We start from the raw sequence: 43,987 nt of genomic DNA on the forward strand, positions 1-43,987 counted from the left end.
ATATCGACTCTGCTTATAAGGGCCAGATCGATCTGTCGGTTGCCGAGGCAAACCGTAAGGTTTCTGACCGCCAGGTCGCCTGGATGAAGACGCTGACTGGTGAAGGCATGATGAGCGAGGCTTTCAACTGGGGTCTGTTCACCAATGGTGCGTCCAGCCGTCCTGAAACCTCTGGTCTGGGTGTCGCGCTGGTCGGTTCCTTCTACATGATGCTGATTGTGCTGGTTCTTGCACTGCCTATCGGTGTCGCTGCTTCGATCTATCTTGAGGAATTTGCGAAGAAGAACCGCCTTACCGATCTGATCGAAGTCAACATCAACAATCTGGCTGCTGTGCCATCGATTGTGTTCGGTCTGCTTGGTCTTGCAGTCTTCATCAACTTCTTCAACCTGCCGCGTTCAGCCTCCATTGTTGGTGGTCTGGTGCTGACATTGATGACGTTGCCAACCATCATCATCGCAACACGTTCGGCACTTCGCGCTGTACCACCATCGATCCGTGCGGCGGCTCTGGGGCTAGGTGCATCTAAGACGCAGATGGTTTTCCATCATGTGCTGCCGCTCGCGGCACCTGGTATTCTGACCGGAACGATTATCGGTCTGGCTCAGGCTCTGGGTGAAACTGCTCCGCTGCTGCTGATCGGTATGGTGGCCTTCGTTGCCAATATGCCGACAACCCCGATGGATCCTGCAACGGCTCTGCCTGTGCAGATCTTCATGTGGGCCAATGAAGCCGAGCGTGCCTTTGTAGAACGGACATCAGGCGCTATTATCGTCCTGCTCCTGTTCCTGGCAGTAATGAACATTGCAGCAATTATTCTGCGCCGCCGCTTTGAGCGCCGCTGGTAAACGGGAGAGAAATGATGAATCTCATGACTGAACGATCTCTCGAAAAAGCCGTAGGAGAAAAGATGAACACCAACGCCCCCTCCGTTAAGATGCGCGGTGACAAGGTCTGCGTGTTTTATGGCGAGAAGCAGGCTCTGTTCGAAGTCGATCTGGAAGTTCCGGAAAAGATGGTCACAGCGCTGATCGGTCCTTCGGGTTGCGGCAAGTCTACCTTCCTGCGTTCGCTTAACCGCATGAACGACACCATCGAAGGTTGCCGCATCGCGGGCAAGATCACGCTCGACAACGAAGACATCTACGATCCGAAGATCGACGTTGTTGAATTGCGCGCTCGCGTTGGCATGGTGTTCCAGAAGCCAAATCCATTTCCGAAGTCGATCTTTGAAAACGTCGCCTATGGCCCACGTATTCACGGCCTTGCCCGCAACAAGACCGATCTCGAAGAAATCGTTGTCACCAGCTTGCAGAAGGCCAGCCTCTTTGAAGAGGTCAAGGATCGTCTGCATGATGCCGGCACCGGTCTTTCCGGTGGTCAGCAGCAGCGTCTGTGCATCGCGCGCGCTATTGCCGTCAGTCCCGAAGTGATCCTGATGGATGAGCCTTGCTCGGCACTCGATCCGATCGCGACCGCCAAGGTTGAAGAGCTGATCGACGAACTGCGCCAGAACTACACCATCGTCATCGTTACACACTCCATGCAGCAGGCCGCACGCGTTTCGCAGCGTACTGCCATGTTCCATCTGGGCAATCTGGTGGAAGTGGGTGATACGGACGTGATGTTCACGGCACCGACCGAAAAGCGCACGCAGGACTACATCACCGGTCGCTTTGGCTAATTAATTGGAACGGGAGCGGCGGCTGGTTTGATAACAAAGCTGTTTGGCTTCCCCGCAATTTACATTGAGGTCTATTATGGCGTCTCAGCATACTGTTAGCGCTTACGACGAAGAACTGCAGTTCCTCACGCATAAGATCGCCGAGATGGGCGGTCATGCAGAGCGCATGGTCGAGCAGTCCGTTGCAGCGATTGTCAATGCCGACAATGCACTTGCCCAGCGTGTTATCTCCGACGATCTCATCCTCGATGCAAGTGAGCGCGAGATTGATGATAAGGCCGTAATGATTATCGCCAAGCGCCAGCCAATGGCTGTCGATCTGCGTGAAATCATCGGCTCGATCCGTATCTCTGCCGATCTGGAGCGCGTTGGCGATCTTGGCAAAAATATTGCTAAGCGCGTTGCTGCGGTTTCGGAATCGCGCCAGCCGGTCAAGCTCTATCGCGGCCTTGAAACCTTGGCTGAGCTGGCACTCACCCAACTCAAAGACGTGCTCGATGCCTATGCAACGCGCTCGGTACAGCAGATCAACGTCGTTCGCGACCGCGATGACGAAATTGACTCGATGTACACTTCGCTGTTCCGCGAGTTGTTGACCTACATGATGGAAGATCCGCGCAACATTTCCGCCTGCACGCATCTTCTGTTTTGCGCAAAGAACATCGAGCGCATTGGCGATCACGCAACCAACATTGCTGAGACGGTCTATTACATCGTGACCGGTCTGCAAATGCCTGCGGAGCGCCCAAAAGAAGACCTGAGCCACGGTATCGTCGTGGACGAGGCGCGTAAATCCTAAGAACATCTGGCACCGCATTCGTGCGGTCCAGATGCCTGCATGAATATGAAAAACGCGACGGCACGCGGTCGATCGGGGGCTTGTATCTTCCGCTGCCTCAAGCGCATCCCAAAAAGTGCGAAGCGATTTTGGGAAGTATATGCGATAAAAACAAGTGCTTAGAGCATGATCCAATTTAGTCGGATCACAGGCGCTCTAAATTTTGGATAGGAAATACTGGATGTCACAGGCACCCAAGATTGCTGTGGTTGAAGACGAAGAAGCCCTGAGTGTACTCCTGCGTTATAACCTCGAAGCCGAGGGGTATCAGGTTGACGCGATGCTGCGCGGCGATGAAGCCGAAATCGCACTTCGTGAAAATGTGCCGGATCTTCTTATTCTGGACTGGATGCTCCCTGGTGTTTCCGGGATCGAGCTGTGCCGCCGTCTGCGCCAGTGGCCGGAAACAGAGCGCCTGCCGATCATCATGTTGACCGCACGCGGTGAAGAAAGCGAACGCGTTCGTGGCCTGAGCGTGGGTGCCGATGATTATGTCGTCAAACCTTTTTCGACACCGGAATTGCTGGCTCGCGTCAAAGCCATGCTCCGTCGCGCCAATCCGAGTGTCCTGTCGCATGTGCTGAAAGTCGGCGATCTTGTTCTCGACCGCCAGCAGCATCGCGTCTATCGCAAGGAAAAGGAAGTCCGTCTCGGACCGACAGAATTCCGCCTGCTCGAATATTTCATGATGTCGCCGGGCCGTGTCTTCTCGCGCAGCCAGTTGCTTGATGGCGTCTGGGGGCCAGACATTTATGTCGATGATAGAACAGTCGACGTGCATGTCGGACGTCTTCGCAAGGCAATTAATGTTGGTCGCGCGCTTGATCCTATCCGCACGGTACGCGGTGCTGGATACTCATTCGGATAACCAAATCTCGATTTGCAGAACCCTATACAAGCGGCTCGTTGCTGAAAATGCGACGGGCCGTTTTGCATATTCGGCAAGAACGTTACGACTCAGTTCCAACCTTCCGATTCGGAATTCAATATCCACAACGTGCCAAAACGGCCAGTATCACACGATGTTACAATGATCGTGACAAAGTTGAAGAGCCGGCGAAATCGAGGTCAAAAGCAGCATCGAAAAAGCTTAAAAAGACGCTTGCGTAAAATCTTGAAACATCGGCGAAATAAGGCAGTGATGTGGCCTGTATTTCAGCAAATTGAATCGCGTTAAATCAATAACTTATAAGATTTGCTAAATCACGTTAAGGATTTGTTAATAAATTTAAGGGGTTTGTGGGGAAAATTAAGCTCTGGATTCGGGTTCAATCTGCCTCTGTTTTGGAGGTGTCATGACTTTTGGAATTTGACCATTCGCCTTTTTTTGGCCTAAAAATTCTAAAACCTTGAATGCAATGAGTGACAGCAGAACGTTTATTTTATGATTTTCGTTCTATTTGGCTGGAGCGCCGGGCATCTTAGAAGGATGTGCAAAGGCTGCTCTGTTAGTTCAAATCTGCTGCATAGTTTTATGCGGTGGCACCACAGCCAGGTTTCAAACGCCTTTTGCGGGGCGGAGGCCAGGTTGGATCAGTTAAGGGTCCTAACTATGAGACTGAGCCGTTGACGCGCGCTTCGAAATGGAAATTGCCCGTTATTCTAGGGCTGCTGGTTGCGCCATTTTTGGTGACGGGTTGCACGACGACCAGTGGTACGACCAAAACCAAAACCGAAAAGACGGCGGCGGCTAGCCACGTCAAGACAGTCAATGGCGTCAAGACTTTCACATACACCGCCAAAGACCGCGAATGCCTCGAACGTGCGATGTTCTTCGAATCCAACCGTTCAAGCCCCGATGGTCTGATGGCCGTTGGTACGGTTGTGATGAACCGTCTCGCTTCGGGTAGCTATCCGGATACGATCTGCGGCGTTGTTGGTCAGAAGAACCAGTTTGCGCCCGGCGTTCTGACACGCAAGATGAATTCAAAGGCTATGCCTGACGTTCAGGCAACAGCCGATGCTGTTCTTAAGGGCAAGCGTCATCCATCGCTGAAGAACTCGATGTTCTTCCACACGGCTGGCTTGAAGTTCCCTTACCGCAACATGCATTACGTGCTGGTTGCTGGCGGAAACTCCTTCTACGAAAAGCGTGGTCGCGATGGCGAACTGGAAAATCCGGTTCCACAGACCCCGTACAATCTGGCCTATGCTTCTACTCCACAGGCACCATCCATGCCTGAAGGTCCGTTCTACAACGTAACCGATCAGCAGGATGCGACTGTTCCGCAGGCACAGCCAACAGTGCAGGTTGCATTGGCTGAAGCAGCGAAGACGACAGAAACCCAGCAGAATGGCGGCGTCGGCCCACAGGCTCGTGGTGATCGTTTGGCTGCTCTGCCTGTCAAACCAGCGGAAAAGCCGGTTATGACACAGGTGGCAAGCTATCAGCCGACATTCGATGAAACGGCTCCGGCTGCGGAAAATGTATCTCTCGGCTATACCGCCGATAAGAAGCATGTCGATGCAATCGGCGCGATGCTTCTGTCGCAGGAACGACCGGAATCACCACTTTAAAAGCTGACTTAAGCACAAAAAAGCGCCCGAAAGGGCGCTTTTTTATTATTTTGCCTGCACTGGTACGGGTCGATAAACAGGCTGATAGATAACCATGGGCATATCATAGAAATCAGGTTTGTTCTGCCAGGCACGACGATCCGCACGGCGGTCAAGATCAAGCTGCAACAGGCAGTTGGAAAACGCATCGGATTTTTGTTTGAAACCATAGCTGCGGCAGGTCTGTTCGTCTGCTGCGCGGCGCTGTTCGGGTGTCATAGTTTGACAGCCTGCAACCAAGCCCGCCAGACCAAGGATAATAAGCACGCTTTTCTTCATAGCCGTTGCTCTCATTGAGTAAAAGTTTCTATCGACCGCGATCTAAATATAGCGCAGTGGCGAGAAAAAGCGTGGTGAAATTAAGTCATCTTGCCCAGCGCATCCTGAAAAGTGCGGCGCAGTTTTCAGACACGATGTGCGCCAAAAAGAGATTGGGGCGCTTATCTGGTGCAATCAGATTGAAAAGCGCTCTAAACTGCCGCTGATTCTTTCAAACACGAGGCTTGCAGCCATATGGCACATGACAATAACGCTCCCGTCATCGATCCGGTAAAACTCGAACGTCTGGCCGAAGTCGCTGTGCGCGTCGGGCTGCAATTGCGCGAAGGTCAGGACCTTGTCATCACCGCACCTGTCGTTGCGCTGCCGCTGGTGCGTTTGATCGCGAAACACGCCTATAAGGCTGGTGCAGGCGTCGTAACGCCATTCTTCTCCGATGATGCAATTGCGCTGGCGCGTTATGAAAATGCATCGGATGAGAGCTTTGATCGTGCGGCTGGCTGGCTTTATGAAGGCATGGCCAAGGCCTATGCCAATGGCGCAGCACGTCTCGCCATCGCCGCTGATAATCCGATGCTGTTGTCCTCGCAGGATGCGTCAAAGGTTTCGCGCGCCAATCGCGCCAACTCCAAGGCCTATCAGCCAGCGCTCGAAAAAATCGCAGGTTTCGACATCAACTGGAATATCGTTTCCTACCCGAACCCGGAATGGGCGAAGCTGATGTTCCCAGATGACGCAGAAGACGTTGCGACCCGCAAGCTGGCCGATGCTATATTTGCTGCTTCCCGCGTTGATGTGGACGATCCGGTCGGTGCATGGGCCGCGCACAATGCAGCATTGCGCACCCGCACGCGTTTCCTCAACGGCAAAGCCTACAGCGCGCTGCATTTTAAGGGACCGGGCACAGACCTGACGGTCGGTCTTGCCGATGGCCATGAATGGCATGGCGGCGCATCGACGGCCAAGAACGGCATAACCTGCAACCCGAATATCCCGACCGAGGAAGTATTCACCACACCACATGCGCTGCGCGTCGAGGGGCATGTATCGAGTACCAAGCCGCTGTCGCATCAGGGCACACTGATCGACAATATTTCCGTGCGCTTTGAAGGTGGACGCATTGTCGAAGCCAAGGCAAGCCGTGGCGAAGAAGTACTCAACAAGGTACTGGATACGGACGAAGGCGCACGTCGTCTGGGTGAAGTGGCGCTGGTTCCGCACTCCTCGCCAATTTCGCAGAGCGGGCTTCTGTTCTATAATACGCTGTTTGATGAAAATGCTGCGAGCCACATCGCGCTCGGCCAGTGCTATTCGAAATGCTTTATCGATGGTGCAAAGCTTACACCTGAACAGATTGCAGCACAGGGTGGTAATTCAAGCCTCATTCACATTGACTGGATGATCGGTTCCGACAAGATTGATGTCGATGGGGTTAATGCAGATGGCAGCAGAGAGCCTGTCATGCGTGGCGGCGAATGGGCCAACTGATAAAAATAAGGCCGGGAAATTTCCCGGCCTTATTCGTATTCTCAGAACACCAAAATCAGTTCTTTTCCTGAACGTGGGCTTCTAGGAACCACAGCGACTTGTCGAGGCTGCGCGAGGCGGCGGTGAAAATATCCGCCGTGGTGTCGTCACCTGCTTCATCTGCATCTTTGATCGACTGGCGTACGAGATTTGCAACATCGCCATAGCGTTCGATCAGCGCTGCCAGATGATCATGAACAGCGTAAATGTCGGTCGGATAAGCCTCAAGCTTGGAGTCTTTCGCGACAACCTGTGTCGTACCATAGGCGGTTCCGCCAAGCTGTACGGCACGTTCGGCGATGGTATCGACATGCTCGTCGAGGTCAGTGCGGAACGTGTCGAGCAATTCATGCACGGCGATAAATTGCGGTCCCTTGAGGTTCCAGTGAGCCTGCTTGGTGATGAGGGCAAGGTCGATTGTCGCGGCCAGATTTTCATTCAGCAGCGCGATCATCGTGGTCTTTGTATTGGAGGGAAGATCGTTGCGGGTTGCATGCATCGACTTCTTGGACATTTTATCCTCATATCCTTTGCGCGATCCGGCTTGTTTTCGGTGATTGGGATATCACCGATGAAAAACAGATTTGTTTCTCTAAAAAAACCGGTCTCGCCAGATCTCAATAAAAGGCCGGTCTTGGGATACGGTAAATGGTATCCGCCCCGCATCCAGCATAAAAACGTTCCGCACAAAGTTTTGTTCCTGAAAACAGCTGCAAATTTAGCCGGTTTTATGTGTTTCGCTTGTCGCAGGACGATTTCTGATTTACCCGATGGCACATGAAGATACTCGCCCTCGATACCGCCTCTTCCTGGTGTGCTGCCGCAGTCTATGATTCCGGCACAAATACAGTTCTTGCTGAAATCAGCGAGAATATCGGCAAGGGACATGCTGAAGTCCTGATGGACTATATTGGGCAGGCAATGACGCAATCCGGAATTTCTATGACCGAACTTGATCGTGTAGCTGTCAATGTCGGTCCTGGTTCCTTTACCGGCGTGAGGATTGGTGTGTCGGCCGCACGCGGTTTTGCACTCGCACTTGATCGCCCGGCACTTGGCGTAAGCGCGTTTGATGCACTCGCGTCTGAAGTTGCAATAAGCCATCCAAGACAGCCGGTTCTGGTTTTGCTTGAAGCGCATCGTGGTGAGATTTATGCGCAGGCCTTTGGTGCTGACGGGGTGGCCATAACTGGCCCGATGGTGCTGGCGCGTGAGGAAGCGCTGGCGCTTATTCAACAGCAATCTTCCGACACGATTCTGTCGGGTTCGGCTGCCGCTGCGCTCAATGAAACTCTAGCAGGTTCTTTCAGTGTTGCGCGCGGTGAGCCGACAGCACACATCGGCACTTATGCAAAGCTCGCAGCCTTGCACGAGCCGGGTGAGGCCCCTAAGCCGCTTTATATGCGTGGCCCTGATGTGAAGCCGCAGACGGGTTTTGCACTGCCGCGCAAGGCAGGCGGGGAATAACGTCATGATGAGCTTTGTGCTTGGACGCTTTGGCCGCAGACCTGTTTCAATTGAGCCGCTTGGCGCACAGGACAGCGGCGAAATCCAACGTATTCACGCGCTGGCTTTTCATCATGGCTGGAGCTCGGACGATTTCCGCTCGCTGATTGCGCAGGATTCGGTGTTCGGCTTTGTTGCGCGGCCCGAGGGTAAGCCCGGCAAGGCATGTGGCTTTGTGCTGGCGCGACTGGTTGCAGGCGAAGCGGAAATTTTAACGATTGCGGTTTCTGATGAGGTGCGCAAGCGGGGTGTCGGACGCTCGATGATGGATGCGGTGCTGCGTTATCTCTATCAGGAACGCGCAGATACGCTGTTTCTGGAGGTTGATGAAAACAACATCGCGGCACTCGTATTGTATCGGCGCATGGGTTTCAACAAGGTCGGTGATCGCCCTGCTTATTATGAAACAACCAATGGCCGCTCGTCGGCTTTCATTCTGCGACGCGATCTGGTGAGACCACAATGATTGGTGCAATCCGCATCGTTCTGGTTGTTGCAGCGATGGTGACGCTGAGCTTGTCGCTTATTCCCGTGCAGTATGTTTTTCTGAAACTGAAAAACACATGGAAACGCCGCCTGCCGAATTTTTTTCATCGCATTGTAGCGCGCCTGTTTGGTTTTCGGATCGCGATTGTCGGAGAAATGCCGGAAGGCCGACCGCTGCTGCTGGTCGCCAATCACACATCATGGAGCGATATTGTCGTTCTTTCGGCGACAGGGCAGGTGTCATTCATCGCCAAGTCCGAAGTCAAAAGCTGGCCGGTATTTGGATTCTTTGCAGTGCTGCAGCGCACCGTCTTCGTTGAGCGTGAACGGCGCGGCAAGACCGGCGAACAAACATCCGACATCGCCAGGCGTCTGGCTGATGGCGATGCCATGGTGCTGTTTCCCGAAGGCACGACATCGGATGGCAATCGTGTCTTGCCATTTAAAACCGCACTTTTTGGTGCTGCCCATGCAGCAATCCGCGAAGCCAGCGTGCCGGAAGTGATCGTGCAGCCGGTAGCAATTGCCTATACTGGTGTGCATGGCATGGCGATGGGCCGTTATCATCGCCCGATTGCCTCATGGCCGGGTGATGTTCAGTTGATGCCACATCTCAAGGGCATCCTGCGCGAAGGTGCCATCGATGTTGAAGTGCGCTTCGGTGAGCCGATTGTGGTAACCGCCGATACGGATCGCAAAGCGCTTGCCCGCTCCATGGAAAACCGGGTGAGGGCGCTTTTGCAGACGTCGTTGCATGGTCGCGAGATCGCGGAAGATTAAGAGCGTAAGTTTGTCGCCTTTTAATGCCGTGATAAAAACGCTAGATAGCCGCCATGAGCGAAAACATGACCGATATTCAAAAAGCATCAGATGGCAGCAACACACGTAAGGTCTTTGTGAAGACCTATGGTTGCCAGATGAATGTCTATGACAGCCAGCGCATGGCCGACAGCCTTGCACAGGAAGGCTATGTCACGACCGATACGCCGGATGATGCTGATTTGGTTCTGCTCAACACCTGCCATATTCGCGAAAAGGCATCGGAAAAGCTTTATTCAGCGCTGGGTCGCCTGCGCAAGATGGCTGATAAACGAGGACCAAATGGCAAGGAATTGACCATTGGTGTTGCCGGTTGCGTCGCACAGGCTGAAGGTCAGGAAATCCTGCGCCGTGCGCCCAATGTCGATCTGGTGATCGGACCTCAGACCTATCATCGTTTGCCGAATGCGCTTGCGCGCGTGCGTGGCGGCGAAAAGGTTGTCGAAACCGAATATGCCATCGAAGACAAGTTCGAACATCTGCCCGCACCAAAGCGCGAAGAAACCCGCAAGCGTGGTGTCTCGGCTTTTCTGACGGTTCAGGAAGGTTGCGACAAGTTCTGTACGTTCTGCGTAGTGCCCTATACGCGTGGTTCGGAAGTCTCGCGCAGTGTTGCGCAGATTGTTGCTGAAGCAGAACGCCTAGCCGATAGCGGCGTGCGCGAACTCACGCTTTTGGGTCAGAACGTCAATGCATGGCATGGCGAGGGTGATGATGGTCGCGAGTGGGGGCTTGGTGAGCTTTTGTTCCGCCTTGCACGCATCCCCGGTGTGGCGCGTTTGCGTTATACGACCAGCCATCCGCGTGACATGGACGACACGCTGATTGCAGCGCATCGCGATCTTCGTCAGCTGATGCCTTACCTGCATCTGCCGGTTCAGGCGGGTTCGGATCGTATTCTCAAGGCGATGAACCGTCGTCACAAGGCTGATGAATATATCCGCCTTGTCGAGCGTATCCGTGAAGTGCGCCCGGATATGGCTCTATCGGGTGATTTTATCGTCGGCTTCCCCGGCGAAACTGATCAGGATTTTGAAGATACGATGCGTCTGGTGCGCGAAGTGCATTATGCGCAGGCCTATTCGTTCAAATATTCGCCGCGTCCCGGCACACCCGGGGCGGATCTTCCCGACCATGTGGAAGAAGCAGTCAAGGATGAACGCCTGCAACGTCTTCAGACGCTGTTGAACGAACAGCAATATGCGTTTCAGGATTCGCTCGTTGGCCGTGAAATGGATGTGCTTCTGGAAAAGAAGGGCCGTTTCGACCGTCAGATGGTTGGCCGTTCGCCATGGCTATTGCCTGCGATCATCGATGACAATGAAGATCAGGTCGGTGAAATCATCCGCGTAAAAATTACGGGGACTGGCACCAATAGTCTTATTGCGCAAAAGCTTGTCTAAGCGCATGATGTCATTCAGGCAGTAGTCGCGGTGTCTCGAGTTTCGTACCGAACATTCTGCCGGTACTGCGATTGCAATGCGTGAACCTTAGGGAGATGCGGTTGAGCGCTACTGAAAAGTTAAAGCCTGCCAAGCCAACCATTCAAACGCAAAACAGCCCGACTATAACCCCGGTTACAAGCTCAGCTTCTGGGGCCTCCGATATGGCTCATATCGTCCTCACATTCGACAATAACCGTCTTGCCAGTGCGCTTTACGGCCAGTTCGATGAGAACTTGGCGCGTATCGAGCAGAAGCTCGGTGTCGATGTGCGTTCAAAGGGCAATCAGCTTTCGATTCGTGGAGAACCCACCGCCACCGAACAGGCACGGCGTGCGTTGGATAATCTCTATGAAACTCTGCAAAAGGGCCATGAACTTGGACCGTCAGATGTTGATGGTGCTCTTCGCATGGCGATTGCTGCCGACGATCAGCTGACACTGCCGACCCTTGAAAACAAGGGCAAGCTTTCGTCGGCGCAGATATCCACCCGCAAGAAGACGATCTTTGCCCGCACCCCGGTTCAGGACGCCTATATGCGTGCCTTGGAACGCTCGGAGCTGGTTTTTGGTGTCGGTCCTGCGGGTACGGGTAAAACCTATCTGGCGGTCGCCCATGCAGCCATGTTGCTGGAGCGCGGTCTTGTGGAGCGCATCATTCTTTCTCGTCCGGCTGTTGAAGCAGGCGAGCGTCTCGGCTTTCTGCCGGGCGACATGAAGGAAAAGGTCGATCCTTACCTTCGCCCGCTTTATGACGCGCTTTACGACATGATGCCTGCGGAAAAAGTCGAACGCGCTATTACAGCTGGCGTGATTGAAATCGCTCCGCTTGCCTTCATGCGTGGCCGCACGCTTGCGCATTCGGCCGTCATTCTCGATGAAGCGCAGAACACGACATCCATGCAGATGAAGATGTTTCTGACACGTCTTGGTGAAGGTTCGCGCATGATGGTCAATGGCGATCCAAGCCAGATCGATCTTCCGCCCGGCCAGAAATCCGGTCTCGTTGAGGCGCTTCGAGTTCTCGAAGGCGTGGATTCTGTGGTCAAGGTGCGCTTTACCGAGAAAGATGTCGTGCGCCATCCGCTGGTGGCTGCAATTGTCGGCGCTTACGACAATGATGCAAAAAAGCACGCACGGTCGGAATGATTGAAGATTAGTCTTGCATTCCTGTGAGACAATGACGATCTAAAAATATTACGTCCGCTTTCAGGCGGACGTCTCTTTTAACAACTGGAAGGATAGAGCGGCTGTTTCATCGCAAGCCGCGACAGAAGTGTCAGACAACGCGATCCAAATCGATATTATGATCGAAGCCGGCAACTGGCCGGATGAAACAGTCCTTGAAGGGCTTGTGAAACGCTCCGTTGAGGCGGCCTGGGATAATCTCCGGTTGAAGCCTGCAGAGAGCGAACTCAGTCTGGTTTTTACAGACGATGCTTCAATCCGGAAGATCAATGCCGAGTGGCGTAACAAGGACAAGCCGACCAACGTGCTGTCCTTCCCAGCTTACCCTGTAAAGGCTGGCGAGCAGCCTGGCCCGATGCTTGGCGATATTATCGTCGCACGGGAAACGGTGGAACGCGAAGCTATCGAAGAGGGCAAACCACTCGATAACCATCTTTCCCATCTCGTGGTGCATGGCTTTTTGCATCTTTTGGGATACGATCACGAGACGGAAGAGGAGGCCGAGGAGATGGAACGCCGTGAGCGCGAAATCCTTCATGCTCTTGCCATCCCTGACCCTTATGCTGTATCCGATTTAAACGTTGAAACAGATTGATCATGGCTGACCAAAACAATTCCTCGACCGCTGGCGATAGCCGAAGCGACACACAAGACGCCGAAGGGCAAAGTACGCAGCGCTCACAATCGAGCGAAAAGCGTTCCCTGCTGGCAAATATTTTCCCGTTCATGCGTTCGCGTCAGTCATCTTCCTTGCGTGAAGATTTGGCTGATGCGCTTTCAAGCACCGAAAGCGAACAAGACTCCGCTTTCTCGCCTGAAGAAAAGGCGATGCTTCATAACATTCTGCGCCTGCGTGAAATCCGCGTCGAAGACGTGATGATTCCGCGTGCGGATGTCGTGGCCGTTGAAATCTCGACGCCTCTTTGGGAAGTGCTCGAACTGTTCGAAAGCTCGGGCCATTCGCGTATGCCGGTTTATGCCGAAACGCTGGATGATCCGCGCGGCATGATCCATATCCGAGATGTTCTTAATTATATCACTAAGCAGGCCCGTCAGAAGACGAGCCGCCGAACGACCGCGCGCAAGACTGCAGAGACAAGTGCTGCCAAGTTTGACATGGGCCGGATCGATCTTACCAAGACGATTGGTGAACTTAATCTGATGCGTAAGGTTTTGTTCGTACCGCCATCGATGATGGCAAGCGGACTGATGGCGCGTATGCAGGCAACCCATATCCAGATGGCGCTGGTCATCGATGAATATGGTGGCACAGACGGTCTGGCTTCGCTGGAAGATATTGTCGAAATGGTCGTCGGCGATATTGAAGACGAGCACGACGACGAAGAAATAATGATCGCCGAAGAAGCAGACGGCGTTTTTGTTGTTGATGCTCGTGCTGATCTTGAGGAGCTGACTCAGAAGATCGGCCCTTCCTTTGAAGTGGGCGAGCATGGCGAGGATGTCGACACTGTCGGCGGCCTTATCTTCTCCGTTCTCGGGCGCATTCCAGTACGCGGTGAAGTGGTTCAGGCAATTCCGGGATATGAGTTCCATGTGCTGGAAGTTGACCCGCGTCGTGTGAAGCGGGTTCGTATTGTACCTCTTTCAGAAGCTGATCGTCGCAGGCAGTTGCGTGCCGTAACCACACCCAAGACGGATGAAGGCGTTTCCGATAGCACGCCAGAAACAACGGAAGCGTCCAAAGAGGCCTGATGATCAAGGGGCTTGCGGGGAAAATAGCGTCTTTAAGCGGCTGGCGTCGAGCATTGGTTGCTTTTATCAGCGGCGCCATTGCGACGCTGACGCAGCCTCCCTTTGATGTTTTCATCGCAGGCTTTTTCGCCTTCCCTCTGCTTGTCTGGCTGATGGATGGCGCTGTTCCCGACGCGAACAAAGGCCCGATAAAACGCTTTTTCCCGGTTGGCCTCATCGGCTGGTGGTTTGGCTTCGGCTATTTCGTGTCCGGTCTCTGGTGGATCGGGTCGGCCCTTCTGGTCGATGCGCGACAGTTTGCCTGGGCCATACCACTTGCCGTTTTAGGCCTTCCGGCGTTTCTTGCCATTTTCTACGGACTGGCTGCGATGATCGCTCGGCTGTTCTGGTCCGATGGTATGGGGCGTATTTTCGCTGTCGCACTTGGCTTCGGCTTCACCGAATGGTTGCGAACCTTTGTTTTCACGGGTTTTCCGTGGAATGCATTGGGCTATGCCGCGATGCCGACACCAATGATGATGCAATCGGTGGAGATTATCGGTCTTGTTGGCATGAGTGCGCTTGCAGCGCTTGTCTTTTCTGCACCGGCGCTGCTCAGCGGCGGGAAACTGGCAAAGACGGGGATGGGGCTGGCAGCGCTGCTTGTGGCCGCTCATATCGGCTTCGGCTTCTGGGTCTTGTCAAACGCGCCTGCACTCGACACAGACCGCACAACGCTCTCGATCCGTATTGTGCAGCCTTCCATTTCGCAAAGCCTGAAGTGGGACAACAACGAGCGTCGCGCAATTTTTGACAAATTCATTGCGATGACCGAACAGGCGCCAAAAAACGGCAATCCAAGGCCGGATGTCGTGATCTGGCCGGAAACTGCGGTTCCCTATATTCTGTCATCGACACCAGAGGCGCTCGCGCGTATTGCCGATGTGGTCGGTGACGATCAGGTTTTGCTGACGGGTGCCGTGCGCGAAGAACTCGTGCCGCGCCGCGACCCGCGTTATTATAATTCGATCCTGACGATCAACGGCGATGGAAAAATCATCGATTACACTGACAAAGTGCATCTTGTTCCATTTGGTGAATATTTGCCATTTGAGCAGATTTTGCGCAGTTTAGGTCTTCAGGAAATCGTGGAGATGCCAGGCGGCTTTACTGCCGCAAAGGCGCGCCACGCCATCAACGTAATGGAAGGCCAGACCTTCCTGCCGCTCATTTGTTATGAAGCAATTTTCCCTGACGAGCTTTCCTATACTGGACGCAAGGTGACTGCGATCGTCAATGTTACCAATGATGCCTGGTACGGTGACACGCCGGGACCTTACCAGCATTTCCGACAGGCACAGGTGCGTTCGGTTGAACAAGGCCTTCCGTTGGTGCGTGCAGCAAATAATGGTATTTCAGCAGTCGTCGATGCCTATGGTCGAATCATAGAGCAACTTCCACTCGACGCCGTTGGCGTCATAGATGCTTATCTTCCCGAAGAACGTGTCCCATTTTGGGGCAATGCACCCGGTGGTAAGCAGGCTCTTTCTATCCTGTTAACCTTACTCGCCGTATGCGTGTGCATGCGGCTGCCAATTGGCAGGCGTTTTCATTGACACGACAATTTTGTTAAGCTGTTATGGTCGCGCGGTGACGGTTTCTTGCGCAAACCTGTCAGACTACCTCCCACAATGAATTTTATCGCTGTTCAGATGAACAGGACATGAATGAAAGCTCGCAGTTGCGAGGAGTGAAAGCTGTATGATTGAGAATAAAAAGAAACCCAACCCCATCGACGTGCATGTTGGCAGCCGCATCCGCCTTCGCCGCAATATGCTGGGTCTCAGTCAGGAAAAATTAGGCGAAAGCCTCGGCATCACTTTCCAGCAGATCCAGAAATACGAAAAAGGCACCAATCGCGTCGGTGCAAGCAGACTTCAAGCTATTTCTTCTATCCTTACCGTTCCTGTTTCTTTCTTTTTTGAAGACGCGCCTGGTTCCAGTGCGACAACGCCCGGTGGTTTTGCTGAGGACAATGAAGCGACTTACGTCGTTGATTTTCTCAATTCGAACGAAGGTGTGCAGCTAACGCGCGCATTTACCAAGATTTCGGATCCTAAAGTACGTCGTAAAATCATTGATCTTGTGAAGTCTCTCGCTGCAGAAGGCGAATAAGGCGTAATTTGTTCACAAAAGCGTATGCCGGGAGGATTTTTTCCGGCATCGCGGTGTTGCAACAAGAATATGCATTGACGGTCCAATCCCAACTTCGCTAACACATTGATGTGCCCGGAACGTAATGAAACAGTTCCGGGCGCTACTGTGTTTCCATGGCGGACATTCGTTCCGTTGGATTTTCAAGAGGGGTTACCCGTGTCGCGCAGTTCTTATCTCTTCACCAGCGAATCCGTGTCTGAAGGTCATCCAGACAAGGTTTGCGACCGTATTTCCGATGAAATCGTAGACATGATTTACAAGGAGGCGCGCCGCACCGGCGTCGATCCTTGGTCTGTTCGCGTTGCATGTGAAACGCTTGCCACCACCAATCGCGTGGTCATCGCTGGCGAAGTACGCGTGCCTGACACTTTCCTGAAGAAGAATAAGGACGGCACCATCGCGCACGACGCGGCGGGGCATCCACTGATTAATCCTTCTCGTTTCCGCTCGGCAGCGCGCAAGGCGATCCGTGAAATCGGTTATGAGCAGGACGGCTTTAACTGGCGTACGGTGAAAATCGATGTGCTTCTGCATCCACAATCTGCCGACATCGCGCAGGGTGTGGACAACGCATCTGATCGTCAGGGCGAAGAAGGTGCAGGCGATCAGGGCATCATGTTCGGCTATGCCTGCCGTGAAACCCCAGATCTCATGCCGGCACCGATCTACTATTCGCACAAGATTCTCGAAAAGCTTGCCGAAGCCCGCCACAAAGGTGAAGGCGATCCAGGCAAGCTCGGCCCTGACGCCAAGAGCCAGGTGACGGTTCGTTACGAGAACGGTAAGGCCGCTGAAGTCACGCAGATCGTTCTTTCGACGCAGCATCTCGAGGCCAGCTGGGATTCGAAGAAGGTGCGTTCGGTTGTCGAGCCTTACATTCGCGAAGCGCTTGGCGATCTGCCGATTGCGGCAAACTGCAACTGGTACATCAATCCAACCGGTAAATTTGTCATTGGCGGCCCGGATGGTGACGCCGGTTTGACCGGCCGCAAGATCATCGTCGACACTTATGGCGGCGCAGCACCGCACGGCGGCGGTGCATTCTCCGGCAAAGACACGACCAAGGTTGACCGTTCGGCTGCTTATGCTGCGCGTTATCTTGCCAAGAACGTAGTTGCGGCCAATCTCGCAGACCGTTGCACGATCCAGCTTTCCTATGCCATTGGCGTTGCCCAGCCGCTTTCGGTCTATGTTGACCTGCACGGTACCGGCAAGGTTGACGAATCGGCGGTTGAGGAAGCGCTGCGCAAGGTCATGGACCTGTCGCCAACTGGCATCCGCAAGCATCTAGATCTCAACAAGCCTATCTATGCCAAGACCTCTTCTTACGGCCATTTTGGTCGCAAGGCTGGTCGTGATGGTTCCTTCTCCTGGGAGAAGACCGATCTTACCAAGGCATTGAAGGCAGCACTATCAGCCTGATTGATTACATTTCCAGCAATACTGCGCAGCGGTTTTGCATAGGATAATGCGTAAAAAAGAGTTAGAGCGGTTCCCACGATACCGCTTTAACTGGAACAGCGATAAATGACCGATGAATCCCATCCAGTACGCGCGGCCGGAAACTTTTTCGGCCGCCGTCATGGCAAGCCACTCCGCCCACATCAGAATAATCTTTTCGAAGATTTGCTGCCGCGTCTGAAACTGGACCTCGATACACCTGCGCCGCAGGATTTGAGGACATTGTTTGAAGCGCCGGTTGAGAATGTGCGCATGGAAATCGGCTTTGGCGGTGGCGAACATCTCTATCATGAGAGTGGACGCTATCCGCAGTCGGGCTTCATTGGTGTTGAGCCTTTCGTCAATGGTATGGCCAAGATGCTGGCGGCCCTTCATGAAGCGCCGCGCACTAATCTTCGTCTCTATGATGAAGATGCGACCGATGTGCTGGATTGGCTGCCTGATGCATCGCTTTCTGGCATCGATCTTTTCTATCCTGATCCTTGGCATAAGCGTCGCCACTGGAAACGGCGCTTTGTCAGTGATGCAAATCTTGATCGTTTCGCGCGTCTGCTGAAGCCAGGCACGAAGTTCCGCTTCGCTTCCGATATCGAACATTACGTCAACTGGACGCTGCAGCACTGCCGCAGGCACCCGGCGTTCGAATGGCAGGCGGAAGGCCCGGATGACTGGAATAACGCCTATGAAGGCTGGCCAGGCACGCGTTATGAAGCAAAGGCTTTTCGTGAAGGACGCGTTGCTGCCTATCTGACATTCACCAGGCTTTGATGGTTGGTTGAATTGCGGCCTCAATTGCGGCCTTGAAAAAATCCGCATCAGCTGGTATATAAGTTTCAAATTCTTGGTCGTTTGAACAAGAGTGGGCCCTCCCGGACCCGCTCTTTTTTGTTAACTACGGCTCTGTGAAAAAGGTTTATCGAGTGACGGAACAGGAACAGGCAATTGAGGCCGTAAACGCAGATGAGCGTATCATTCGCGAAACGGGCGTCGATGCAAAAGTAGCAGGCATTGTGGAGCCGGTGATCAATACGCTGGGTTTCCGCCTTGTGCGTGTGCGCCTTTCCGGCCTCAATGGTCAGACGCTGCAGATCATGGCCGAGCGTCCAGATGGCACGATGACAGTTGAGGATTGCGAATTGTTGAGCCGCACCGTGGCTCCGGTTCTCGATGTCGAAGATCCGATAAGCGGCAAGTACCATCTTGAAATCTCGTCGCCGGGTATTGATCGTCCGATGGTGCGTAAGTCCGATTTCAGCGATTGGGCGGGACATATCGCAAAGGTCGAGACCTCGATCGTTCATGAAGGACGAAAGAAGTTTCGCGGTCGCATCGTGGTCGGTGATGCCGATTCCATCGTGATCGAAAGCGATCAGATTTCATACGGTAATGAACCGGTTGTTCGCATTCCGTTTGATCTGATTTCCGATGCGCGTCTGGTTCTGACCGATGAACTCATTCGCGATGCGCTGCGCAAGGACAAGGCCCTGCGGGAAGGCCGCATTCCCGGAGATGATCTGGGTGATGGGCGCGGAGACGAGTCGACCGAAGACAATCAGGAAGCCGCTTCGACGGAATCCGAAGAGAAGTAAGTTTCAAAGTGAGTTTCAGGCGTCCGGTTCCTAAAAGCGAACGGATGCGTCACCAAGGAGAGACCTATGGCAGTCAGTGCAAACAGGCTGGAACTTCTGCAGATCGCTGATGCGGTTGCACGCGAGAAGTCGATTGACCGTGAGATCGTTCTTGCGGCCATGGCCGATGCGATCCAGAAGGCTGCGCGTTCGCGTTACGGTCAGGAAAGCAACATCCGCGCCGACATCAATGCAAAGTCCGGTGAGATCAAGCTTCAGCGTCTGCTCGAAGTGGTCGAGACTGTTGAAGACTATTCCACGCAGATTTCGCTGTTCACTGCGCGCGATCGCAATCCGGATGCGCAGGTTGGTGATTTCATCGCCGACCAGCTGCCGCCAATGGATTTCGGCCGTATTGCCGCCCAGTCTGCCAAGCAGGTTATCGTGCAGAAGGTGCGCGAAGCCGAGCGCGACCGCCAGTATGACGAATTCAAGGATCGCGTCGGCGAAATCGCTAACGGCACCGTCAAGCGTGTTGAATATGGCAATGTGATCGTTGATCTTGGCCGAGGTGAAGCAATCGTTCGTCGTGACGAACTGATCCCGCGTGAAGCTTTCCGTTATGGCGATCGTATCCGCGCTTATGTTTACGACGTTCGTCGCGAACAGCGCGGCCCGCAGATTTTCCTGTCGCGTACGCATCCTTCTTTCATGGCGAAGCTTTTCACCATGGAAGTGCCGGAAATCTACGACGGCATCATTGAAATCAAGTCGGTTGCTCGTGACCCAGGTTCGCGCGCCAAGATCGCCGTGGTTTCACGCGACGCATCGATTGATCCGGTTGGTGCCTGTGTCGGTATGCGCGGCTCTCGTGTTCAGGCTGTTGTTGCCGAACTGCAGGGCGAAAAGATCGACATTATTCCTTGGTCGCCAGATGCAGCTTCCTTCATCGTCAACGCGCTTCAGCCTGCTGAAGTTGCCAAGGTTGTTCTTGATGAAGACGCAGAACGTATTGAAGTTGTCGTTCCGAATGACCAACTATCACTAGCAATCGGTCGTCGCGGTCAGAACGTGCGCCTTGCTTCGCAGTTGACAGGCTGGGATATCGACATCCTGACGGAAGACGAAGAATCCGAACGTCGTCAGAAGGAATTTGCTGAGCGTTCAAACCTGTTCATGGAAGCCCTCAACGTTGATGAGATGGTTGGTCAGGTTCTGGCTTCTGAAGGCTTTGCCTCAGTTGAAGAACTGGCATATGTCGAGCCAGGCGAAATTGCCTCGATCGACGGCTTTGATGAAGATACCGCTGGTGAAATTCAGGAACGTGCACGCGAATTCCTGGAACGCATTGAAGGCGAACAGGATGCCCGCCGCAAGGAACTGGGTGTTGAAGACGAACTTCGCGAGCTTCCAGGTCTGACAACAGCCATGTTGGTTGCCGTCGGCGAGGACGGAGTGAAGAATATCGAAGACTTTGCTGGTTATGCTGTTGACGATCTCGTCGGCTGGCGTGAACGCAAGGACGGAGAAACCGTTAATCACAGCGGTATCCTCTCTTCCTTCGATGTTTCACGCGTTGATGCTGAACAGATGATCCTGACTGCTCGCTTGAAGGCTGGCTGGATCACTGAAGAAGAGCTCGTTGCGGTTGAAACCAACGACGAGAGCGAAGCTGGCGAAGAAGAAGTCGCTTCGTAAAAAGACAAGAGACGGCATTGCGGTTGCGCCCGGAGCAATTCGGGCGCAATTTATGGCGTTTTAGAGTTTCGTATTGAGAAGTGGCGTCAGCTCTGCTAGGTCGCTGCCAGTTTGGTAATAAGTAACAGGCATCGATGGTAAAACCGAGTTTGCGTGCGGAGCAGGATATGAATGATAGAACCTGTATCGTCACGCGGGAAAGCGGATCGGCAGATGATCTGATCCGGTTCGTTGCTGGGCCTGATGGTTCGGTTGTGCCTGACCTGAAGCGGAATTTGCCGGGCAGAGGTTGTTGGGTCAAGGCAGAACGTCGTCTTGTGGACGAAGCCGTCAAGCGCAAGCTTTTTGCACGGGCGCTGAAAGACGATGTGAAGCCGCAAGCAGATCTTGGCGCGCTGGTTGACCAGCTGTTGACGAAGTCTGCACTCGGTAGTCTCGCGCTGGCTCGTAAATCCGGTGCAGTTGTATCTGGTTCCACTAAGGTGGATCAGGCAATTCGTTCAGGTGCTGCGGCATTGGTTTTGCATGCACAGGAAGCCGCTTCTGATGGCGTGCGTAAACTGGATCAAGCCCGCCGTGTGGTGGTTCGTATGGATGGCCCCGAAATCCCGGCCTTCACTCTTTTTAAGGGAGAAGAAATGGATTTGGCATTTGGGGGTGGAAATGTGATACATGCAGCCGTGCTCGACGGAAAGGCAGCAGCCGGGGTCGTGCAACGGTTGCTTTTATTGCATCGATATCGAGGCGAAAGCCCATTGAGTTGAAACGGCAGTCCGACACTGCTGAGTTATAAATTGGTAGAGCGGTTCTCTTAATCCCGACGAGACGGGATCCGCTCTGGAGCATGAACCGGATAATCGGCCTGGTTGGCCTAACCGGATTGTGCGCTAAAGTGGATGACCGGAGCATTATTCAAAATGATCTGATCGTGTTGGATAATGCTCGGGTAAAGCGGCTGAAGCCGCGAAGGAAACGGAAACGTAATGAGCGATAAAACAAACGACGACAAGACGCTGAGCGTCAACTCCAAGAAGACGCTGACCATTAAGCGGCCAGGCGTTGAGCAGAGCACCGTGCGCCAGAATTTCAGCCACGGCCGCACAAAGGCTGTCGTCGTTGAAACCAAGAAGCGCAAGTTCTCACGGCCTGATGAGAAGCCTGAAGCGGAAGCACTGGCACCGAAGCCAGCAGCGCCTGCTCCGGCAGCTCCAGCACCTGCGGCCGCGCCAGCACCAGCTGCAACAACGGCTCCCGTTGCTGCGCCGGTACAAGCTGCGCCTGCTCAGCCAGTAGCCAAGGCACCGGCACCGGCTGCTCCTGCAGCACCGCAGCCAAAGCCTGCTGCTGCCGCACCGGCGGCTCCGCGCCCACAATCAACACAGCAGCAGCCACGTCATCAGCAGCGCCCTGGCCAGCAGCAACAGCGTCCTCGCCAGTCTGATCGCTCGGGCATGGTGCTGAACACGCTGTCTCGCTCCGAAATGGACGCACGCCGTCGTGCGCTCGAAGGCGCGTTGGTTCGCGATGCAGAAGATCGCGTTCGCGCAGCTGAAGAAGCCAAGCGCCGCGCTGAAGAAGATGCACGCCGCGCCAAGGAACGTGAAGAATCCGCTCGCCGTCAGGCAGAGGAAGAAGCTCGTATCAAGGCAGAAGCAGAAGCCAAGGCTCGTGCCGAAGCTGAAGCTGCCAAGCGCGCTCCACAGACCGAAGCACGCACCGAGCGTCGTGACGATGCGCGTCCTGCGCCGCAGGGCGGACGTCCGCAGCATTCCGGTCGTCCACAACAGGGCGGTCGTCCCGGTCAGGGTCAAGGCCAGGGACAGCGTCCGGCATCGCCAGCGATTGCCGACGTTATTCCAACAGCCAATAAACCTTTGCCTCAGAGCCAGCAGCGCAAGCCGGGCGGTTCCGTCGATGACGATGATCGTCGTGGTCCAGCCGGCGCACGTCGCAGCACTCCAGCAAAGCCTGAAGTGCGCGCACCGAAGGTTGTTAAGGGTGAAGATGACCGCCGTCGTGGCAAGCTGACGATCTCCAGCAATCTGGAAGATGAAGGTCGTTCGCGTTCGCTGTCGGCGATGCGTCGTCGTCAGGAAAAGTTTAAGCGTTCGCAGATGCAGGAAACTCGCGAGAAGATCTCTCGTGAAGTGACCATTCCTGAAACCATTACGCTGCAGGAACTTGCACAGCGTATGACCGAGCGTTCGGTTGACATCATCAAGTACCTGATGAAGCAGGGCCAGATGATGAAGCCAGGCGACGTCATCGATGCGGATATGGCGCAGCTGATCGCTGAAGAATTTGGCCACACCGTCAAACGCGTTGCTGAATCGGACGTTGAAGAAGGCATCTTCGATGTTGCTGATAACGAAGGCGCATTGGTTTCACGTCCTCCGGTCGTAACCATTATGGGTCACGTCGATCACGGCAAGACCTCGCTCCTCGATGCTATCCGTCACGCAAACGTCGTTTCGGGCGAAGCTGGTGGCATCACGCAGCATATCGGTGCCTATCAGGTCGAACAGAACGGCCAGAAGATCACCTTCATCGATACGCCAGGCCACGCAGCCTTTACGGCAATGCGCGCTCGTGGTGCTCAGGCGACCGATATTGCGATCCTGGTGGTTGCAGCAGACGATAGCGTCATGCCGCAGACCATTGAATCGATCAATCATGCCAAGGCAGCTGGCGTTCCGATCATTGTTGCAATTAACAAGATCGACAAGCCTGAAGCCGATGCGCAGAAGGTTCGTACACAGCTGCTCCAACACGATGTTTTTGTGGAAACCATGGGCGGTGAAGTGCTCGACGTCGAAGTTTCGGCCAAGAACAAGATCAACCTCGACAAGCTGCTTGAAGCAGTTCTGTTGCAGGCTGAAATCCTTGATCTCAAGGCTGATCCGACACGTACGGCTGAAGGTGTGGTTATCGAAGCCCAGCTCGACCGCGGTCGTGGTTCGGTTGCAACCGTTCTGGTTCAGAAGGGTACGCTGCATCCGGGCGACATCATCGCTGCCGGTAACGAATGGGGCCGTGTACGCGCTCTGGTAAACGACCATGGCGATCATGTGAAGGAAGCTGGACCTGCTATGCCGGTCGAGATCCTCGGTCTCCAGGGTACGCCGCAGGCAGGTGATCGCTTCGCAGTTGTTGCCAATGAAGCCAAGGCTCGTGAAATTGCCGATTATCGCCAGCGTCTTGCCCGCGATAAGGCTGTTGCACGTCAGACAGGCCAGCGTGGCTCGCTCGAGCATATGATGAGCCAGCTTCAGTCTTCGGGTACTAAGGAATTCCCGCTCGTCATCAAGGGTGACGTGCAGGGTTCGGTCGAAGCGATTATTACCGCTCTCGACAAGCTTGGCACAGACGAAGTGCGTGCCCGCATCGTTCATTCGGGCGCAGGTGGTATCACGGAAAGCGACGTGTCGCTGGCCGAAGCCTCCAATGCCGCGATCATCGGCTTCAACGTTCGTGCCAACAAGCAGGCGCGTGATGCAGCTGATCAGCAGGGTACTGAAATCCGCTACTACAACATCATTTACGATCTGATCGAAGATGTTAAAGCAGCAATGTCCGGTCTTCTGTCACCAGAACGCCGTGAAACCTTCATCGGTAATGCTGAGATTCTCGAAGTCTTCAACATCACCAAGGTCGGTAAGGTTGCTGGTTGCCGTGTGGTTGACGGTAAGGTTGAACGTGGTGCAGGCGTCCGCCTCATCCGTGACAACGTGGTTATCCACGAAGGCAAGCTCAAGACGCTCAAGCGCTTCAAGGACGAAGTGTCGGAAGTGCCTATGGGCCAGGAATGCGGTATGGCGTTCGAAAACTACGACGATATCCGCGCTGGCGATACGATCGAAGCGTTCCGCGTCGAACACATTACCCGTACGCTTTAATAGCATTATGCCGTGTCGCCCTATCATGGGCGGCACGGCTTTCTTACATTTCCGTTGCCCGGTTCCGAGGGTCTGACTCCCATCTGAATTGTGGTAGATTGCGCTTTATTGCGCTTACCAGTTTGTAGCCATTTTGTCGGCCAGCCTTTCGGGACTGAGCGCCGATTGATGGCTGTTTATCGAGGATACAGCTATGGCACGTTCTCCAGATCCAAAAGGCTCAGGTGGCCTTTCCCAGCGCCAGCTCCGTGTGGGCGAACAGGTGCGTCACGCATTGGCTCAGGTTCTTCAGCGCGGAGAAATTCGCGATGACGTAATCGAGCGTACGGTTATTTCGGTGTCGGAAGTTCGCATGTCGCCTGATCTCAAGATCGCGACCTGCTTCATCACACCGCTGGGCAGCACTGATGTACAGGCTGTGATCAAAGCATTGGCTGCAAACGCGAAATTCATTCGCGGTCGCATGGCTCCAAGCCTCAGCCAGATGAAATATATGCCGGAATTCCGTTTCCGCGCAGATACCAGCTTTGATAATTTTTCCAAGATTGATGCGCTTCTCCGTTCGCCGGAAGTGGCGCGTGACCTTGGGCATGATGAAGATGACGGCGAGGACGCAACCTCCCGCAATGGAGACGAATAAAGCATGGCAAGACGAGGCAAGAAAAAAGGTCGTCCGGTTTCCGGCTGGGTCATTTTTGACAAGCCGAAGGGCATGGGATCGACCGAAGCGGTCTCGAAGATCAAGTGGTTGTTCAATGCCGAAAAGGCCGGCCATGCCGGTACGCTTGATCCTCTTGCCTCGGGCATGTTGCCTATTGCTCTGGGTGAAGCCACCAAAACCGTACCTTACGTCATGGATGGAACCAAGGTTTATCGTTTCACAGTGACATGGGGCGAGGAACGGTCGACCGACGATCTTGAAGGTGTTGCCACCAAAAACTCAGATAACCGCCCATCGCGTGCGGATGTCGAAGCGCTGCTGCCTAATTATACAGGCGTTATCTCGCAGATTCCGCCGCAGTTTTCGGCTATCAAGATTGCAGGCGAACGCGCCTATGATCTGGCGCGTGAAGGTGAAACGGTAGAAATTCCGGCGCGTGAAGTCGAAATTGATCGCCTCGAAATTGTCGAGTTTCCGGACGCAAATCGCACCGAATTCGAAGTCGAATGCTCCAAGGGCACCTATGTTCGCTCGCTTGCGCGCGATATGGGCCGTGATCTCGGCTGCTATGGCCATATTTCGGATTTGCGTCGCATCGAAGTTGCTCCTTTCACCGATGAAGATCTGGTAACTCTGGCAGAGCTCGAAGAAGCGTGGCCTCCGCTGCCGCCGAAAAAGGAAGAAGGCGAGGCCGATGCCGAGATTGTTGAGCAGCCAGCAGCACGTCGCGACTTCTCGGCAATGGATGCCCTGATCATCGATACCGGTGCCGCACTAGATTGCCTGCCACAGGTTGCCCTGTCTGACGATCAGGCACAGCGCGTTCGTCTCGGTAATCCCGTGATCATTCGTGGCCGCGATGCGCCACTTGAAGCGGATGAGGCTTGCGTGACGTCGCATGGCAAACTGCTTGCCATTGGCTACATTGAGCATGGTCAGTTCAAGCCAAAGCGCGTGTTTACAGCGGGCTAAACTGGTCTCTCAAAAGTTGGGGCATATTTCGGACTGGTATTTCTGCCAAATTTGAACTATATGCCCCTTCAGCGATCGTACATAATGTACGTCAGATCGTGTAAATGGCCCGCGCTGGACGACATCCCGGCCTGGGCGTCTGTTTTTCCTCTCATCAAGAAAGGGTGTACGATGTCGATTACTGCTGAGCGCAAGCAAGCACTTATCAAGGAATACGCCACCAAGGAAGGCGATACCGGTTCTCCTGAAGTACAGGTTGCGGTTCTTTCCGAGCGTATTGCCAACCTCACCGAACACTTCAAGGGCCACAAGAATGACAATCATTCGCGTCGCGGCCTTCTGAAGCTGGTTTCGCAGCGTCGTCGTCTTCTTGACTATGTCAAGGGCATCGACCAGGCACGTTACCAGGCGCTGGTTTCCCGTCTGGGTCTGCGCCGTTAACGGTAAAATCGGGCGACGTCTCAAAACGTCGCCCTTTTGATTTAAGGCGCCTCCCGAAAAGTGCGAAGCGGTTTTCGGACAAGATGCGCAAAGTGTATTCCAAGGATGAGCGGATAGCCGCTTTCCAATAGCGAATGCGATTATATTGGGCGTATGCCCACTGGCATGAGACGGCGCACCGGGTGCATTCCGTCATGCCGATGACGAGCCATAAGGCTCATGACCTGGACCAGTCATGGGGCAGGATTGCAGGTAGTTCGTGCCAGAGAATATTCGCAAATGAATGTTCCGACACGTAACGAACTTCCCGTTGTCTTGCCCGTGGCCTGTCCGCCAACCGAGGTGATGTCTTTAGGCGCTTTTGCGCGGCATCGCCACAAGAGGACAAGATATGTTCAATACCCACAAAGTAGAAATCGAATGGGGCGGTCGTCCGCTCACACTCGAAACCGGTAAGATCGCACGTCAGGCCGACGGTGCAGTTCTGGCAACCTATGGTGAAACCGTCGTTCTCGCGACTGTGGTTTCTGCCAAGGAACCAAAGCCAGGCCAGGATTTCTTCCCGCTCACCGTCAACTATCAGGAAAAGACCTATGCCGCTGGCAAGATCCCTGGTGGTTACTTCAAGCGTGAAGGCCGTCCGAGCGAAAACGAAACGTTGGTTTCGCGCCTGATCGACCGTCCGATCCGTCCGCTTTTCGTTGATGGCTACAAGAACGACACACAGGTTGTTCTGACTGTCGTTCAGCACGACCTCGAAAACAACCCAGATGTCCTGTCGATGGTTGCAGCTTCGGCAGCACTCACCATTTCCGGCGTTCCTTTCATGGGCCCGATCGGTGGTGCACGCGTTGGCTACATCAACGGCGAATATGTTCTGAATCCGAACATCGACGAAATGCCAGAATCGAAGCTTGATCTGGTTGTTGCCGGTACTTCTGACGCCGTTCTGATGGTTGAATCGGAAGCACAGGAACTCTCCGAAGAAGTCATGCTCGGCGCCGTTATTTTCGGCCAGAAAGGATTCCAGCCAGTTATCGATGCGATCATCAAGCTCGCTGAAGTTGCTGCCAAGGAACCACGCGACTTCCAGCCGGAAGATCTGTCGGACCTTGAAGCTAAGATGCTTGCAGTCGTTGAGACCGATCTGCGTGATGCCTACAAGATCACCGAAAAGCAGGCTCGTTACACAGCTGTTGACGCTGCCAAGGCCAAGGCGAAGGCTCACTTCTTCCCTGAGGGCGTTGAAGAGCCAGAATTCTCGGCTGAAAAATTTGCAACCGTGTTCAAGCACCTGCAGGCTAAGATTGTTCGTTGGAACATTCTCGACACCGGTAGCCGCATTGACGGTCGTGACCTTTCGACCGTTCGTTCGATCGTTTCGGAAGTTGGCCTTCTGCCACGCACGCACGGTTCGGCGCTCTTCACCCGCGGTGAAACGCAGGCAATCGTTGTTGCCACGCTCGGCACCGGCGAAGACGAACAGATGATTGATGCATTGACGGGTACCTACAAGGAATCCTTCATGCTACACTACAACTTCCCACCGTATTCGGTTGGTGAAACTGGCCGTATGGGTTCGCCAGGCCGTCGTGAAATCGGTCATGGTAAGCTCGCATGGCGCGCAATCCACCCAATGCTGCCAGCTGCTGAACAGTTCCCTTACACGATCCGTTCGGTTTCCGAGATCACCGAATCGAATGGCTCGTCCTCGATGGCTACTGTTTGCGGCACCTCGCTGGCGCTGATGGATGCAGGCGTTCCGCTGGCACGTCCGGTTGCCGGTATCGCCATGGGCCTGATCAAGGAAGATGAGCGTTACGCTGTTCTTTCCGACATCCTTGGTGATGAAGATCACCTCGGCGACATGGACTTCAAGGTAGCTGGAACTGAAAACGGCATCACCGCGCTTCAGATGGACATCAAGATCGACGGTATCACCGAAGAGATCATGAAGGTTGCTCTGGAACAGGCTAAGGGCGGCCGCGTTTACATTCTTGGCGAAATGGCTAAGGCCCTTTCGACCTCGCGTGAAGAACTCGGTGAATTTGCTCCACGCATCGAAGTGATGAACATTCCGACCGACAAGATCCGTGATGTTATCGGTTCGGGTGGCAAGGTTATCCGCGAAATCGTTGAAAAGACTGGCGCCAAGATCAACATCGAAGACGATGGTACGGTCAAGATCGCTTCGTCGAACGGCAAGGAAATCGAAGCCGCTAAGAAGTGGATTCACTCGATTGTTGCTGAACCAGAAGTTGGCGAAATCTACGAAGGTACAGTTGTTAAGACTGCTGACTTCGGCGCATTCGTAAACTTCTTCGGTCCACGCGATGGTCTGGTTCACATCTCGCAGCTGGCTGCCGACCGCGTTGCCAAGACCACTGATGTGGTCAAGGAAGGCCAGAAGGTCTGGGTCAAGCTCATGGGCTTTGACGAGCGTGGCAAGGTTCGCCTGTCGATGAAAGTCGTCGATCAGGAAACCGGCAAGGAAGTCGTTGCAGAAAAGAAGGCAGAAGCTGACGCTGAGTAAGCGTCGCATCTTCTGTTAACCGAGAAAGCGCGTCCATGTGGCGCGCTTTTTTGTTGCGCATAGAGCGATTGATCGGCATGGGTGAAGCATGATGACACCGGCACAACAGACACTCTTTCTCCCCTTCTATCAGGACATCCTGGATATGCCTGTAGAGGGTCAATCGTACCTTGCCTGCGGCTTGTCTGCGGATCGGAATCTTGAGGCCGAATGGAAACAGGCACTGACTTTCCTGCAACCCTGGCGTCCCGACTGGCTGGCACTCAACAAGGAAGGCTTCAACGCAATTCCTAGATTGGCACCAGAATTAGACGAGGAGAGCCGTTATTCTGGGGGGCTACTTCTGCTCGGAAAACATCGCGGACGCAATGAGGCATGGTTTGCGGAGCTTCTGGCGCGTGTTGAACCGGGTGGGTGGATCGTGGTGTGTGGCGACAAGAAGCTTGGTGTCGATAGTTTTCGCAAATGGGTCAGTAATATCGCTGAAATCAGCGATCGCCTCTCAAAGAACCATGCGGTGGCCTTTTGGCTGCAACGCCCTGCTGACCTGACAAATGATTTTATCGATGCTCTGAAGCCGCTGGCGACAGATATTGATGATGTGTTCCGCACAGAGCCGGGTATGTTCTCGCATGGCGTGATCGATAAAGGCTCAGCTCTGCTGGTGCCGCATATGGAAAAGATCGTCTTTGGTCAGGTCGCCGATCTTGGTGCTGGCTGGGGTTATTTGGCGGCGCCAAGCCTCAAATATGCTGATCGTCTTAAGGGTATCGATCTTTTTGAAGCTGATTACGAAGCACTGGAGGCCGCGCGCGGCAATCTGGAGCGTCTTGGTGCATCCGTGCCGATTTCGTTTAATTGGTTTGATGTGACGAGTGAAAAACTGACCGGCATTTACGACACGGTGATTATGAACCCGCCGTTTCACGAGGGACGGGCAACCGAAGTGTCGCTCGGTCAAACCTTTATCGCAGCCGCCGCTTCACGGCTGAAAACCGGCGGACGACTGCTGATGGTAGCGAACAGGCAATTGCCTTATGAGGCGACACTTAAAAGCTTGTTTAAGAACGTGACTGTTCTTGAGGAAGCGAACGGCTTCAAAATATTAGATGCTAAGAAATGAAACAAAAAAGCCGCCTCGAAAGGCGGCCTTTTTATCAAGCTTATGAGACTTATTCGCCGCGTGTGTCAGCCGAACTCTTCAGTTCTTCCAGCGTTGGCATCGAAACGATGTTGTAGCCCGAATCCACATAGTGGATTTCGCCGGTTACACCACTCGAAAGATCCGACAGCAGATAAACAGCCGATTTGCCCACATCATCGATATCGACAGTGCGGCGAAGCGGTGAGTTACGGCGCTGATAGCTGAAGATTGCGCGTGCATCGCCAATGCCGGCACCGGCCAGCGTGCGAACCGGACCAGCCGAGATCGCGTTGACGCGGATACCCTGCGGACCGTAATCGGCAGCGAGATAACGAACCATCGCTTCAAGAGCAGCCTTGGCGACGCCCATAACGTTGTAGTTCGGGATAGTGCGCGTGGAACCGCCATAGGTCAGCGTCAGGATCGAGCCGCCGTCCTTCATGAGCTTTTCTGCACGCTGTGCCATTTCCGTGAAGGAATAGGCAGAGATCACCATAGTGCGGCTGAAATTATCGCGCGTGGTGACGTCTGCGTAACGTCCCTTCAGCTCCGTCTTGTCCGAAAAGCCAATGGCGTGAACGATGAAATCGAGCTTTCCCCATTTCTTCTCGATTTCAGCGAAAACTGCGTCGACCGAAGCAATGTCTTCCACATCGCAAGGCAGCACCATATCCGAACCGACCTGTTCGGCCAGCGGCTTGACGCGTTTACCGAGTGCATCGCCCTGATAGGTAAATGCGAGTTCGGCACCCTGCGCTGCGAGCTGCTTAGAAATTCCCCATGCGAGTGAGTGGTTATTCGCGACCCCCATAATGAGGCCGCGTTTACCTTGCATCAGACCTTCCATATTGTCCCTCTCCGTCAGCCCTGATAACGCTGGAACACCAGCGTGGCATTGGTGCCGCCAAATCCGAAGGAGTTGGAGAGCACGGTATTGAGCTGAGCATTGTCGATGCGCTTGCGAACGATAGGCATGTCCGCGAAGGCAGGATCCAGTTCTTCGATATGAGCGCTTTCGCAGATGAAGTTATTCTGCATCATCAAAAGCGAGTAGATTGCTTCCTGAACGCCGGTTGCACCGAGCGAATGGCCGGTCAGCGACTTGGTCGCTGCGATTGGCGGGCAGGCATCGCCTGAGCCAAAGACCTGACGAATCGCTTCGATTTCCGGAGCATCGCCTGCTGGCGTCGAGGTTGCGTGTGGGTTGATGTAATCGATCTTGCTTGTGACGGTCGAGAGCGCCATCTTCATGCAGCGGACCGCGCCTTCGCCTGATGGTGCTACCATGTCGTAGCCGTCAGACGTTGCACCGTAGCCGACGATTTCGCCGTAAATCTTCGCACCGCGAGCAAGGGCTGTTTCAAGATCTTCCAGCACGAGAACGCCTGCACCGCCAGCAATAACAAAACCGTCACGGTTTTTGTCGTAAGCGCGCGAGGCGGTTGATGGCGTTTCATTATACTTGGATGACATGGCACCCATTGCGTCGAACAGCACCGAAAGCGTCCAGTCGAGGTCTTCACAGCCGCCCGCAAACATGCGGTCCTGCTTGCCGTACTGGATCATTTCAAACGCATTGCCGATACAATGGTTCGACGTCGCACAAGCCGACGAGATCGAGTAGTTGATACCCTTGATCTTGAAGAATGTTGCGAGCGTGGCCGATGCCGTCGAGCTCATAGCTTTCGGCACTGCAAAAGGACCGACGCGCTTTGGGCCTTTTTCACGGGTGATATCGGCGGAATCGACGATCGTGCGTGTCGAAGGACCACCAGAACCCATGATGATGCCGGTACGATCATTGGAGACCTGCTCCTCCGAAAGACCTGCATCGGCAATCGCCTGATCCATAGCGACGTGATTCCATGCCGTACCACGACCATGAAAACGCATTGCGCGGCGATCTACGAGCGCTTCAACGTCGATTTTCGGCGCGCCGTGCACCTGGCAACGGAAACCGAGTTCGGCATATTCTTCAGCACGGGAAATGCCGGATTTGGCTTCACGCAGAGAGGTTGTTACCTCTTCGGTGTTGTTTCCAATCGAGGATACAATCCCCATACCCGTTACGACCACACGCCGCATCGCGTTCTCCTTTACACCTGTTCCGTGTGATCAACCCGTGAAGGTTGACCCTTGTTCCCGGTTACATAGGTGCGATCTTCGCATGTTTTGAGCGCGGCTGCATGAAAACTCATTATTTTCTGCAGTCGCGCCCGTGAATGATGAATGTATTAAGCGCCGTCGCCATCTTTTGACAGGCCGACGCGCAGGTCGCTTGCCTTGTAGATGGTTTCGCCATCAGCTTTCAGCCAGCCGTCTGCTGTGCCGAGAACAAGGCGACCACGCATGACGCGCTTGAAGTCGATGCCGTACTGCAGAAGCTTGGTGTGTGGGCGAACCATGCCCTTGAACTTCACTTCACCAGTGGACAGAGCCATACCGCGGCCCGGCTCACCGAGCCAGCCGAGGAAGAAACCTGTCAGCTGCCACATGCCATCGAGGCCAAGGCAGCCAGGCATGATCGGGTTGCCCTGAAAATGGCATGGGAAATACCAGTCGTCTGGGCTTACGTCATATTCCGCGCGGATATAGCCCTTGTCGAACTCCCCGCCGGTTTCGGAAATTTCGGTGATGCGGTGCACCATCAGCATTGGCGGCAGGGGGAGCTGTGCATTGCCGGGACCGAACAACTCACCGCGTGCGCAGCTTAGGAGCTCTTCATACCCGTAGCTCGATTTCTGTTCTGCCATTACGCCTCCCTTGAGGATCATTCTGATGTGACCATTTCTGTCGCCAGAAGCAGTCGGGTTGTCGTCTGTTCGGGAACACCTCTAACATAGAGTGTTTCCGTCAGTAAAATAGTGCAGAGGGTTTTCCCAAAAAAGGCGGGTTTTACCATGCCTATTGATACTTAATTCGCAACGGCATATATCAATGTCAGTATGCAATGGGCAACAGCCCGTTTAATCTTTGACGAAATTGCTACAAGCTTGTGACGGATCCAAGGGTGAATATGCAGAATTATCATGCCAACCACTCGATGGTTTCAATGGAAGAACGGCTTCGCGGGGCTGGTTTGCGCCCGACGCGTCAGCGTGTTTCGCTTGCCAGCCTGATTTACGCGCAGGGTGATCGGCATCTTTCCGCTGAAGACCTTCATGAAGAAGCTGTACTGGCAAATGTGCCGGTATCGCTTGCGACCGTCTACAACACGCTGCACCAGTTTACCGAAGCCGGTATGCTGCGCATCATTGCCGTTGAAGGTTCTAAAACCTATTTCGACACCAATATTTCTGATCACCAGCACTTCTTCCTTGAAGGCGAGAATGTCGTTTTCGATATTCCGCATGGCGAACGTGGTCAGCCAACAGTCTCCAACATGCCCGAAGCACCGGAAGGCATGGAAATCGTCAATGTGGATATTATCGTCCGTTTGCGACGCAAGACGCGTTAAGCTGTTTGATATTGGTTTTTGGAAAGCGGCCTTTAGGGCCGCTTTTTTGTTGCGCACTATGGGTTAAAGTGATTCATCCGGTCCATCACCTTTCACAGGCGCATTTGAAAGCGGACTTCCCAACCAAGCACGAATGCGTCGATAACGATTTGACTGGAGACGTCTATGCGTAAGTTGATCATTGCAGCCGCTGCATTCGCCCTTTTTTCAACTGGAAGCGCTTTTGCTGAAAAGATTCGCATTGGCGTGACACCAGGGCCGCACGCGCAGATCATGGAAAAGGTCAAGGAGGTCGCAGCCACCAAGGGTATGGAAATCGATATTCAGGAATTTTCTGATTATGTGATTCCGAACATGGCACTGGCCGATAAGGCGCTTGATGCTAATTCTTTCCAGCATCAGCCCTACCTCGACAATCAGGTCGCAGATCGTGGCTTTCCGATTGAGACAGTAGCGCCAACGGTCAACTTCCCGATGGGCGTATATTCCAAAAAGATGAAAAACATCTCGGAACTGGCTGACGGTGCGACCATCGCCATCCCGAACGATCCGACCAATGGCGGTCGTGCGCTTCTGGTGCTTGCAGATAACGGCCTGATCAAGCTCGATGCGTCGAAGGGCCTGAAGGTCACGTCAATTGATGTGACTGAAAACCCGAAAAACCTGAAGTTCGTGGAACTCGATGCCGCGCAATTGCCGCGTTCGCTCGAAGATGTGGATGCTGCCGTCATCAATACCAATTATGCGCTGGAAGCAGGTCTTAACCCAGCTGGTGACGCGCTTATCCGCGAAGGCGAAAAGGCACCTTATGTCAATGTGCTGGTCGTCCGCACTGCCGACAAAAATGCCGACTGGGTGAAGACGCTGGTTAGCAGCTATCACAGCCCGGAAGTGAAGCAGTTTATTGCTGAAACTTTCAAAGGCTCGGTTATTCCGGCCTGGTAATAATTCAAGTCGCATACCGACTTTGAAGCGGGGCGAGCAATCGCCCCGCTATTTATTAGAGCTCGTTCTGAAAAGCGTGAAACGGCGTATTGGAGGCGTTTTCTAAGCTTTTCGCTGCATCCATATATTGGCGAACGGAAGCCCGTTATCATCTTCCTCGCGACGACTGATTTCCTGAAAGCCGAGCCGCTGATAGAAACGGCAGGCACCTTTATTATCGGCGTAGACTTCGAGAGAGAGTTCGCCTTTCAATGCCAGAGCATAGTCGAGCAAGCGGCGGCCTATGCCATATCCTTGCGCGGAGGGATCAACGAAGAGTCCGCCGATGAAACAATCCAACAGGCCTATAAACCCGACCGGCTCACCATTTAAAACGGCGACCCAGGTCTCTGCCTTTTCGAGATAGACGTCTTCGATAAGCTTCTGCTGATCGCGTAGCAGGTCTTTTCCTAGAAACGCATGTGCTTCCAAAGAAGCGCGATACCAGATGGAAGACAATGTCTGTTTGTCCGCAGCCTGATAGGCGCGGATGATAACCGTCATGTTTTTCATGATTATTCCAGAGTTTAACTATGCACAAAATTCCCATCCGTTGGATGGGTCCAAATCCGTTAAAACGGAGACGCTGAACTTCTGCGCATAAAACTCCTTCTTGGTTTTGTTCTGTGAGAACTAACCTCACGAATGATGCAACGTCAAGACTGACGCTGTGCCGGGTCAGTCGAACACTTCATCCGGATAAACGCCCCAGAGATCCGATTGCCTGATCCAGCCGCGCGTACCCTGAATATCCATCCGGCACCACTGGCCATTGCATTCGCGAACTGTGCCGACAACATTGGGCTCGACTTCCGCCGACAGTCCCGATGTTTCGCTCGGATCGCGGCGCATGGTAATCATCGCGCCCTGATCGTTCTTGAGCCATGGTGCCGTAATCGCCGTGCGCTTGCCGGACAGAAGAGACTGATAGACCCAGCCTTCCGTGCCGTCGGCATCGCGGATGCGGCGCCAGTTATCGTATTCCTGAATGATTTCGACAGGCAGGCCTGATTTCATGAATAGCCATGACACGGCATAATCACGCCCCGGACCTACGCGCAGATTGACGCGTGCCGGCTTGAGGCTGACAAAACGGGGTACAGGCAAGCCACTTGCGCCCAGCGTTGTGCCTGCTGATGCTTGAGCCATTGCAGCATGGTTATGCGATGCGCCTAGCGGCGCAACCACCAGCAGCAAGGCAATGCTGCCAAGTGCTGCGATAAAAAAGCGTTGCGAAAGTACTCGGTACAATTCTGACCTCTCGCCGTCCTGTCACTTCACGGCAGTTCCAACGAATGGGGAGTTTCCGTCTGCAACTGCAAAAATAAAATTGTGCGGTTTTTCCGCCTCTGCTTCTCAAACAAGTCAGGCAAAAGCTTGTCTTCTCACAGGTTTCCGGAGAGGCGTCGGAGACGCAAGGGCAGCTTTCGCGATTCTGTTTTTCTTTGTCTTTGCTGCGCCGCCTTGCTAGAGATGAGCAGCCGAAGCAATATCTCATATTGCACCTTCTTGGTTAAGGAGGTCTCAACATGAGAATCGGCGAGCCAGGTTTCCTGTGAAATTTATGGACCTGCACAGGTGGCACTGCTCAAGAAAAAGGGGTGGAGATGTCGAACAAGAAAAAGCCGCTGGTCGTACTTACCCGGAAACTTCCGGACCCGGTGGAAACCCGAATGCGGGAACTGTTCGACGCACGTCTGAATATTGACGACCATCGCATGTCGCAGCCGGAAATTATTGCTGCGATGAAAGAAGCCGATGTTCTGGTGCCTTGCATAACCGATGTGATCGATGCAGCAGCCATTGAGCAGGCCGGACCCAATCTCAAACTGATCGCCAATTTCGGCAATGGTGTTGACAATATCGATGTAGCTGCCGCTGCAAAGCGCGGCATCACTGTCACCAACACGCCCAATGTGCTGACCGAAGACACCGCCGACATGACGCTGGCACTGCTTTTGATGGTGCCACGCCGTCTGGTTGAAGGCGCAAATGTCCTTAATGAGCGTGACGGCGAATGGCCGGGCTGGTCGCCGACTTGGATGCTTGGGCGCCGTATCTGGGGCAAGCGTCTGGGTATTGTCGGTATGGGCCGCATCGGCACAGCCGTTGCCCGCCGCGCCAAGGCTTTCGGTCTGTCGATCCATTATCACAATCGCAAACGCGTCAGCGCACAGGTTGAGGAAGAGCTGGAAGCGACCTACTGGGACAGCCTCGATCAGATGCTGGCTCGCATGGATATTATCTCGGTCAATTGCCCGTCGACGCCTGCAACCTTTCACCTGCTTTCGGCCCGCCGCATTGCTTTGATGCAGCCGACCGCGTATCTCGTGAACACGGCGCGCGGTCAGATCATTGATGAAAATGCGCTGGTCGAACTGATCGAGCAGGGCAAGATTGCCGGGGCCGGGCTTGATGTGTTTGAACATGAGCCAGCTGCCAATCCACGCCTTTTATCGCTTGCTGAAAAAGGCAAGGTCGTGCTTCTGCCGCATATGGGATCGGCAACGATTGAAGGCCGTGTAGATATGGGTGACAAGGTCATCATCAATATCAGGGCTTTTGTCGACGGACATCGCCCACCGGACCGTGTGTTGCCGAACCGAATCTAATTATTTGCTGGCAGTTAGCGGTGCGTCCAGCCTATTGCCCGCAATGAACTTCAGAACCGTTTTCGCATAAAGGCGTGGGTTTTCGGCCGGAACGCCATGACCGGAATCGGGCAATATGACCAGCTGCGCTCCAGGTATATGATCTGCAATAAACTCAGTATGTTCGCGGGTAATTGCGGTGTCCCGGTCGCCGATAACGATTGCTGTCCGAACATCGATTTTTGAAAGATCTTCTGCGGTGTAATTCGGCTCATTCGCCCAAAGCGCATGAATTTCCTTATCGATGCTGCTGTAGTGGCGGAGTTCGGGAATTGGCTTTCCTTCGGCGCGCGCCAGCGCATAGCCGGTTGAACCTTCCGGTGTGACGTTTGCAGCCTGTGCGAACAGGCTTTTCAGTCGCTCAGGATAGCGGATGGCAATATCGATGCCGATAATGCCGCCATCGCTCCAGCCAACAAGATCGACCTTGTTAACGTGCAGATAGTCGAGCAGGGCAACATAATCATCTGCCATCAACTCATAGGTGAGTGGCTCGGTCGTTCGTGTCGAGCGGCCCTGACCACGACTGTCTGCGACAATCACCATATGATCACGCGCCAGAATAGGCAGCTGCGCATCCCAGACATGCTGGTCAGAAAGCCCACCATGGATCAGCAGTATTGGCGGTCCCTTGCCCACAACACGGTAGTACATTTCGATGCCGTTAACGCTGGCAAAGCTGGCTGGTGAGGCTGTGATGGTCATACGTGCTGCCCTTTCAAGAGAAACGGCGGACGGGAAGAAGACAACAAACCCAATGAGCAGCGCTGAGATTCCGAGTGTAGTCATCCAGAGTGCTGATCGTGGGAGTGATGTTCTTCCCTTCATGATAGATACCCTGTCCTCAGGGCCTTCTGATCAGAGTCGGCAGGTCATAGAGATAAGCGATGCGCTTGATTGCATCCTTGAGAGGCTCGAGCGTTACGGTCATCGTATGGCCGCTGGCATGGATCAGCATGTCAGGTGAGGCACAAATTGCGACATGACCCTTCCAGAAGACCAGATCGCCGCGCTTGAGATTAGAATAGTCTGTGTCGGGTTCGACGATTTCACCGAGCGTGTTTTCCTGCATGTCCGAATCGCGCAGGACCTTGCGACCTGCGACCCACATCGAAAGCTGGACAAGACCGGAGCAATCGATCCCGAAGCCTGAAGTCCCACCCCAGAGATAAGGCGTATGCAGGAGTGTTTCGGCTACCGAAACGAAATCGTGGGCATGGTCGCTCAAAGGCGCGAAATGCTTGGCAATTAACGCTTCACCGCTCTCAAGCAGTGCATATTCGGTGCCACGTTTTTCAGAGGTGCCGACGATTCGCACGCGCGAACCGAGTGACAATGCTTTTGTATGCGGGAATCGAAGATCATTACCGGGATAGACGAACGTGCGCGGAACGATGACCATATGCGTCGCATCATCAACCGGCTTCTCCAGTGATGCTGCGGAGACATATCCGGTATAGCCGTCGCGTTCAGCCTGAACCCAGCACCAACCGTCCTGCTCTTCAAAAACGCGTACTGTGTCGCCAAAGATGATCTGCGTCTGTGGTCCGCTATCGGGGCGTGGTTCTGCGCGCAGGTCGACAACCGAATCGGAAACATGCATCAGCGTGCCAGCCGTAAAGCGACCTGCTGCCACCTGACCACTCAGCCGTTCATCGGCGAGATCGGGACGGTAGGCGTTCAAACGGCGATCGAGTATGCTCACAACGGTAACTCCCTGGCTCTGGCAATCACAAGATCGCCTAGTCTTTCGACATAAAGTGCGCCAGTGACTGTTCTCTTTACTAGCACATTTCTACGATCTTTTTCATCACGATGCCGGGATACGAGATCGAGCGTTCCCATCGTGTCGAGCGCACGCGTTATCACCGGCTTGGTGACATTCAGCTTGGCTGCCAGCCCTCGCACGGTATGCGGGGGTGTTTCCAGATAAATTGTCAGAAGGATAGCCGCTTGCCGCGTGGTCAGGTCAGGCATTTCATCCTGCACCTGTGCCAGTGAAAGCGTTCTCAGCAATGTCAGTGCCTGCAAAGGCTTCAGTTCAACGGGCATATCCTACCGAATTTAAGGTGATTGTTTCGGACCCGTATCATTCAACGACGTTTTCTTTTTGCAGGCAAGTTATTTCATTTTGCGGGATATTTATGCTTGAGAAGCGCATAGAGCGCGCGGATGGCCTGCGCTTCACCACCGACAGGCGAGGCAGGCTTTTCGACCGGCACCCAACCATAAATATCGAAATGTGCCCAGTTCTTCGCCTTCTCGACAAAGCGGCTCAGAAACAGTGCAGCGGTCACAGATCCAGCAAAGCCGTCAGTCGTAACATTGTTGATGTCCGCCACGCGCGATGAAAGTTTTTGCGCGTAGGGCGCCCACAGCGGCATACGCCAGAGCGGATCAGCCGTCTCGTCAGCCTTTTCTGCAATGGCTGCTGCAAGCGCATCGTCATGCGTATAGAAAGGCGGCAGATCAGGACCAAGCGCCACACGGGCAGCACCGGTCAGTGTTGCCATATCGATGATGAGATCCGGCTCTTCTTGGTCGGCCAGCGTCAGCGCATCGGCCAGAACGAGACGGCCTTCCGCATCGGTATTGCCAATTTCGACGCTCAAGCCCTTGCGGCTTTGCAGAATGTCGCTTGGGCGGAATGCATTACCCGCGATCGAGTTTTCAACTGCCGGGATAAGCACGCGCAGTCGAACCGGGAGTTTTGCATTCATGATGATCGACGCAAGGCCCAGCACATTGGCAGCGCCGCCCATATCCTTCTTCATGAGCAACATGCCGCTCGCTGGCTTGATATCGAGACCGCCAGTGTCGAAACATACCCCCTTGCCGACGAGGGTGATCTTCGGATCACTATCCTTGCCCCAAGTGAGATCAATGAGGCGCGGCGCAATGCTGCCTGCGCGACCAACCGCATGGATCATCGGGAAGTTTTGTTTCAGCAGCGCATCGCCTTCAATCGTGCTGACCTTTGCGCCATTCCTGGAAGCAAGATCGCGCGCAGCCTGTTCCAGCGCATCTGGTCCCATGTCATTGGTCGGCGTGTTGATAAGATCGCGTGCAAGCGTTACGGCATCGGCAATATGCTGTGTTTCAGCGGCGTTGACGCCTGCCGGCACCGCCAGACGGATAGTTTTGTCGCTGCCCTTGCGATAGCGCGTGAAGCTATAGCCGCCCATCAAGAAGGCGAGAGTTACCAGTTCTGCGTGGTCTGGCTTATTTTCGATATGCCAGTCGCCTTCGGGGAGGCCGCGCGCCAATTTTCCGGCGAGCAATTGCGATTGACCGCCCTGGTCGTCATCACCTGTGCCAAACAAAGCACCGGCAATCGTGCCGTCTTTGCCGGGAAGTACCAGAATACGACCGGATTCCCCGTTAAAATCATTGGCCTTGGCCCAAGCCTGAACATCGGATGTCAGCGCTGTCTGCTCGATCTTATTCTTTCCGATGAACCAGATTGGGCGGCTGTCTGCTGATTTTGCGGCTACGATCTCAACGGTCATGACATTCCTCGGCGATTAGAATTTCTGGCTCAATCAATAAACAAATAGCCACCCTGCGTGAACAGGGCGGCTATTCAATTCTGCATGAAGAGAGACAACTTAGTTTCGTTCAGTCATCTGGATCTGTGCGGCCTTGTAATCAAAAGCGGAAGCAGGCTTTCCAGCGAAAAGCGCCATGCCACTAATGACGGCGATAACAGCAAGCGCACCGATGAGTGTGCATTCGATCATCGCTGCACCCGATCTGTTTTTAAAAAAGCGCGTCATCAAAGCCGGCATGTTACTTACCCTGAGCTGAAGTCTCGTTGGGGTTCTTTTTAGTGCCTGGCAATTGTGATGAGTTTAAGAAACAAGGAAAATAAAACGTTAATATAGGTCGGGTCCTACTTCGATCTGGTTTGGGTTAACGGATGGCAAATGCAGCCGAGCGGCATTATATGGTCGTGACAGCTTGTTTCTTTTCCCGCCTGAAAGATGAAAAATGCCCGAATTACCTGAGGTCGAAACGGTTCGCCGCGGTTTGCAGCCTTTCATGGAAGGCGCGAAAATCGAACGGATCGAGCAGAACAGGCCTGATCTCCGTTTCCCTTTTCCCGATCACTTTGTTGAGCGTCTGTCCGGACGCAACATCGACGCGCTCGGGCGGCGCGCAAAATATCTCACGATGCATCTCGACGATGGGCTTTCGATCATCAGCCATCTTGGCATGTCCGGTTCGTTTCGGATTGAAGCGGATGATGCGGAAGGAATGCCGGGCGGCTTTCATCACGAGCGATCCAAAATCGCAAAACATGACCATGTCGTTTTCCATCTCTTGAGGGGAAATGGGTCAACCGCACGCGTCATCTATAACGACCCGCGCCGGTTTGGATTCATGCTCTTTGCGGAGAAGGGCACATTGGATGAACATCCCTTTCTGAAAGGTCTGGGCGTAGAGCCTACAGGCAATCGCCTTTCAGGTGAATTACTTGGAACGCTCTTTGAAGGCCGCAAGACGCCGTTGAAAGCGGCTTTGCTTGATCAGCGCCTCATCGCAGGGCTTGGCAATATATATGTCTGCGAGGCGCTGTGGCGCTCGCGTCTTTCCCCGATGCGTGCCGCAGGTTCAATTGTCCAGGATGCGAAACTTCTTGACCGGCTGGCTGAAGATATCCGCACTGTGATTGCCGAGGCGATTGCAGCTGGCGGCTCCAGTCTGAAGGACTACATTCAGGCTGATGGTGCGCTTGGTTACTTCCAGCATTCATTCTCCGTTTATGGGCGCGAGGCAGAGCCGTGCCGTACGCCGGGCTGTACCGGAGTTGTGGAACGCGCCGTGCAGGCAGGCCGTTCGACCTTTTTCTGCGCTTCCTGCCAAAGTTGATTCTGAGCTGACCTTGCCAAAGTGAGTCGGGCGGTCCAACTTGGCCGCCACTATGAACCGATCAAGGAGGAGAAGCTTTCTCATGGCTTATGAAACGATCGTTGTGGAGACGCGCGGTGGCGTGGGACTCATCCGTCTCAACCGACCGCAGGCGCTCAATGCACTCAACAGCACAGTACTCAAGGAGCTGACGGAAGCACTGGCCGCCTTCGATACCGATGGCAGAATCGGTGCGATCGTTCTTACCGGCTCGGAAAAGGCTTTTGCGGCAGGTGCCGACATCAAGGAAATGCAGCCGATCAACTTCGTCGATGCCTATTTGCAGGACATGTTTGCAGATTGGCGGAAAGTGGATCGTACCCGCAAGCCGATCATTGCTGCCGTGTCAGGTTATGCGTTGGGCGGCGGCTGTGAGCTTGCCATGATGTGCGATTTCATTATCGCAGCCACCAATGCCAAATTCGGCCAACCGGAAATTACACTGGGTGTAATGCCAGGCATGGGCGGCTCTCAGCGCCTCACGCGCTTTGTTGGCAAGTCGAAGGCGATGGATATGTGTTTGACCGGACGCATGATGGGTGCTGAAGAAGCCGAACGTTGCGGCCTCGTTTCGCGTCTTGTTGCACCGGAAGAGCTGATTGAAGAAGCTTTGAAAGCTGCCGAGCGTATTGCCTCTTTCTCGCAGCCATCCGTGCAAATGGTCAAAGAATCGGTCAACCGTTCTTATGAGACTACACTTGATGAAGGCCTGCGTTTTGAGCGACGCCTGTTTCATTCGCTGTTTGCCACGGAAGATCAGAAAGAAGGCATGTCTGCGTTTATCGACAAGCGCACGCCATCGTTCAAGAATCGCTGATGTGAAGAGGGCGGGAAGGGCAATTGAGGCGTTATAGCTGCCTTGACTGCCTGAAATTCGGCAAGAAGGCCGCATATCCGGCCTTCTGACGCGCTTTGAGATCAGAATCCTCGTTGACGCGAAGGCAAAGCTGATCTATAAGCCCGCCACGGATCGGCGGCCCTAGGCATTATGGCTGCCCTAGAGGTTTTGTGCCCGACGGTTAAATCCAGTGGGCTGCTGACAGAAAAAAGAGAGGCATTTATGGCCAATACTCCTTCGGCCAAGAAGGCAGTGCGCAAGATCGCTGCCCGCACCGAAATCAACAAGTCCCGTCGTTCGCGCGTTCGCACCTTCCTCCGCAAGGTTGAAGACGCTCTCCTGAGCGGCGACAAGGAAGCAGCATCGGTTGCATTCAAGGCTGCTGAGCCTGAACTGATGCGCGCTGCTTCAAAGGGTGTCGTTCACAAGAATACCGCTGCTCGTAAGGTTTCGCGCCTTGCTGCACGCGTTAAGGCTCTGAACGCCTAATACTACCTATTTATAAAATTAGGTTTCGAAACCCGGCTCATTGTTAGCCG

Annotated in this window: 44 protein-coding genes (1 of these 44 cut by a window edge); 32 read left to right on the forward strand and 12 right to left on the reverse strand. The window is 54.0% G+C overall.

The annotated features are described in order from the left end of the window. The 5 genes from pstA to KMS41_11265 form a co-directional block, all read left to right on the forward strand. Positions 1-848 carry the 3' portion of a phosphate ABC transporter permease PstA gene (gene pstA, locus KMS41_11245; protein QWK77632.1) on the forward strand. 472 nt of this gene lie to the left of the window's left edge, so only the last 848 of its 1,320 coding nucleotides appear in the window; the start codon falls outside the window, past its left edge; the stop codon is at positions 846-848. Between the two features lie 14 nt (positions 849-862). Next, positions 863-1,684 carry a phosphate ABC transporter ATP-binding protein gene (locus KMS41_11250; GenBank protein QWK78861.1) on the forward strand — a complete coding sequence of 274 codons (822 nt, stop codon included), beginning with the start codon at positions 863-865 and terminating at the stop codon, positions 1,682-1,684. Between the two features lie 76 nt (positions 1,685-1,760). Next, entirely contained in the window at positions 1,761-2,483 is a 723-nt protein-coding gene (phoU, locus tag KMS41_11255; protein QWK77633.1) for a phosphate signaling complex protein PhoU, read from the forward strand. Between the two features lie 220 nt (positions 2,484-2,703). After that, a complete protein-coding gene (gene phoB / locus KMS41_11260) occupies positions 2,704-3,390 on the forward strand; it encodes a phosphate regulon transcriptional regulator PhoB (GenBank protein QWK77634.1) in 687 nt (228 codons plus the stop codon). Positions 3,391-4,088: 698 nt separating this feature from the next. Then, the gene (locus KMS41_11265) at positions 4,089-5,039 is read left to right on the forward strand and encodes a cell wall hydrolase (protein QWK77635.1); all 951 of its coding nucleotides are present in this window, start codon (positions 4,089-4,091) and stop codon (positions 5,037-5,039) included. Between the two features lie 45 nt (positions 5,040-5,084). Here the strand turns inward: KMS41_11265 and KMS41_11270 are convergent, their stop codons facing one another. Continuing rightward, on the reverse strand, positions 5,085-5,372 hold the full coding sequence (locus KMS41_11270; GenBank protein QWK77636.1) for a hypothetical protein: 288 nt from the start codon (positions 5,370-5,372) through the stop codon (positions 5,085-5,087). Between the two features lie 219 nt (positions 5,373-5,591). Between KMS41_11270 and KMS41_11275 the strand changes: the two genes are divergently transcribed. Then, positions 5,592-6,845, forward strand: a complete 1,254-nt coding sequence (locus KMS41_11275) for an aminopeptidase (protein ID QWK77637.1) — start codon at positions 5,592-5,594, stop codon at positions 6,843-6,845. Positions 6,846-6,900: 55 nt separating this feature from the next. Here KMS41_11275 and dps read toward each other — a convergent pair whose 3' ends face one another. Next, complete coding sequence (dps, locus tag KMS41_11280; GenBank protein ID QWK77638.1) at positions 6,901-7,398, reverse strand: DNA starvation/stationary phase protection protein Dps; 498 nt, start codon at positions 7,396-7,398, stop codon at positions 6,901-6,903. Between the two features lie 263 nt (positions 7,399-7,661). Between dps and tsaB the strand changes: the two genes are divergently transcribed. The 20 genes from tsaB to KMS41_11380 all read left to right on the forward strand — a co-directional run bounded on the left by tsaB (position 7,662) and on the right by KMS41_11380 (position 30,586). Beyond that, complete coding sequence (gene tsaB, locus KMS41_11285; protein ID QWK77639.1) at positions 7,662-8,351, forward strand: tRNA (adenosine(37)-N6)-threonylcarbamoyltransferase complex dimerization subunit type 1 TsaB; 690 nt, start codon at positions 7,662-7,664, stop codon at positions 8,349-8,351. A 4-nt stretch (positions 8,352-8,355) separates the two neighbouring features. Beyond that, a complete protein-coding gene (rimI, locus tag KMS41_11290) occupies positions 8,356-8,856 on the forward strand; it encodes a ribosomal protein S18-alanine N-acetyltransferase (protein QWK77640.1) in 501 nt (166 codons plus the stop codon). Beyond that, the gene (locus KMS41_11295; protein ID QWK77641.1) at positions 8,853-9,656 is read left to right on the forward strand and encodes a 1-acyl-sn-glycerol-3-phosphate acyltransferase; all 804 of its coding nucleotides are present in this window, start codon (positions 8,853-8,855) and stop codon (positions 9,654-9,656) included. Before rimI ends, KMS41_11295 begins: the two co-directional genes overlap by 4 nt. 53 nt (positions 9,657-9,709) lie before the next feature. Continuing rightward, positions 9,710-11,098: a tRNA (N6-isopentenyl adenosine(37)-C2)-methylthiotransferase MiaB gene (gene miaB / locus KMS41_11300; protein QWK77642.1), complete on the forward strand. Its 1,389-nt coding sequence runs from the start codon at positions 9,710-9,712 to the stop codon at positions 11,096-11,098. A gap of 101 nt (positions 11,099-11,199) precedes the next feature. Continuing rightward, positions 11,200-12,285: a PhoH family protein gene (locus KMS41_11305; protein ID QWK77643.1), complete on the forward strand. Its 1,086-nt coding sequence runs from the start codon at positions 11,200-11,202 to the stop codon at positions 12,283-12,285. A gap of 127 nt (positions 12,286-12,412) precedes the next feature. Beyond that, complete coding sequence (gene ybeY, locus KMS41_11310) at positions 12,413-12,919, forward strand: rRNA maturation RNase YbeY (GenBank protein ID QWK77644.1); 507 nt, start codon at positions 12,413-12,415, stop codon at positions 12,917-12,919. Positions 12,920-12,921: 2 nt separating this feature from the next. After that, positions 12,922-14,037, forward strand: coding sequence for a hemolysin family protein (locus KMS41_11315; protein QWK77645.1), 1,116 nt, complete (start codon positions 12,922-12,924; stop codon positions 14,035-14,037). Next, positions 14,037-15,632, forward strand: a complete 1,596-nt coding sequence (gene lnt, locus KMS41_11320) for an apolipoprotein N-acyltransferase (GenBank protein QWK77646.1) — start codon at positions 14,037-14,039, stop codon at positions 15,630-15,632. The genes KMS41_11315 and lnt overlap by 1 nt, the downstream gene beginning before the upstream one ends. A 145-nt stretch (positions 15,633-15,777) precedes the next feature. Next, on the forward strand, positions 15,778-16,191 hold the full coding sequence (locus KMS41_11325) for a helix-turn-helix domain-containing protein (protein QWK77647.1): 414 nt from the start codon (positions 15,778-15,780) through the stop codon (positions 16,189-16,191). A 198-nt stretch (positions 16,192-16,389) separates the two neighbouring features. Further along, positions 16,390-17,655: a methionine adenosyltransferase gene (metK, locus tag KMS41_11330; GenBank protein QWK77648.1), complete on the forward strand. Its 1,266-nt coding sequence runs from the start codon at positions 16,390-16,392 to the stop codon at positions 17,653-17,655. Between the two features lie 105 nt (positions 17,656-17,760). After that, positions 17,761-18,462 carry a tRNA (guanosine(46)-N(7))-methyltransferase TrmB gene (locus KMS41_11335; GenBank protein ID QWK77649.1) on the forward strand — a complete coding sequence of 234 codons (702 nt, stop codon included), beginning with the start codon at positions 17,761-17,763 and terminating at the stop codon, positions 18,460-18,462. Positions 18,463-18,614: 152 nt separating this feature from the next. Continuing rightward, the gene (gene rimP, locus KMS41_11340; protein QWK77650.1) at positions 18,615-19,283 is read left to right on the forward strand and encodes a ribosome maturation factor RimP; all 669 of its coding nucleotides are present in this window, start codon (positions 18,615-18,617) and stop codon (positions 19,281-19,283) included. A 66-nt stretch (positions 19,284-19,349) separates the two neighbouring features. After that, positions 19,350-20,960, forward strand: a complete 1,611-nt coding sequence (gene nusA, locus KMS41_11345) for a transcription termination factor NusA (protein ID QWK77651.1) — start codon at positions 19,350-19,352, stop codon at positions 20,958-20,960. 134 nt (positions 20,961-21,094) lie between these two features. Beyond that, positions 21,095-21,724, forward strand: a complete 630-nt coding sequence (locus tag KMS41_11350; protein ID QWK77652.1) for an RNA-binding protein — start codon at positions 21,095-21,097, stop codon at positions 21,722-21,724. Between the two features lie 219 nt (positions 21,725-21,943). After that, positions 21,944-24,856: a translation initiation factor IF-2 gene (gene infB / locus KMS41_11355; protein QWK77653.1), complete on the forward strand. Its 2,913-nt coding sequence runs from the start codon at positions 21,944-21,946 to the stop codon at positions 24,854-24,856. A 193-nt stretch (positions 24,857-25,049) separates the two neighbouring features. Next, positions 25,050-25,496, forward strand: coding sequence for a 30S ribosome-binding factor RbfA (rbfA, locus tag KMS41_11360; GenBank protein QWK77654.1), 447 nt, complete (start codon positions 25,050-25,052; stop codon positions 25,494-25,496). A gap of 3 nt (positions 25,497-25,499) precedes the next feature. After that, on the forward strand, positions 25,500-26,489 hold the full coding sequence (gene truB / locus KMS41_11365; GenBank protein QWK77655.1) for a tRNA pseudouridine(55) synthase TruB: 990 nt from the start codon (positions 25,500-25,502) through the stop codon (positions 26,487-26,489). A gap of 171 nt (positions 26,490-26,660) precedes the next feature. Further along, the gene (rpsO, locus tag KMS41_11370) at positions 26,661-26,930 is read left to right on the forward strand and encodes a 30S ribosomal protein S15 (protein ID QWK77656.1); all 270 of its coding nucleotides are present in this window, start codon (positions 26,661-26,663) and stop codon (positions 26,928-26,930) included. Positions 26,931-27,321: 391 nt separating this feature from the next. Further along, on the forward strand, positions 27,322-29,463 hold the full coding sequence (gene pnp / locus KMS41_11375; GenBank protein ID QWK77657.1) for a polyribonucleotide nucleotidyltransferase: 2,142 nt from the start codon (positions 27,322-27,324) through the stop codon (positions 29,461-29,463). An 88-nt stretch (positions 29,464-29,551) separates the two neighbouring features. Further along, positions 29,552-30,586 (forward strand): class I SAM-dependent methyltransferase, encoded by a 1,035-nt coding sequence (locus tag KMS41_11380; GenBank protein ID QWK77658.1) that lies wholly within the window; start codon positions 29,552-29,554, stop codon positions 30,584-30,586. A gap of 49 nt (positions 30,587-30,635) precedes the next feature. Here KMS41_11380 and fabI read toward each other — a convergent pair whose 3' ends face one another. The 3 genes from fabI to fabA all read right to left on the reverse strand — a co-directional run bounded on the left by fabI (position 30,636) and on the right by fabA (position 33,360). Continuing rightward, positions 30,636-31,454 (reverse strand): enoyl-ACP reductase FabI, encoded by an 819-nt coding sequence (gene fabI, locus KMS41_11385; protein QWK77659.1) that lies wholly within the window; start codon positions 31,452-31,454, stop codon positions 30,636-30,638. Positions 31,455-31,468: 14 nt separating this feature from the next. Beyond that, a complete protein-coding gene (gene fabB / locus KMS41_11390) occupies positions 31,469-32,692 on the reverse strand; it encodes a beta-ketoacyl-ACP synthase I (GenBank protein ID QWK77660.1) in 1,224 nt (407 codons plus the stop codon). A gap of 149 nt (positions 32,693-32,841) precedes the next feature. Further along, positions 32,842-33,360 carry a 3-hydroxyacyl-[acyl-carrier-protein] dehydratase FabA gene (fabA, locus tag KMS41_11395; protein ID QWK77661.1) on the reverse strand — a complete coding sequence of 173 codons (519 nt, stop codon included), beginning with the start codon at positions 33,358-33,360 and terminating at the stop codon, positions 32,842-32,844. Positions 33,361-33,623: 263 nt separating this feature from the next. On the opposite strand from fabA, the gene KMS41_11400 reads away from it, so the two are divergent. Both KMS41_11400 and KMS41_11405 read left to right on the forward strand, forming a co-directional pair. Next, entirely contained in the window at positions 33,624-34,064 is a 441-nt protein-coding gene (locus KMS41_11400; GenBank protein ID QWK77662.1) for a transcriptional repressor, read from the forward strand. Positions 34,065-34,229: 165 nt separating this feature from the next. Further along, positions 34,230-35,009 carry a MetQ/NlpA family ABC transporter substrate-binding protein gene (locus KMS41_11405; protein QWK77663.1) on the forward strand — a complete coding sequence of 260 codons (780 nt, stop codon included), beginning with the start codon at positions 34,230-34,232 and terminating at the stop codon, positions 35,007-35,009. Between the two features lie 102 nt (positions 35,010-35,111). Here KMS41_11405 and KMS41_11410 read toward each other — a convergent pair whose 3' ends face one another. Next, complete coding sequence (locus KMS41_11410; protein QWK77664.1) at positions 35,112-35,561, reverse strand: GNAT family N-acetyltransferase; 450 nt, start codon at positions 35,559-35,561, stop codon at positions 35,112-35,114. 165 nt (positions 35,562-35,726) lie between these two features. After that, positions 35,727-36,299 (reverse strand): SH3 domain-containing protein, encoded by a 573-nt coding sequence (locus KMS41_11415; GenBank protein ID QWK77665.1) that lies wholly within the window; start codon positions 36,297-36,299, stop codon positions 35,727-35,729. A 356-nt stretch (positions 36,300-36,655) separates the two neighbouring features. Between KMS41_11415 and KMS41_11420 the strand changes: the two genes are divergently transcribed. Beyond that, positions 36,656-37,660, forward strand: coding sequence for a D-glycerate dehydrogenase (locus KMS41_11420; protein QWK77666.1), 1,005 nt, complete (start codon positions 36,656-36,658; stop codon positions 37,658-37,660). Here KMS41_11420 and KMS41_11425 read toward each other — a convergent pair whose 3' ends face one another. The 5 genes from KMS41_11425 to KMS41_11445 all read right to left on the reverse strand — a co-directional run bounded on the left by KMS41_11425 (position 37,661) and on the right by KMS41_11445 (position 41,487). Beyond that, the gene (locus tag KMS41_11425) at positions 37,661-38,488 is read right to left on the reverse strand and encodes an alpha/beta hydrolase (GenBank protein ID QWK78862.1); all 828 of its coding nucleotides are present in this window, start codon (positions 38,486-38,488) and stop codon (positions 37,661-37,663) included. A gap of 55 nt (positions 38,489-38,543) precedes the next feature. Further along, entirely contained in the window at positions 38,544-39,404 is an 861-nt protein-coding gene (locus KMS41_11430) for a C40 family peptidase (protein ID QWK77667.1), read from the reverse strand. Continuing rightward, positions 39,401-39,751, reverse strand: coding sequence for a MarR family transcriptional regulator (locus KMS41_11435; protein QWK77668.1), 351 nt, complete (start codon positions 39,749-39,751; stop codon positions 39,401-39,403). The genes KMS41_11430 and KMS41_11435 overlap by 4 nt, the downstream gene beginning before the upstream one ends. A 74-nt stretch (positions 39,752-39,825) precedes the next feature. Beyond that, positions 39,826-41,208, reverse strand: a complete 1,383-nt coding sequence (locus KMS41_11440) for a leucyl aminopeptidase family protein (GenBank protein ID QWK77669.1) — start codon at positions 41,206-41,208, stop codon at positions 39,826-39,828. A gap of 99 nt (positions 41,209-41,307) precedes the next feature. Then, positions 41,308-41,487, reverse strand: coding sequence for a Flp family type IVb pilin (locus tag KMS41_11445; GenBank protein QWK77670.1), 180 nt, complete (start codon positions 41,485-41,487; stop codon positions 41,308-41,310). Between the two features lie 202 nt (positions 41,488-41,689). Here KMS41_11445 and mutM point away from each other — a divergent pair, with 202 nt between their 5' ends. From mutM to rpsT, 3 genes are all read left to right on the forward strand, one after another. Then, entirely contained in the window at positions 41,690-42,571 is an 882-nt protein-coding gene (mutM, locus tag KMS41_11450; protein QWK77671.1) for a bifunctional DNA-formamidopyrimidine glycosylase/DNA-(apurinic or apyrimidinic site) lyase, read from the forward strand. A gap of 82 nt (positions 42,572-42,653) precedes the next feature. Further along, the gene (locus KMS41_11455) at positions 42,654-43,427 is read left to right on the forward strand and encodes an enoyl-CoA hydratase (GenBank protein QWK77672.1); all 774 of its coding nucleotides are present in this window, start codon (positions 42,654-42,656) and stop codon (positions 43,425-43,427) included. A gap of 243 nt (positions 43,428-43,670) precedes the next feature. Further along, entirely contained in the window at positions 43,671-43,937 is a 267-nt protein-coding gene (gene rpsT / locus KMS41_11460) for a 30S ribosomal protein S20 (GenBank protein ID QWK77673.1), read from the forward strand. Positions 43,938-43,987 lie beyond the last annotated feature (50 nt).

Origin of the sequence: Ochrobactrum sp. BTU1 (genome assembly GCA_018798825.1) — a bacterium.
In the GTDB taxonomy this organism is placed as follows: domain Bacteria; phylum Pseudomonadota; class Alphaproteobacteria; order Rhizobiales; family Rhizobiaceae; genus Brucella.

Bases quoted from the DNA above. Each gene is read 5' to 3' on its own strand.
- KMS41_11250 (QWK78861.1), top strand. From the start codon at position 863: ATGAATCTCATGACTGAACGATCTCTCGAAAAAGCCGTAGGAGAAAAG.
- phoU (QWK77633.1), top strand. From the start codon at position 1,761: ATGGCGTCTCAGCATACTGTTAGCGCTTACGACGAAGAACTGCAGTTC.
- phoB (QWK77634.1), top strand. From the start codon at position 2,704: ATGTCACAGGCACCCAAGATTGCTGTGGTTGAAGACGAAGAAGCCCTG.
- KMS41_11270 (QWK77636.1), bottom strand. From the start codon at position 5,372: ATGAGAGCAACGGCTATGAAGAAAAGCGTGCTTATTATCCTTGGTCTG.
- KMS41_11275 (QWK77637.1), top strand. From the start codon at position 5,592: ATGGCACATGACAATAACGCTCCCGTCATCGATCCGGTAAAACTCGAA.
- dps (QWK77638.1), bottom strand. From the start codon at position 7,398: ATGTCCAAGAAGTCGATGCATGCAACCCGCAACGATCTTCCCTCCAAT.
- tsaB (QWK77639.1), top strand. From the start codon at position 7,662: ATGAAGATACTCGCCCTCGATACCGCCTCTTCCTGGTGTGCTGCCGCA.
- rimI (QWK77640.1), top strand. From the start codon at position 8,356: ATGATGAGCTTTGTGCTTGGACGCTTTGGCCGCAGACCTGTTTCAATT.
- KMS41_11295 (QWK77641.1), top strand. From the start codon at position 8,853: ATGATTGGTGCAATCCGCATCGTTCTGGTTGTTGCAGCGATGGTGACG.
- miaB (QWK77642.1), top strand. From the start codon at position 9,710: ATGAGCGAAAACATGACCGATATTCAAAAAGCATCAGATGGCAGCAAC.
- KMS41_11315 (QWK77645.1), top strand. From the start codon at position 12,922: ATGGCTGACCAAAACAATTCCTCGACCGCTGGCGATAGCCGAAGCGAC.
- lnt (QWK77646.1), top strand. From the start codon at position 14,037: ATGATCAAGGGGCTTGCGGGGAAAATAGCGTCTTTAAGCGGCTGGCGT.
- KMS41_11325 (QWK77647.1), top strand. From the start codon at position 15,778: ATGATTGAGAATAAAAAGAAACCCAACCCCATCGACGTGCATGTTGGC.
- KMS41_11335 (QWK77649.1), top strand. From the start codon at position 17,761: ATGACCGATGAATCCCATCCAGTACGCGCGGCCGGAAACTTTTTCGGC.
- nusA (QWK77651.1), top strand. From the start codon at position 19,350: ATGGCAGTCAGTGCAAACAGGCTGGAACTTCTGCAGATCGCTGATGCG.
- KMS41_11350 (QWK77652.1), top strand. From the start codon at position 21,095: ATGGTAAAACCGAGTTTGCGTGCGGAGCAGGATATGAATGATAGAACC.
- infB (QWK77653.1), top strand. From the start codon at position 21,944: ATGAGCGATAAAACAAACGACGACAAGACGCTGAGCGTCAACTCCAAG.
- rbfA (QWK77654.1), top strand. From the start codon at position 25,050: ATGGCACGTTCTCCAGATCCAAAAGGCTCAGGTGGCCTTTCCCAGCGC.
- truB (QWK77655.1), top strand. From the start codon at position 25,500: ATGGCAAGACGAGGCAAGAAAAAAGGTCGTCCGGTTTCCGGCTGGGTC.
- rpsO (QWK77656.1), top strand. From the start codon at position 26,661: ATGTCGATTACTGCTGAGCGCAAGCAAGCACTTATCAAGGAATACGCC.
- pnp (QWK77657.1), top strand. From the start codon at position 27,322: ATGTTCAATACCCACAAAGTAGAAATCGAATGGGGCGGTCGTCCGCTC.
- KMS41_11380 (QWK77658.1), top strand. From the start codon at position 29,552: ATGATGACACCGGCACAACAGACACTCTTTCTCCCCTTCTATCAGGAC.
- fabI (QWK77659.1), bottom strand. From the start codon at position 31,454: ATGGAAGGTCTGATGCAAGGTAAACGCGGCCTCATTATGGGGGTCGCG.
- fabB (QWK77660.1), bottom strand. From the start codon at position 32,692: ATGCGGCGTGTGGTCGTAACGGGTATGGGGATTGTATCCTCGATTGGA.
- fabA (QWK77661.1), bottom strand. From the start codon at position 33,360: ATGGCAGAACAGAAATCGAGCTACGGGTATGAAGAGCTCCTAAGCTGC.
- KMS41_11400 (QWK77662.1), top strand. From the start codon at position 33,624: ATGCAGAATTATCATGCCAACCACTCGATGGTTTCAATGGAAGAACGG.
- KMS41_11405 (QWK77663.1), top strand. From the start codon at position 34,230: ATGCGTAAGTTGATCATTGCAGCCGCTGCATTCGCCCTTTTTTCAACT.
- KMS41_11410 (QWK77664.1), bottom strand. From the start codon at position 35,561: ATGAAAAACATGACGGTTATCATCCGCGCCTATCAGGCTGCGGACAAA.
- KMS41_11420 (QWK77666.1), top strand. From the start codon at position 36,656: ATGTCGAACAAGAAAAAGCCGCTGGTCGTACTTACCCGGAAACTTCCG.
- KMS41_11425 (QWK78862.1), bottom strand. From the start codon at position 38,488: ATGACTACACTCGGAATCTCAGCGCTGCTCATTGGGTTTGTTGTCTTC.
- KMS41_11435 (QWK77668.1), bottom strand. From the start codon at position 39,751: ATGCCCGTTGAACTGAAGCCTTTGCAGGCACTGACATTGCTGAGAACG.
- KMS41_11440 (QWK77669.1), bottom strand. From the start codon at position 41,208: ATGACCGTTGAGATCGTAGCCGCAAAATCAGCAGACAGCCGCCCAATC.
- KMS41_11445 (QWK77670.1), bottom strand. From the start codon at position 41,487: ATGCCGGCTTTGATGACGCGCTTTTTTAAAAACAGATCGGGTGCAGCG.
- mutM (QWK77671.1), top strand. From the start codon at position 41,690: ATGCCCGAATTACCTGAGGTCGAAACGGTTCGCCGCGGTTTGCAGCCT.
- KMS41_11455 (QWK77672.1), top strand. From the start codon at position 42,654: ATGGCTTATGAAACGATCGTTGTGGAGACGCGCGGTGGCGTGGGACTC.
- rpsT (QWK77673.1), top strand. From the start codon at position 43,671: ATGGCCAATACTCCTTCGGCCAAGAAGGCAGTGCGCAAGATCGCTGCC.